Annotated in this window: 52 protein-coding genes (2 of these 52 running past the window's edge); 33 read left to right on the top strand and 19 right to left on the bottom strand. The window is 67.2% G+C overall.

Going from position 1 to position 57,671, the window contains the following annotated elements; translation table 11 throughout:
* Positions 1 to 307, top strand: partial view of an SDR family NAD(P)-dependent oxidoreductase gene (locus tag FB559_RS10950; protein ID WP_141955511.1) — the end only. The gene continues 623 nt to the left of window position 1, outside the view; the window shows 307 of its 930 coding nt (coding positions 624–930); the start codon falls outside the window, past its left edge; it ends in the stop codon at positions 305 to 307.
* Here FB559_RS10950 and FB559_RS43780 read toward each other — a convergent pair.
* Positions 288 to 1,439, bottom strand: coding sequence for a WD40/YVTN/BNR-like repeat-containing protein (locus FB559_RS43780; protein WP_185792144.1), 1,152 nt, complete (start codon positions 1,437 to 1,439; stop codon positions 288 to 290). The genes FB559_RS10950 and FB559_RS43780 overlap by 20 nt on opposite strands.
* 196 nt (positions 1,440 to 1,635) lie before the next feature.
* Between FB559_RS43780 and FB559_RS10940 the strand changes: the two genes are divergently transcribed.
* Together FB559_RS10940 and FB559_RS10935 are read left to right on the top strand one after the other, a co-directional pair.
* Complete coding sequence (locus tag FB559_RS10940; RefSeq protein ID WP_141955509.1) at positions 1,636 to 4,563, top strand: helix-turn-helix transcriptional regulator; 2,928 nt, start codon at positions 1,636 to 1,638, stop codon at positions 4,561 to 4,563.
* Between the two features lie 134 nt (positions 4,564 to 4,697).
* Positions 4,698 to 7,265, top strand: a complete 2,568-nt coding sequence (locus FB559_RS10935) for an IPT/TIG domain-containing protein (RefSeq protein ID WP_185792143.1) — start codon at positions 4,698 to 4,700, stop codon at positions 7,263 to 7,265.
* 93 nt (positions 7,266 to 7,358) lie between these two features.
* Here FB559_RS10935 and FB559_RS45425 read toward each other — a convergent pair whose 3' ends face one another.
* The 4 genes from FB559_RS45425 to FB559_RS43775 all read right to left on the bottom strand — a co-directional run bounded on the left by FB559_RS45425 (position 7,359) and on the right by FB559_RS43775 (position 13,406).
* Positions 7,359 to 8,798 (bottom strand): serine/threonine-protein kinase, encoded by a 1,440-nt coding sequence (locus FB559_RS45425; protein WP_141955507.1) that lies wholly within the window; start codon positions 8,796 to 8,798, stop codon positions 7,359 to 7,361.
* 71 nt (positions 8,799 to 8,869) lie between these two features.
* Positions 8,870 to 10,357 (bottom strand): glycoside hydrolase family 3 N-terminal domain-containing protein, encoded by a 1,488-nt coding sequence (locus tag FB559_RS10925; protein ID WP_185792142.1) that lies wholly within the window; start codon positions 10,355 to 10,357, stop codon positions 8,870 to 8,872.
* A 144-nt stretch (positions 10,358 to 10,501) separates the two neighbouring features.
* Complete coding sequence (locus FB559_RS10920; RefSeq protein WP_221639969.1) at positions 10,502 to 12,589, bottom strand: MGH1-like glycoside hydrolase domain-containing protein; 2,088 nt, start codon at positions 12,587 to 12,589, stop codon at positions 10,502 to 10,504.
* 64 nt (positions 12,590 to 12,653) lie between these two features.
* The gene (locus FB559_RS43775; protein WP_185792141.1) at positions 12,654 to 13,406 is read right to left on the bottom strand and encodes a trypsin-like serine peptidase; all 753 of its coding nucleotides are present in this window, start codon (positions 13,404 to 13,406) and stop codon (positions 12,654 to 12,656) included.
* A 491-nt stretch (positions 13,407 to 13,897) separates the two neighbouring features.
* Between FB559_RS43775 and FB559_RS10910 the strand changes: the two genes are divergently transcribed.
* Entirely contained in the window at positions 13,898 to 14,563 is a 666-nt protein-coding gene (locus FB559_RS10910; protein WP_185792140.1) for a DUF1963 domain-containing protein, read from the top strand.
* A gap of 63 nt (positions 14,564 to 14,626) precedes the next feature.
* Here FB559_RS10910 and FB559_RS10905 read toward each other — a convergent pair whose 3' ends face one another.
* The gene (locus FB559_RS10905) at positions 14,627 to 15,472 is read right to left on the bottom strand and encodes a helix-turn-helix transcriptional regulator (protein WP_141955503.1); all 846 of its coding nucleotides are present in this window, start codon (positions 15,470 to 15,472) and stop codon (positions 14,627 to 14,629) included.
* Positions 15,473 to 15,573: 101 nt separating this feature from the next.
* Here FB559_RS10905 and FB559_RS10900 point away from each other — a divergent pair, with 101 nt between their 5' ends.
* From FB559_RS10900 to FB559_RS10890, 3 genes are read left to right on the top strand one after another with little or no spacing between them, the layout of a single operon-like run.
* Positions 15,574 to 16,281: an SDR family NAD(P)-dependent oxidoreductase gene (locus FB559_RS10900; RefSeq protein ID WP_141955502.1), complete on the top strand. Its 708-nt coding sequence runs from the start codon at positions 15,574 to 15,576 to the stop codon at positions 16,279 to 16,281.
* Positions 16,282 to 16,322: 41 nt separating this feature from the next.
* On the top strand, positions 16,323 to 17,087 hold the full coding sequence (locus tag FB559_RS10895; RefSeq protein WP_141955501.1) for a hypothetical protein: 765 nt from the start codon (positions 16,323 to 16,325) through the stop codon (positions 17,085 to 17,087).
* Entirely contained in the window at positions 17,084 to 17,314 is a 231-nt protein-coding gene (locus FB559_RS10890; RefSeq protein WP_141955500.1) for a hypothetical protein, read from the top strand. Before FB559_RS10895 ends, FB559_RS10890 begins: the two co-directional genes overlap by 4 nt.
* A gap of 145 nt (positions 17,315 to 17,459) precedes the next feature.
* Here FB559_RS10890 and FB559_RS10885 read toward each other — a convergent pair whose 3' ends face one another.
* Positions 17,460 to 18,215 (bottom strand): DUF5984 family protein, encoded by a 756-nt coding sequence (locus tag FB559_RS10885; RefSeq protein ID WP_141955499.1) that lies wholly within the window; start codon positions 18,213 to 18,215, stop codon positions 17,460 to 17,462.
* Positions 18,216 to 18,327: 112 nt separating this feature from the next.
* Between FB559_RS10885 and FB559_RS43770 the strand changes: the two genes are divergently transcribed.
* Positions 18,328 to 18,858, top strand: coding sequence for a hypothetical protein (locus FB559_RS43770; protein ID WP_185792139.1), 531 nt, complete (start codon positions 18,328 to 18,330; stop codon positions 18,856 to 18,858).
* A gap of 163 nt (positions 18,859 to 19,021) precedes the next feature.
* Positions 19,022 to 19,543, top strand: coding sequence for a hypothetical protein (locus FB559_RS10875; RefSeq protein WP_141955498.1), 522 nt, complete (start codon positions 19,022 to 19,024; stop codon positions 19,541 to 19,543).
* A 216-nt stretch (positions 19,544 to 19,759) separates the two neighbouring features.
* On the opposite strand, the gene FB559_RS10870 is transcribed toward FB559_RS10875, so the two are convergent.
* Positions 19,760 to 20,539 carry an SAM-dependent methyltransferase gene (locus tag FB559_RS10870; RefSeq protein WP_185792138.1) on the bottom strand — a complete coding sequence of 260 codons (780 nt, stop codon included), beginning with the start codon at positions 20,537 to 20,539 and terminating at the stop codon, positions 19,760 to 19,762.
* 1,662 nt (positions 20,540 to 22,201) lie between these two features.
* Between FB559_RS10870 and FB559_RS10860 the strand changes: the two genes are divergently transcribed.
* Together FB559_RS10860 and FB559_RS10855 are read left to right on the top strand one after the other, a co-directional pair.
* Complete coding sequence (locus tag FB559_RS10860; protein WP_221639968.1) at positions 22,202 to 23,302, top strand: ImmA/IrrE family metallo-endopeptidase; 1,101 nt, start codon at positions 22,202 to 22,204, stop codon at positions 23,300 to 23,302.
* A gap of 16 nt (positions 23,303 to 23,318) precedes the next feature.
* Positions 23,319 to 24,515 carry a hypothetical protein gene (locus tag FB559_RS10855; RefSeq protein ID WP_141955496.1) on the top strand — a complete coding sequence of 399 codons (1,197 nt, stop codon included), beginning with the start codon at positions 23,319 to 23,321 and terminating at the stop codon, positions 24,513 to 24,515.
* Here the strand turns inward: FB559_RS10855 and FB559_RS10850 are convergent.
* The 3 genes from FB559_RS10850 to FB559_RS44550 all read right to left on the bottom strand — a co-directional run bounded on the left by FB559_RS10850 (position 24,512) and on the right by FB559_RS44550 (position 25,949).
* Positions 24,512 to 25,036, bottom strand: a complete 525-nt coding sequence (locus FB559_RS10850) for a hypothetical protein (protein ID WP_141955495.1) — start codon at positions 25,034 to 25,036, stop codon at positions 24,512 to 24,514. The two genes, FB559_RS10855 and FB559_RS10850, sit on opposite strands and share 4 nt — an antisense overlap.
* 101 nt (positions 25,037 to 25,137) lie before the next feature.
* Entirely contained in the window at positions 25,138 to 25,506 is a 369-nt protein-coding gene (locus FB559_RS10845) for a hypothetical protein (protein ID WP_141955494.1), read from the bottom strand.
* A 122-nt stretch (positions 25,507 to 25,628) separates the two neighbouring features.
* Positions 25,629 to 25,949, bottom strand: a complete 321-nt coding sequence (locus tag FB559_RS44550) for a hypothetical protein (protein ID WP_221639966.1) — start codon at positions 25,947 to 25,949, stop codon at positions 25,629 to 25,631.
* A 321-nt stretch (positions 25,950 to 26,270) separates the two neighbouring features.
* On the opposite strand from FB559_RS44550, the gene FB559_RS10835 reads away from it, so the two are divergent.
* The 4 genes from FB559_RS10835 to FB559_RS10825 all read left to right on the top strand — a co-directional run bounded on the left by FB559_RS10835 (position 26,271) and on the right by FB559_RS10825 (position 29,204).
* Positions 26,271 to 27,326: an AraC family transcriptional regulator gene (locus FB559_RS10835; protein ID WP_246121509.1), complete on the top strand. Its 1,056-nt coding sequence runs from the start codon at positions 26,271 to 26,273 to the stop codon at positions 27,324 to 27,326.
* Positions 27,327 to 27,462: 136 nt separating this feature from the next.
* Entirely contained in the window at positions 27,463 to 27,588 is a 126-nt protein-coding gene (locus FB559_RS46155; protein WP_281286247.1) for a hypothetical protein, read from the top strand.
* A gap of 65 nt (positions 27,589 to 27,653) precedes the next feature.
* A complete protein-coding gene (locus FB559_RS10830; RefSeq protein WP_141955493.1) occupies positions 27,654 to 28,067 on the top strand; it encodes a nitroreductase/quinone reductase family protein in 414 nt (137 codons plus the stop codon).
* A gap of 108 nt (positions 28,068 to 28,175) precedes the next feature.
* A complete protein-coding gene (locus tag FB559_RS10825) occupies positions 28,176 to 29,204 on the top strand; it encodes an aldo/keto reductase (RefSeq protein WP_141955492.1) in 1,029 nt (342 codons plus the stop codon).
* A 1,174-nt stretch (positions 29,205 to 30,378) separates the two neighbouring features.
* Here the strand turns inward: FB559_RS10825 and FB559_RS10820 are convergent.
* The 4 genes from FB559_RS10820 to FB559_RS10805 all read right to left on the bottom strand — a co-directional run bounded on the left by FB559_RS10820 (position 30,379) and on the right by FB559_RS10805 (position 33,182).
* Positions 30,379 to 30,864 carry an SRPBCC family protein gene (locus tag FB559_RS10820; protein WP_141955491.1) on the bottom strand — a complete coding sequence of 162 codons (486 nt, stop codon included), beginning with the start codon at positions 30,862 to 30,864 and terminating at the stop codon, positions 30,379 to 30,381.
* Between the two features lie 274 nt (positions 30,865 to 31,138).
* The gene (locus FB559_RS10815) at positions 31,139 to 31,603 is read right to left on the bottom strand and encodes a hypothetical protein (protein WP_141955490.1); all 465 of its coding nucleotides are present in this window, start codon (positions 31,601 to 31,603) and stop codon (positions 31,139 to 31,141) included.
* 476 nt (positions 31,604 to 32,079) lie between these two features.
* Positions 32,080 to 32,391 carry a UBP-type zinc finger domain-containing protein gene (locus FB559_RS10810; RefSeq protein ID WP_141955489.1) on the bottom strand — a complete coding sequence of 104 codons (312 nt, stop codon included), beginning with the start codon at positions 32,389 to 32,391 and terminating at the stop codon, positions 32,080 to 32,082.
* Between the two features lie 266 nt (positions 32,392 to 32,657).
* The gene (locus FB559_RS10805; RefSeq protein WP_185792137.1) at positions 32,658 to 33,182 is read right to left on the bottom strand and encodes a hypothetical protein; all 525 of its coding nucleotides are present in this window, start codon (positions 33,180 to 33,182) and stop codon (positions 32,658 to 32,660) included.
* A gap of 741 nt (positions 33,183 to 33,923) precedes the next feature.
* Here FB559_RS10805 and FB559_RS10800 point away from each other — a divergent pair.
* Positions 33,924 to 35,183, top strand: coding sequence for a SpoIIE family protein phosphatase (locus FB559_RS10800; RefSeq protein WP_221639964.1), 1,260 nt, complete (start codon positions 33,924 to 33,926; stop codon positions 35,181 to 35,183).
* An 84-nt stretch (positions 35,184 to 35,267) separates the two neighbouring features.
* The gene (locus tag FB559_RS10795) at positions 35,268 to 35,525 is read left to right on the top strand and encodes a hypothetical protein (protein ID WP_141955488.1); all 258 of its coding nucleotides are present in this window, start codon (positions 35,268 to 35,270) and stop codon (positions 35,523 to 35,525) included.
* A gap of 300 nt (positions 35,526 to 35,825) precedes the next feature.
* Here FB559_RS10795 and FB559_RS10790 read toward each other — a convergent pair whose 3' ends face one another.
* Both FB559_RS10790 and FB559_RS46150 read right to left on the bottom strand, forming a co-directional pair.
* Positions 35,826 to 36,905, bottom strand: coding sequence for a fatty acid desaturase family protein (locus FB559_RS10790; RefSeq protein WP_342780925.1), 1,080 nt, complete (start codon positions 36,903 to 36,905; stop codon positions 35,826 to 35,828).
* Between the two features lie 38 nt (positions 36,906 to 36,943).
* Entirely contained in the window at positions 36,944 to 37,258 is a 315-nt protein-coding gene (locus FB559_RS46150; protein WP_141955487.1) for a UBP-type zinc finger domain-containing protein, read from the bottom strand.
* A 260-nt stretch (positions 37,259 to 37,518) separates the two neighbouring features.
* Here FB559_RS46150 and FB559_RS44545 point away from each other — a divergent pair, with 260 nt between their 5' ends.
* Positions 37,519 to 37,707, top strand: coding sequence for a LysR family transcriptional regulator (locus FB559_RS44545; RefSeq protein ID WP_221639963.1), 189 nt, complete (start codon positions 37,519 to 37,521; stop codon positions 37,705 to 37,707).
* A 346-nt stretch (positions 37,708 to 38,053) separates the two neighbouring features.
* Here FB559_RS44545 and FB559_RS10775 read toward each other — a convergent pair whose 3' ends face one another.
* On the bottom strand, positions 38,054 to 38,647 hold the full coding sequence (locus FB559_RS10775; RefSeq protein ID WP_185792135.1) for a sigma-70 family RNA polymerase sigma factor: 594 nt from the start codon (positions 38,645 to 38,647) through the stop codon (positions 38,054 to 38,056).
* Positions 38,648 to 39,344: 697 nt separating this feature from the next.
* Between FB559_RS10775 and FB559_RS10770 the strand changes: the two genes are divergently transcribed.
* A complete protein-coding gene (locus FB559_RS10770) occupies positions 39,345 to 40,118 on the top strand; it encodes a SigB/SigF/SigG family RNA polymerase sigma factor (RefSeq protein ID WP_246121507.1) in 774 nt (257 codons plus the stop codon).
* Positions 40,119 to 40,944: 826 nt separating this feature from the next.
* On the opposite strand, the gene FB559_RS46650 is transcribed toward FB559_RS10770, so the two are convergent.
* Entirely contained in the window at positions 40,945 to 41,100 is a 156-nt protein-coding gene (locus FB559_RS46650; protein WP_221639962.1) for a DUF6131 family protein, read from the bottom strand.
* 1,722 nt (positions 41,101 to 42,822) lie between these two features.
* On the opposite strand from FB559_RS46650, the gene FB559_RS10765 reads away from it, so the two are divergent.
* From FB559_RS10765 to FB559_RS10690, 14 genes are all read left to right on the top strand, one after another.
* On the top strand, positions 42,823 to 43,101 hold the full coding sequence (locus FB559_RS10765; protein ID WP_141955484.1) for a hypothetical protein: 279 nt from the start codon (positions 42,823 to 42,825) through the stop codon (positions 43,099 to 43,101).
* Between the two features lie 153 nt (positions 43,102 to 43,254).
* Positions 43,255 to 44,532: a serine-rich family protein gene (locus tag FB559_RS10760; protein ID WP_141955483.1), complete on the top strand. Its 1,278-nt coding sequence runs from the start codon at positions 43,255 to 43,257 to the stop codon at positions 44,530 to 44,532.
* Positions 44,533 to 44,972: 440 nt separating this feature from the next.
* Positions 44,973 to 45,830 (top strand): molybdopterin-dependent oxidoreductase, encoded by an 858-nt coding sequence (locus FB559_RS10755; protein WP_246122424.1) that lies wholly within the window; start codon positions 44,973 to 44,975, stop codon positions 45,828 to 45,830.
* A gap of 22 nt (positions 45,831 to 45,852) precedes the next feature.
* A complete protein-coding gene (locus FB559_RS10750; protein ID WP_141955481.1) occupies positions 45,853 to 46,047 on the top strand; it encodes a sigma factor-like helix-turn-helix DNA-binding protein in 195 nt (64 codons plus the stop codon).
* On the top strand, positions 46,044 to 46,457 hold the full coding sequence (locus FB559_RS10745) for a zf-HC2 domain-containing protein (protein WP_141955480.1): 414 nt from the start codon (positions 46,044 to 46,046) through the stop codon (positions 46,455 to 46,457). Before FB559_RS10750 ends, FB559_RS10745 begins: the two co-directional genes overlap by 4 nt.
* 1,300 nt (positions 46,458 to 47,757) lie before the next feature.
* A complete protein-coding gene (locus FB559_RS10735) occupies positions 47,758 to 49,194 on the top strand; it encodes a DUF4331 domain-containing protein (protein ID WP_141955479.1) in 1,437 nt (478 codons plus the stop codon).
* A 55-nt stretch (positions 49,195 to 49,249) separates the two neighbouring features.
* On the top strand, positions 49,250 to 50,533 hold the full coding sequence (locus FB559_RS10730) for a tetratricopeptide repeat protein (protein WP_141955478.1): 1,284 nt from the start codon (positions 49,250 to 49,252) through the stop codon (positions 50,531 to 50,533).
* Entirely contained in the window at positions 50,530 to 52,107 is a 1,578-nt protein-coding gene (locus FB559_RS10725) for a HoxN/HupN/NixA family nickel/cobalt transporter (protein ID WP_141955477.1), read from the top strand. Before FB559_RS10730 ends, FB559_RS10725 begins: the two co-directional genes overlap by 4 nt.
* 14 nt (positions 52,108 to 52,121) lie before the next feature.
* On the top strand, positions 52,122 to 52,490 hold the full coding sequence (locus FB559_RS10720; RefSeq protein ID WP_141955476.1) for a hypothetical protein: 369 nt from the start codon (positions 52,122 to 52,124) through the stop codon (positions 52,488 to 52,490).
* A gap of 461 nt (positions 52,491 to 52,951) precedes the next feature.
* Complete coding sequence (gene sigK, locus FB559_RS10715; RefSeq protein ID WP_141955475.1) at positions 52,952 to 53,539, top strand: ECF RNA polymerase sigma factor SigK; 588 nt, start codon at positions 52,952 to 52,954, stop codon at positions 53,537 to 53,539.
* Positions 53,536 to 54,291: an anti-sigma factor gene (locus tag FB559_RS10710; RefSeq protein WP_141955474.1), complete on the top strand. Its 756-nt coding sequence runs from the start codon at positions 53,536 to 53,538 to the stop codon at positions 54,289 to 54,291. The genes sigK and FB559_RS10710 overlap by 4 nt, the downstream gene beginning before the upstream one ends.
* A 256-nt stretch (positions 54,292 to 54,547) precedes the next feature.
* Positions 54,548 to 55,006, top strand: coding sequence for a glycosyltransferase family 2 protein (locus tag FB559_RS10705; protein WP_141955473.1), 459 nt, complete (start codon positions 54,548 to 54,550; stop codon positions 55,004 to 55,006).
* 38 nt (positions 55,007 to 55,044) lie between these two features.
* Positions 55,045 to 55,701, top strand: coding sequence for a TIGR04282 family arsenosugar biosynthesis glycosyltransferase (locus FB559_RS10700; RefSeq protein ID WP_141955472.1), 657 nt, complete (start codon positions 55,045 to 55,047; stop codon positions 55,699 to 55,701).
* A 672-nt stretch (positions 55,702 to 56,373) separates the two neighbouring features.
* Positions 56,374 to 57,671 carry the 5' portion of a molybdopterin-dependent oxidoreductase gene (locus tag FB559_RS10690; RefSeq protein ID WP_141955471.1) on the top strand. 28 nt of this gene lie beyond the right edge of the window, so 1,298 of the gene's 1,326 nt are visible here — the first part of the coding sequence; it begins with the start codon at positions 56,374 to 56,376; its stop codon lies beyond the right edge, outside the window.

Genomic DNA, 57,671 nt, shown 5'->3' with positions numbered 1-57,671 from the left:
GTCGAACGTCATCAACCGATTCACGTTCCTCACCAACGACGCCGAGCGCGGGGCGCTGTCCGTGCTCTACGCCGCCACCCAGGACGTCCCTGGCAACTCCTACGTCGGGCCCGACGGGCTGGGCGGCCTCAGGGGCCACCCGGCCCTTCGCCGGCAGGGCGAGATCGGCCTCGACCAGGACATGGCCGCCCGGCTGTGGGATGCGACCACCGAACTCGTCGGGAAGGTGGCCCCGCTTGCCCCGGTCACCGCCGAACGGGTCGACTGGCAGAACTCGATCACGGTGCTCAAGGACAGGAGACAGTGACCGTGTTGCTCCAGAAACGGTCAGTGTGATCGGTCGAGTCGGGCCGGCCGTCATTGGCCGAGAAGCTGATCTGGATGCCGGGCACACAAGGAATTCCCAGATCGGCGGTGATCGCGCCACCTGATGACTGGGTTGTCCAGTAGTAGTTGAAGACCTGCCCGTCGCCGATTCGTGCGCCGCGGATCGTGACCTGTCCACCCTCTCGTGGGACAAAGCGCGACCCCTTCACGTGGAACACGCTGCTCTGCCCGGAACCGGTCGTCGACACGCTGATCTGGGGCCTGGGCTCCGACGGGGCCGGAGGCGGCGGTGTTTGGGCCGGTGGTGGCGGTGGTGGTGGAGGCGGCGGGGGAGGGACTGCGGGCTTTTGCTGCCAAAGCCACAAAGTGCCGTCCGCCTTGACCGCCCACACCACGTCGTACCGGCCGGCCGCGATTCGGCTGAACCCTTCGCCGGGCCGCTTCAGGAACGCTGTTCCGTCTGTCGTCGTCCACACGGTCCCGTCGCCGGCGACCAGCCAGACGGTTCCTTCATAACTGACCGATACATCGACCCAGAATTGGTCCTTTCCGCCCTCAGCATTCCACCAGACGCCGTTGGTGTCCTGGTGCCAGAGCCAGCCATCGGTCGTTGTGCCCCACATCTCTCCATTGTTGCGGCCGGAAAGGCGTGCGAAGGAGGCGAGGACAGCCTGGTACTCGAACGTCTTGCCATCCCTCGTCCGCCACATCCGTGAACCCTCGGCCACGACCCAGACAGTTCCTCTGTGTACCGTGACCTCCCTCAACGGTTTGTTGTCCGAAGTGGGCGGCACCTGGTGCCACGACCCATCCGCCAGCCGGCACCAGAGCACGCCGTGCGCCGTCACAGCCCACAATGTGTCGTTGAGAGCCACGGCGACCCGGGCGATGCCCCCTGGGCTGGGCTGTTGACCCGCGCTGGAAGGAGGCATGCCGACGCCGTGCTGCCAGAGCGTGCCATTCTTGGCGGCCAGCCAGACCGCCGGATAGCCGCCCGGAACGTTTCCGTCCTCGCGGAGAGCGACATCTTGCAGTTGCGGCAACGAAACCGTGTACGAGCCGCTCGTGCTGGTCACGTCAATGACATACTTCTGCGTCCAGATTCGTTCCATCGGATCTCATCACTCCATTCTTGGCGCCTTTTTCTCTGGCGTAGGTAAGGGATTCACCCACCGCCAAGGCGTCGATGTCCCCAGCTTCACTCCTGCGGACGGCGCCGTGATCAGTGCGAGTACTGAAAGTGGGTACTGAGGCGGATCCCGGTTGCATGACGGCGACGCCGTACGCCTTTTCTGTCAGACTTGGAAGGTGGACATCGTCGGCAGTCCAGACATGTTCGTCGGGCGTGAGCACGAGATGACCGTGTTACGCGGGAAGATCGCGGCAGTGCGCGAGGGCCGGGGCGGGATCATTCTGGTGTCCGGTCCGGCGGGGATCGGCAAGTCGCGGTTGGTAGAAGAGGCCGTCGCCGACGCGCCGGGTGTGGTGCGGGGTCGCTGTGTGGCCGATGACGGTGCTCCCCCCTTGTGGCCGTGGCTGCGTATCCTCCGGCGGATCCGCGCCGACCTGCTCCCTACCGAGTTGACCGGGACGGCCACCGGCGTGACCGCGATGGACGCGAGCGAGTCGGCGGGGGAACGCTTCCGGCTGCTGGCCGGTCTCACCGACGCCCTGCTCGCGGCCGCGGAGGACTTCCAAGGGCTCGTCGTTGTGATCGAGGATCTCCATGACGCCGACGAGGTATCACTGGCCCTGCTCCGCCAGGTCGCGATCGAGGCCGCGCATTCGTGGCTTCTGGTCATCGCGACGCACCGTGACGCCGCCACCCGGCAGGCCACCGACTTCGTCAGGACACTCGTCGACCTGGCCCACAGTGGCGCCGCGAGTGGCGTCGCACTAACGCCGTTCGCGGTGTCGCAGGTCGCGCGGTATCTGACGGCCGTACCGGGCGGTGTCGCCCTCGCCTCGCTGGTGCACCAACGCACCGGCGGACTGCCGCTGCTGGTATCCGCGATGGCGCGGCTGCTACGGAAGACCGACGCGGCACGGGACTCTCGTGGACGGCTTCCCACGCTGCCACCGGCGGACCTTCGCCTGATCGTCGCGGGAATGCTCGCCGGGCTCGATCCCGAGGCGCGGGAGACGGTGGCCGCCGCCGCGGCACTCGGCGAGGGCATCGACCTCGGGCTGCTCGCCGACGTCACCGACCTTTTCCCCGCGGCGGTGGCCGGGCATCTCGCCGCGCTCGCCCAGGCCGGCCTGCTGACCGTCACCGGCGACGCGCCGCCGCGGTACCGCTTCACCCACGCCCTGGTCCGGGAGGGCGTCGTCGCGGAGTCGGCCAGAGTCGCCGCCACGCTGCACCGGCGTGCGGCCTTGGCACTAGAACGGCGTGTCGGCGCGGACCCCGCCCACGCCGCCCGCATCGCGGCTCACTGGCAGCGTGCCACCGAGGACGACAACGACACGAAGGCGTTGCGCGCCACAGTGAGATGGACACGGGCCGCCGCCGCGTACGCGCTGTCGGCTCTGTCGCCCGAGGAGGCGGCCTCGCTGCTCGGCCAGGCCCTGGAGACGCTGGACCGCACCGGAGGAGCAGGGCACGTCGAGCGGGCGGAACTGCTCATCGAACTCGCGACCGCCGAATACGTCGCCAGCAGAATCCCGGAGTGCACCGGCCACTGCTGGGACGCGGCCGATGCCGCCGATGCCGCTGGACGTCCCGATCTGCTGATCGCGGCCGCGCTGGTCCTCCGCGGAGTCGCCGACCCGGCGGCCGCCATCAGGACGGCCGCGTTGTGCGACCGCGCGTTGTCCGCCCTGGAAGCGGCGGGGGACGTAACAGGCGCCGATCGTGACGGCGGCGTCATCTCATCGGTCGTCGCCCGCGCCCGCCTGCTCGCCCGTAAGGCGTGTCTGGAGGCCGAGTCCATCCGGTCGGCCGACGGGGCGTCGGCATCGGCCGAGGCACTGCGACTGGCCGAGGCGTGCGGTGACCGGACCGCGTTGGTCGATGCCGTACGGGCCCGGGTCGGAACTCTCGGCCGGCCGGAGGACGTGAACGAACGTCTGAGGTTGGGCGACCTGGCCATCAGCGCCGGCATGTCTCCCGCAGAATGCATGATCACGGTTCTCGGCCACACGTGGCGCCTCGACGCGGCCTACCAGCTGGCGAACCTGTCCGCCGTCGATGACGAAGTCGCCCGCCTCGGTGAGCTCCGGGCCGCCCTTTACCATCCCCATGCGCACTGGTACCACTTACGCGTACTGGCGGCGCGGGCGGCGTTGGGCGGCCGGTTCGACTCGGCCCGTTCCCATTCGCTGGAGGCGAGGCAGGTCGCCACCCGAATGGGTGACCCCTTCGCGGTTTCCGTCTCGGGGTGCTTCGCGACGGTTCTCGCGCTCATGCGCGGCGACCCGCGTGAGATTCCCGAGGGCTACCCGGCATCGCTGGCGCCGATCGTGCGGATCCCTGTCGTCGGGGCCACCCATGCCCTGTGCCTGTACCTCACCGGCGAGACCGACGAGGCCTTCGCCGAGTACGAACACCTGCGCCTGCTGCTGCGCGAGCCGATATCCGAAGTACGAGGGATGGTGATGCTTCAGCTGTTGACCGAGCTCGTCGAGGCGTTCGACGACAGCGAGGCGGCGGCCTGGGCGCACGCCGACTGGCTCCCTTGGGCCGCCACCGCCGGTCTGCCCGGCGACTCCATCACCTTTTCCTTCGGCTCCTGCGCCCGGGGCGTCGGCCGGATGGCCGCCATCATGGGCCGGCTCGACGAAGCGATCGATGCCCTGCGAACCGCGGTCGACGTCAACCTGCGTCTCGACGCCCGCCCCTGGCTCACCCACACCTGGCTCACCCTCGCCGACGTACTACGACGCCGCGCCGGCCCCGGAGATCACGCCGAGGCGGCCGGGCTCGCGACCCGGGCCGCTGCCGAGGCGCGACGGCTCGATCTGCCCGGACCGCTCGCTCGGGCCCACCGGTCGCTCATCGACATCGAGACCCGGCGCCGCGCCGACGACCCGCTGACGACCCGCGAACGCGAAGTAGCCGCCCTCGTCGCGAAGGCGCTGTCGAACCGGCAGATCGCTGAGCGCCTTGTCCTGAGTGAACGCACCATCGAGAGCCACGTACGCAACACCCTCACCAAACTGGGCCTCAACAACCGCACCGAGCTCGCCGCGCATCTGCTCGGTGAACAGCGGAGAGAGCATCCTCCCGGGAAATAGACACCGGGGTTCGTCGCCACGACCAGTGGCGGGCTTCAATGCTACCACGGATCCCCGAAAGGCCTGCGCGGGCAACTCTCGACGTACCGACCCATACGCGTATTGCGAAAGCAGTAGGCCCGGAGGGATGCGTCATGAGTATTTCGAGCGCAGGGACCATCGCCGCGATGCAAGCCGTTCTTTCGCCGTCCGCCGGCGACGTCGTCGAAGTCGCCGGTCATACGGTGAGCCACGATGGCGGAGGGGGAACGTTCTTCTTCGACACCACGCGGATCACCAACGCGACGGTCAGCTCAGCCCGTGTCACGGGCGCCACTTACAACACCACCGCTCCCTCGCCGATCGTGATCACCGCGGTCGCGCATTCCTTCGTGGACGGCCAGGCCGTCCTCGTACAAGGCGTCGGCGGGAACACCAACGCGAACGGTGTGTGGCTGGTCGAGAGGCTCAGTGCGGACACCTGCGTGCTGCTCGGGTCCCTCGGCAACGCCGCGTACACGTCGGGCGGAACGGCGACGAGTGTCACGGTGACGACCTCCGCGGCGCATCGGCTTTCGCCCGGAGGCCGGGCGATCATAGAGCGGGTCACCGGTGCCGGGGGTTTCTCGTTGGACGGTGGTTACCTGCCCATCGGCACGTTGTCACCGACGACGTTCACCCTCGCTCTCGCGCCCACCGGCTCGTACTCGGACGGGGGCTCGGTCGGAGACGGCGGACTGTCGTTCCCGTCCAATCCCTCACCGGCCCCGGTTCCCGGCGCCCATCCCGAGGGGCGCTGGGTGCGGCGCCGCGATGACACAGAGCTCAACGTCAAGTGGTTCGGCGCGATCGGTGACGGCGTCGAGGACGACACAGAATCCCTCGTCGCGACGATTCGCGTGGCGAGGACGCTCAAGGCCAGGGTCTACCTCCCCGGCGGGAACTTCAGGACGACCCGAGAGATCAGGCTCGAGACCTACAACACCTTCACCGATCACGGACTGTCGATCCGTGGGGAGGGAGCGGAGCAGAACGTCCACGGCGGCACCCAGCTCACGGCAGGTGCCGGAATGCGGTCGATCCTCTCGGTCCATGCCGGGAACGTCACCATCAAGGGCCTCCGCTTCCAATGCGGAGCCAGGGCGGACCACGGGCTCTACCTCCAAGGCGCCGGGAAACTGCATCTCGACGATGTGCACGTCGTGAACGCGCTCAAGGACGGCTATCGCGTCGCGCGCACGAACGACGAGGGAAAGGCCGCGATCAACGACGGTGTCTACGCACGCGAGCTCAGCGCCTCGACCTGCGGGACGATGTACTGCTCGGCTTCAGTCGCCTCGCGATACGGCACCCTGAGAGCCATCACACCGGTCGAGGGCACCGTGTCCTGTACGTCCGGCAGCCTGACGATCAGCGGATCCGGAACCAGGTTCACGTCGATTCCGGCCCGAGGGGGAGACTTCATCGTCATCGGAGCCGCCGATGACTCCACGCTCCAGCGGCTCGAGATCGCCAAGATCGTCGACGACAGGACGATCGAGGTCCACTCATTCATCAAGCCGTCGCTGAACCTCAGTGGTCAGCCCTTCGCCATCGGAGTCGGCGATGGCTGGAGCGAAGAGACCCACAATGACAACAACCGGGCGCGCATGGACACCGGAAACTTCACCTCGTGCGCGGGATCCGGGGTCGTGTGCCGCGGCCTGTACGGTCCTCTGCTCGAGCACCAGGAATTCTTCAGGTGTGGATTCGCCGGCATCGTGATCGGAACCCTCAACGGGGGTTCCACCGTCTCCTTCAGCACGCGGATCTCGAACCCCTACTTCGAGAGCACCTTCTACGGGGGATGCATCTTTCTCGCGCAGGCCAGAGGGATCACGATCGATCAGCCCATGTGGCTGGCGCAGCCCGACCACCGTCGCTTGGTCGTCAGTGACCTCGTCAGCAACAACTCCGGCATCATCGGACTCCTGGCCGACTATCCCAACTCCGACTTTCCGTCACCGGCAGGTGGGGTCGGTCTCCATCCCCTCGGGTCGACCACGAAGATCGACGTACCGGCGACGCAGGGAAGAGACTTCACCAACGTCGGTACTCTCAAGCTGCCGAGCGCGGGGGCGGCCGCTCGCATAGGTGCGAGCCCTTATACGACGCCTATTCCGATCCCCAGGCGGAATCTGAATCTGGAGCAGGATCTCAGTACGCTGGACGGGCCGGCGGACATCAAGGCCATTCCAACGTTCCCGGCGGGCGCGGACGGACAAGAGATCGCCGTATGCAACATCGGTAAGCACCCCTTGACGTTTCACGACGGCCGAGGACCCGGACTCGCGACAACGCTCGTCCTCGACTGCGAGCCTGGTGGCACCGTCTCTCTCGCCCCGGGGCAGATCATGATGCTCTACTACTCGACCGCCAACTTCATGAAGGGCAAGTGGACGCAGCGGGGCGCCATCGCCACCGATGTTCCGGCCCTGTCGTCACTCGATCCCAAGGTGGCAAACCCGGCGGGTGGCGACTCGATCACCATCACCGGGACGAACCTTGCCAGGGCCACGGCCGTCATCGTGGGTAGCAGCCCGTCGACGGGACCCATCACCGTCACGGCGAACACGGCCACCGCCCTCACCTTCACGATGCCACCGAGGAGCGCGGGCACCCACAACGTGCTGGTGACAACGGGCCGCGGGGCGAGCAACGTCCTGCCGATCGAGATGCGGTGACCGAAGGTGTGACAATCGGCACTCGCACGGCCAACGGCCGGCGTCTTCACCGCCATTCCGCTCCCGTTGATTCCGGCGGCCTGAGATCCGGTCTCAGGCCGCCGGCAGGGTCCATTTCTGATTGTCGTTGCCGATGCAGTCCCATATCTGCGTTTGGTTGCCGTCAGTCGTGTTCCCGTCGGTGTCGTCCAAGCATCTGCCGGAATTCAGGTTGACCACCGAACCGTCCGAGCGGCGCTGCCATCGCTGAGCAGGGGTCCCGTTGCAGTCGTACAGCTGAATCTTGGTACCGTTCGCCGTCTCGCCCCCGGTGGCGTCCATGCATTTGCCCAACGCCCGGATGGTGCCATCCGCCCCTACCGTCCATTTCTGCGCGGGCGTGCCATTGCAGTCGTACAGGTCCACCGGCGTGCCGTTCTCGCCGCTCCCGTTGAGCACGTCCACGCACTTCCCGCCGTTCCCGGTGATCTGGCCGGTGGGGAGACCGACGGCGCCGCTGCTTCCGGACGTGGGCGACCCGTGGGGAGATGGGGTCGTGGCGGCGGACGGGGTGTGCGTGCGGCTTCCGTCGCGGTGGTTGATCGTGATGTAGGCGATGGAACCGATCATCGCGGCGCAGGCGAGCACCGCGCCGGCATACACGGCGGTCTTTCCCGTCCGCCGCGGTCGCGTCGGCACCACCTTGGTCGAGGAAGGCGTGAGGACCGATGTCGAGGCCGGTACGTCGACCAAGGTCAGCGCCTGCCGGATCGTCGGACGTTTTCCGGGGTCCTTGTCGAGAAGCCTGGTGATCAGTGCCGCGAGGTGGCCGGCACGCCGCGGCGGCGGGGCCTGCTCGAACAAGACCGCGCTCATCGACCCCGACGGGGTACCGCGGCGAAACGGCGAGAAACCCTCGACCGCCTGATAAAGGGTGGCCCCAAGGGAGAACAGGTCGCTGGTGACATTGCCATTCCGGCCCTGGAGTCGCTCAGGAGCGAGGTATTCCATCGAGCCGATGACCGCACCGGCCGCGGTCATCGCGGAGTCCGTCTGACCAACGGCGATCCCGAAGTCGGTGAGGAGCACCTGGCTGTCACCGGCCAGCATCACGTTGGCCGGTTTGACGTCTCGGTGCACGATCCCCGCGGCGTCCGCTGCCTCCAAAGCCTTCAGCAGGGCCACAGCGATCCGCGCGACCTGGTCGATGGGCAACGGCCCTTGCTTGTCCAATCGATCCTGCAAAGAGCACCCATCGACCAACCTCATGACGATCCAGGGGATCTCACCCTCGATCACCACGTCGTGCACGGCGACGATATTGGGATGGTCGCGCAGCAGCGCGGCGTTGCGGGCCTCACGCTGGGCGCGGATCAGCCGCTCGGACCGTTCGGCCTCAGAACTCGTCGGCGGCAGCCAGACCTGCTTGACCGCCACCTTGACGTGCAGGGACTCGTCACTGGCCTTCCACACCTGCCCGAAACCGCCGGCCCCCAGTTTCTCGATGAGCCGATAGCGGCCGCCGACCAAATGGCCCGACTGCCTCGTTTCCACGCCATTCCCCCTGACCAGGCATTCCAGGCAACTCCGAACGAAAATAGGTTATGCGCTTTCCTGGGTTCAGTTCAGTGCCGTGGCGAACAGGTGCATGTCGGGGAGGTCAGGCAGGGTGACGTAGGCGATCGTCTTGCCCGCGGTGACGGGCATGGACGTCGCGTAGACGCTGACCTTGTGGGGGCCTGACCCGGTGGGCGGCTGGTTCCAGTTGGCCGTGGTGGCGACGAGGGCCGTCGGCCGGTGAGTTGGCCCACCAGTCGGCCAGCGTGATCGTCGAGGTCGACGTGCTGCCGTCGGTGTAGGTGATGGTGAAGTCGCCGCTCTGGGTTCCGGGACCGCCCGCACCGAGGAGGTCGAGCCTGCTGCCGGTGCCGGAAAGGGCGATCACCTGCCCCTGCGTGGCGATGTTGTCGGCCTGCCCAGGCTGCACGTCCGGCCAGGTGAAAGAGGTCGACCCCGGTCTTACCGGGCTGGATGCCCACGGCCGCCAGCTGCGAGGCCGAGTAGCTGTACCCGGAGCCGTCGAAGTTCGCCGAAGTCGGATTCGAGTCGTCGCTGATACCGATGTTGTTGAAGGCGGCGGACCAGTCGCCGTAGGGCGTCGTGACAGTCTGGGCGGATGGCGCCGGAGGTCCGCCGTTCCAGTTGAAGTCGACCTGCTCGGTGTTCTGGGTGGTGATCGGGTCACCGGAGAGGGTCATGCCTCTGTAGTACGTACCGGTCAGACCGGCGCCGGTCCCCGAACTCGGTGTGAGCGCCGAGGACGGGACCGACGGCAGGGCGCCGTACGGGCTGTTGCCCGGCGCGTACTGCACCTTGACGTTGCCGCCGGCGCGCGCTGCGATCCCCTTACTGGGGGTGACGACGGAGTCGGCGGCTACGGCCGCCGAGCCGCCTCCCGTGGTGAGCGCGTCGGGACCGGCATCGCGGCCGTTGACCGCGACGGAGGACTTGCCGCGGGAGGACAGCGGCAGAATTCCGCCGGTGTTCTTCAACAGCACGCTGCCGTCTTCGGCGACCTTCGAGGCGGGCTTGGACCGCTTGATGACCGTCTCGAACTGCGAGAGGTAGATCTCCTGCTCGACGCGCTGATCGATGATCGCGTCGTCGTTGGAGTTGTTGCGGTTGGCCTCCTGGTTGTAGACGGCCCAGTGCTTGAGCTGGGCCATCTCCCCGGTGGCCTGGATGCCCTCGACGTCGGCGGATCCGATCTGACCGGCAAGGTAGGGGTCCTCGCCGTAGCTCTCGAAGGCGCGGCCCCACCGGGGGTCACGGACGATGTTCACGGTCGGCCCGAGGTCGACTTCGTCGCCCTTGCCCCACTGTTCTTTCCCGATGACCGCGCCGTACTGCTCGGCCAGATCGGTGTCCCACGTCGCGGCGCCCGCCACTGGGGCCGGCAGCTGAGTGACGCCGGTCATCCCGTGCCCGACTCCCGCGGGCGAGTCGTCGAGCGTCAGCGCGGGGATGCACAGGTGCGGGATGGCGGGCACGGTCCCGGCATAGGTGCTGCTGTTGTCACCGTGCAACTCGCTGATCTTCTCGTCGAGTGTCATGCGGCTGAGCAGCTGATCGACTCGTTGGCTCACCGGCGCGGAGGAGGTGACCCACGGACAGGCGGACGCCGTGGTGGACGCGGGCCCGGCGGCGAGGTGACGGGCGGGGTCCGCCGGCATGGGTGCCGGCGGACCCGTTCTGGATCAACTCGTGCTGTGGAACTCCAGCCAGTCAAGATTGATCGATCCGTTGTCGCCGGGCTCGTACGAGATGGTGACGACGGGACGCCGGCCGCTGACGGGGATGTCGCCGACCGTCACGGTGCCCCAGCTGTCCCAGCTGTCGGAGATCCTGGAGAAGGTCACCTGTCGCACCTTCTGCCCGTTGACCGACAGCGTCATCGTGCGGGCGTCGTCGTTGGCGTTGGCGTAGCGCAGCGTGAGGGCTCCCACTCCGGGCTTCGCCGTCGCCCGGTGCAGGGTGTACGACGACGCGGCGCCTTGGGACCACAGTCCGTCGAGGAACGCCCGGCCCGCATAGCCGGTGTGGTTCACGTTCGTCTTGACGCCGCCGGTGTTGAGGGCGTCCTCGGACTCGATGTGCCCGGGTCCGGGGCAGCCGTGGAGCGCGGCGGTGCCGGCGGTGTCCGCGCACCGGTCACGCGAGTCGGCGATGTGGTCCCCGTCCCGGTCCTTGTCGACCGCCCCGGCAAGGGTGACGTCGATGGTGTGCCTGCCCGTCAGCGACGCCGGGACGATGTCGCCGGGCACGCGCCTGCCGTCGAGCGCGAACGAACGGATCTTCGTACCCGCTCCGTGCAGTGCGACGGTCAGCGTGGCGTTCCGGTAACGCAGCCCGCGCATGGTGACATCGCCCCAGCCCGCCGGGAGGGTCGGCATGACGGACAGGCCCCGGTCCCCGAAGTTCAGCCCGAAGAGCCCGGAGTCGATCATGTTGAGGAAGGCCGTGGCCGACCACGTCTGGTCGGGTTGTGAACCCCAGTGGAACTTCACCGTGTCGCCGAGGCGCTGCCAGCCACCATCGACCACACCGGTGTGGCCGTTGTAGATCTCCCAGAACCCACTGTTGTTGTCGGCGAGATCGGCCAGCCGCGCGGTCTCGGACGCGAAGTCCTCCTGTGCTCCTTGCCTTGCCAGTGCGCCGGCCCACAGACCCTGGACGACGGGCCAGACGATCGCGTTGTGCCGGCCCGGCTGCTCATCGGAGTAGCGCGCCCAGTTCGGGTAGGTGTCGGGCATGCCCCAGGTCATCTCCCTGGCGTGCGCGACGATCGACCTGGCCTGGGATTTGTTCGCGATTCCGAAGGCCAGCGCGAACGCGAGCCCGGTCCCTTCCTGGTACGGGCCGGCCGTCCCGTCCGCGAGCAACATGTAGTCGTACAGGCCCGTCTTGGCGTTCCAGAAGCGCTTGTTGATCGCCGACCTGAGCGCCGCCGCCTTGGACCGGTAGGACGCGACCTCGGACGCTGGACGGCCGAGCCTCGCCGCCATGTTCGCCGCGTTGACGTAGGCGGCGTAGTACACCTCGTTCGTGCTCAGGAACATTCCTGTCGCCACACCCGGCCAGGGCATGGATCCGGTGCTGACCGACTCGGTGGCGTCGGCGGGCGGAGCGGGGTAGCCGGCAATCCCGTCGTTGAAGAAGGACGCGCCGGTGAACAGGCCGTACGTGGAGTCGTAGCCCGCAGTCGTGGCGTGTCCGCGGATCGTCAGCGTGTCCGCGGCGGTCTGGTATGCCTCCTGCAGGAAGGTCCTGTCGCCGGTGACCTGGTAGTGGTTCCACGCGGCCGTCACCCAGATGACCTGGTCCCACTGCTGGTCATCCTGCTGGACCTGCAGCTTGCCGTCGGAGCCCTTGCCCACCACGGCCCAAAGCGTGTTCCGTGCCAGCGCCGGACTCAGCAGACTTGTCGCGTTCCAGCTGTTCACCGAGGCGTCGCGCGTCCATGGCTGGGGGTAGCCACCACCCGCGCGCACGATGCCTGCATCCGGGTCCATGAGACCGCTCTTGTTGTAGACCGCGGGATCGTAGCTGATCGTGTTGGTCTGCAGCAGGTTCTTCAACGCGGCCTCGTACGCCGTACCGAAGAGTGCCTGACTGTTGGGGTTGGTGAATTCCAGCGACGGAGTCGACGGCTCCGACGCCTCGGGTCTTCCCGCGGTCGCACCGGCGTTGACCGCTCCGTACGACACCGTACTGAGCCCCACAAGGAGTGCTGTCGCCATGCCGGCGACACGTCTGCGCAGGCCGGCCTCTGATCTGCACCTCATTGGCGCACCTTCCTGGATGAGGACCGCCGAGATCGACGCCTCAAGCAGCGTCCCACCGGGACGGTTACTGCGAGGAGCCCTGGTTCGCCCGCTGCCAGAGCGTGTAGACGCTCGAGTCCCAGCGGGAGGCGTAATTGACCGACGCGGTCGATCCGCCCTCCTGATAGCCACCGAGGGCCGCGCCGATCGTCACGGAGTTCCACGGTTCGCCCTGGTAGTGCTCGAAGGCGGTGCCACTGACGCCGTCCGTGTACGAGTCGCAGTCGGCTTCCCAGTAGTTCGCGTTGTTGAACTTGACGGAGCTGACGGGCGTCATGCAGCCGTACGGGACGTCCCGGTCGCCGGGGTATCCGAGGAGGTTGACCTGTTCACCGGATCGGAAGGCGTCGGCCGAGATCCGTACGGTCCCGGTCTTGTCACCCAGCGAGTAGTCATGGCCGATCCTCGACAGGGACACGATCGCGTAGTCGTAGAGCGGGTTGTCGTTGTTGCCCCACCGCGAGTCGATGTAGTAGTTGTCCAGTGGCCAGTTTCCCCAGGGGCTCTGGCCGCTGCCGTACTCCGGTACGAACGCGCCGAGCTTTCCGACCGGCAAGCCGTTGCGCTTGACGCAGTGAGCCGCGGTGAGGATCAGGTTCGCCCCCACGACCGTTCCCGTGCAGTTGAAGCCGGGGTAGACGATCTTGCCGACCGTGGGTACGGGTGTCGCCGGGGCGGACGACTCCGGCGTCACCTGCACGGACTTCCGGTTCGCCCGCAGGCGCTCGGCCGTCCAGTATTGGATCGTCGCTTCTGCCTTGCTCTTTGTGTCGTTCAATGCCCCCTTGTCGACCTTTATCTTCGAAAGTCCCTTTTTTGCGACGTCTGACCGTTGGGTCGTCGCTGTCGTCTGCGTAGCAGCTGGAAATGCGACAACGCCGACAACGCCGACAACGGCGGCGGCCAGCGTGAGGGATATTTTGTGAAACAAAGCGGTCCTTCTGTAAAGGGCGATTCCTCCGGCACGGTATCTGGATGCTCGTGAGGCCTGTGGCGCTCTGGCCGGATCCGGCATTTTTGAGCTGGGATCTGGGCCCCTTTGACCGCACCCGTCAATGGCGGCGGCGCCTCGGGCCGGTCGCGCCTTCGGCCCCGGGCGACTTGGGCGGACCCTGCGAGCCCTGGAGGTGGAGCCGGTGGTCGAGGCCGTACCGGAATCCACTCCCGAAGCGATCAAAGCTCTCCATAATGCTGCGGGTGAACGAACCATCGACATTTCGCGCAGAAGCGTCTGAACGGGGCATCCCCTCCGCCGACCTGGAGCGGTGGGTGAGTTTCGCTCGTCCGTGCGTGGCGCTCCGCCCCACCGGTGACGGGCCGGCCATAGGAGCGGCGGGTGGTCATCCGATGCTGCCGGCCGACGTGCCGGACCCCGGCTTCGCGTTCGCGTTCTCGGTCGACTGCGCGGCGGTGCCCCCGCAGGCGACGGACATCCCTTTGCCAGGCGACGGTCACCTGCTCTTCTTCGCGAACACCTTCGAGCCGGAGTTCGGCAAGTGCGGCGAGGTGTTGTACGTCCCGGCCGGGACACCGGTAGAAGAGCGAGCGCTGGAGGACGCGAACCCGCACCACGACCTGTACCTATCGCTCGACCTGTCCCTGCCCGAGCACGGCGACGTCAAAGTGGAGCTCGCCGGCGGCGAGGAGCTGAAGCAGGTGTGGCGGGACACCGGCGGCCCGATCGTGATCGAGGAGATCCCGAGCGAGGTGGTGGTCCAGCTGGGCGGATATGCCTCGGGGTGGAACTACGACCCCGTCGAGGAGGCCGCCCGGAGCGCGGGCGACATCGACGGAAACTGGATCCTGCTCGCCGAATGGAGCGCCGACTACCTGGAGAACCTGGACCTGGGCGTCGTCCACTGGATGATCCCGCGGGAGGATTTGGTCGCCCTGCGCTTCGACCGGGTCCAGACCTCCGTCGACATGGTCGGCTGACCGCAGCCGCGCCCGCCCGCCCCCAGGGGACCGGCTCGATCCATTCGCGACCGGTGAGACGGGCTATTCGATGAGCGTCTGGGTGCCGAGGACGATGGCGAGTGCGAGGCGTTCGGCGTCGTCGCTGCCGGGTTCGGCGGTGTAGACCATGATGCGCAGGTCGTCGCCGGCGACGATGAGGATGTCGCAGTCGAGCGTGATGTGCCCTACGCCCGGGTGGTCGATGGTCTTGTGCCGTGACCGGTCCTGGGGTGGGCGCGTCTCGGCGGATTCCCACAGTTCGACGAAGCGCGGGCTCTGTGCGCCGAGCTCGCGGACGAGGTCCTTCAGCCTGCGGTCGGCGGGATACTTGGCGGCGGTGAGGCGAAGGTCGGCGACGAGGCCGGCCTCGAACTCCGCCTGTTCCTGCGGGGTGTGGACGGTGCGGTTGCCGGGGCCGGCGAGGTTGCGCCAGACGCCGTTGCGCTCGATGCCACGCCACGAGGTGGTCTCGCCCATCAGGGCGTCATAGGGCGCGTTGGCCACGATCAGGTTCCAGGCCGCGTCGTAGACGGCGACCGGGGTGTTCGCCAGCCGGTCGAGCAGGCGCTGCACGCTCGGCGTGACACGCGCGGAGACCGCATCGGGTCCGGGTGGGGCCTGGCCGGCGAGCCGGAAGAGGTGTTCTCGCTCGACGTCGGACAGGCGTAGCGCGCGGGAAAGGGACTCCATGACCTGCGCTGACGGCGAGGTGGCCCGCCCCTGCTCGAGCCGGGTCAGGTAGTCCATCGAGATACCGGCGAGCGCGGCGAGTTCCTCGCGGCGCAACCCGGTCGCGCGGCGGCGACCGCCCACCGGCACTCCGACGGTCTCAGGAGTGACGCGGTCCCGCCAGCGACGCACCGCCTGCCCGAACTCCCAGGTTTCCACGCTTCCAGTGTGCGTGCCGGCATGGCCGTTGTCCTGGCCCTGGCAGTCCTACGACAACCGGACGACTGCCTAACCGTCCACGCGTGTCCGAGCCTCGAACCATGACAACGACACTGATCACCGGGGCCAACAAGGGTCTCGGCAAGGAAACCGCCCGCCGGCTCGTCGCCGCCGGACACAGTGTGTACGTCGGCGCCCGTGACGAGGCCCGCGGCCGTGCCGCCGCCGAGGATATCGGCGCGCGCTTCGTCCGGCTGGACGTCACCGACGACGCCTCGGTCGCCGCCGCGTTCAAGCAGATCGAGGCCGACGGAGGGCTCGACGTGCTCGTCAACAACGCCGGCATCGAAGGACGCCTGTCCGACAACGGCATCCTGGCTCCTGCGGACACCACGGCCGAGGAGATCCGCACGATCTTCGAGACCAATGTCTTCGGCCTGGTGCGCGTGACGCACGCGTTCCTGCCGCTGCTGCAACGCTCGGCCTCGCCGGTGATCGTTAACCTGAGCAGTGGCCTGGCCTCGTTGACCGGCCTGAGCGACCCGGACAGCTACACGCACTTCTATCCGGGCGTGAGCTACCCGGCCTCGAAGGCGACGGTCAACGCGATCACGATCCAGTTCGCCAAGGCCTTCCCCGGCATCCGTATCAACGCGGTCGACCCCGGCTACACCAACACCGACCTCAACGGCCGCACCGGCACCCAGACCGTCGAAGAAGGCGCCGAGATCATCGTCCGCATGGCACAGATCGACGCCGACGGACCGACGGGGACGTTCGTCTCCGCCCACGGCCGGGTCGCGTGGTAGGCGGCGATCTGCGCACGACGCGATCCAAGAGATGACGTGCCATGGTGCAGCGGGACGACAGCGGCGACTTCGCTGAGTTCATGGCAGACTTTCTACCCGAGCTTGAATTCGTGAAGAACTCGATGCCCGGCCTCCTGGTGAAGGTCGACGAACTGCGCGACTTCTATGCGCGGCATTCATCGAGGCCGCGCCGGGAGAGCGGCCATCAAGTGGTGCCGATCCCCGCCAATCCGCACGGAAGTTGGTCGGGTGAGGTCAAGTCATGTGCTCTGTTCGCCGACCTGGTGATCTGCGACGATCCGCTGTCGTACCGCGCGAACGAGTACCTCACGTTTCGTAAGACGAACGAGGGCGACTTCGGAGAGAATCCGACGACGGAGAGCGCATTGCGTCGTATCGGCACCTGCATCGACCAGATTTGGGAGGTGATGCCGCTCATCCGTGAGGGGGTGCTTGTCCTCCAGGAGTTCCGCACACTGTCTGCGGAGCCGCGCCGAGCCGTCGAAGCCGGTGTTTTGGAGTACTTGCGGGACAGCATCGAGATACATCCGACGTCGAATGGCTATCCCAGGACGATCGATCCCCGAGACCAGGCGATCTCCGGCTGCACCACGAATCCGCCTCCGCGGAGGACCTGCTTCGAGTTCGCGCGAACGACGATGCGATTTATGAATTCCGTAGGGAGCTCACGAGGGCGGGATCCATTATCCACGCCGACCCCGATCGGCCGGAGTTCGAGCAGGAGGCCAGCGAACTTTTTGCCGCCGTCTTCCGGCCGAACCTCAAACGTGTCGAATCGGCGATGAAAAAGAATGCTCTACTCAAAGATCTCCCATACGTCACCGCGTCGGCGGGATTCGCGTACGCGGCGGCGTCCGCTTCCCATTCGAACGCGCAGGCCACGGTGTTCGGTGCACTGTCGGCCTTGGCGGGGTTTGGCGCCTTCTTTTCGCAACTGACTGACCGCGAGGTGAAAGTCCGCCATGAGCTGGCCTATGTGCTGTGGAAGGCGGCCGGAGTCCGAGCAAAGTAGCCATGGTCCAGCGAGGCTTCCCGGTCATGCGGTTGCGCTGCCAGTGGACGGCCGCGGTACCCGTCGGCGGTCCGGTGGACCGTCAGCTTGAAACGTCGCGAGCTCTTGGCGATCACATCCGCTCATCCGACATGAGGGCCGTAGTTCAGTCTCCGAGGATCCGCTGGACGCCGCTCCGAACAGCGGCCCAGTCAGTGGTCGGTTGGAAGCGCAGGTGTTCGGACAGCCATGTCGTTCGGCCGTGGTGCTCGGCACGCAATTGGTCCATGTCGATCCGTACACCCTGTGGTGGCCCGACCAGCTCCAGCTCGGTGATCCTGTCGTGCATGGCGGCCATGAGTTCGGTGTCGAGCCGGCGCACCGCGGTGAGGTACGCCTCGGTGGGCACGGTCACCTGGCCTGCCTGAGGCGCAGTGAACACGATCTCGTCATCGCGGGGGTGTTGCCAGGCCACGGTGACCGTGTCGTCGCCGGCCAGGCTGCGCCAGGCGCAAACCTCGGGGGCCGCCCGGAGGTAGCCCGGATCCAGATAGTGCTCGCTGCACCAGACCATGGCACTCCATGCATCCTCGTCGTCGTCCAGGTCCGGCCGCTCGGGGACGTCGGCGCTGATGAACGGCTCCAGGTCGTTCGGGACGGGTTGCATGACCATCGGGGTCAGGTCGATGAGGTCTTCCCACAAGCGGACGACTTGGTAGTCGGCATAGGGATGCCGCAGCCCGAGATCGTCACGGCCGAACCACTCGAGCGTCTCCGGTGAATACCGCAGCAGTTCCTGATCCCCTAGCTCGATCCAGTACCACCCGTCGGTCAACCCGAACCAGTGCAGGTGAGGATCCTCCTCCCAGCCCCATGGCTGCACGCGGTCCATCGGCGTTAAGGCGAAGCGAAAGCGGATCACCACAGAAGTGTGGTGCTCGGCCCATCAACGCCGCAACCGACCCAAGCCGTCCACCGTCGATCGGCAGACGTCCGCTCATGTCGCGGAGCGTGATCTCTTTGCCCCGCTCTCCGTGCCGCAGCAGGAACTCGCACCCAACCAAGATCGCGACTACAGGGGGTGGTCGGGCGTCCGGGACTCGAACCCGGAACCTGTCGATGCTCGCCTTGACGGCGCGCTGCTGCTGCCCGCACTCTGCGGCGCCGTCCCTGCGGATGACCCTCGCAGCAGCCACAAGCTGGAGGCCTACTCCGCCGAACTCACCGACGACGGATACGCCTACCGCGTTCCGCCACGACGGGCCTCTGGGCCGCGCCGAAGGCGCCTTCCTTCTCTGCGGGTTCCTCGTCGCACTGGTAGCCGTCAACTGGGCGACCGTCTCGCGGCACTGCGCTGGTTCGAACGCAACCGCGTCGCCTGCGGCTCGGCCGGGCTGCTCGCGGAAGAGTACGACGTGGCCGAGCGCCAAATGCGCGACAACCTCCCGCAGGCGTTCGTCCACGCCCTGCTCCTCGAATGCGCCGCACACCTGAACATGGCTCTGGCGATGTCCTGGGAAGAGCCATGTGAGAGCCGTGCTGCTAAACGCCTGCGACGCGCATAAAACTTCTAAGTAATTTGAAGCTTTAATTTTTCTTCTTTTGCAGGTAAACCATTATCGACTTCGCGCGTCAATCCACTTCCGGATGTAGCGAGTAGGCCTCCTTTACCTTTTTGTTATCGTCTTGGTCAAACAATTCGCTCGACCGCCGCATCGCATTAGATACATGTCCCCACCGGGGATCGAAGAGAAAGTGAGAGTGGATATGCGAGCTCGTCAACGGATTTCAGCGTTCATCGCTGTTTCCGCAGTCGCCGCCGGTGTGATGGCCACGGCGACCGCCGCAGAGGCCGCAGCCGCCCCGCGAAGCAGCGCCGCGTGCACCAACGCGGCCGGCAAGTACCACGGCAACGTTGTCGGCTCGCACGCGTTGGTCGGGTACGACTCGCAGGGCCGGCCCATGGAAGAGGGCGGAACCGTGAAGGTCTGGCACTCGGCTGCCTGCGGGACACTGTGGGCGCGTGTGGTCAAGCGTGCCAAGTACAAGGACGTGGCAAGGGATACCGGCATTTCGATCGACTTCTACAACACCGATCTTCAGCGCGACGACTACCTTTCCAGCTATGCCATGACGCAGGGCGCGCTGGAGACCCGAGCTGTCCCGGTCGGCGCTCACGGAAGCGCACAGGTAGGCGCCGCCTTCCTCGGCGACTACGAGTACACCGCTGATCAGACCGTCACGTTCTGATCAGCGATTCCGAATTCATAAAATGATGGGTCCCGGACACGTCGTCGCGCGTCCGGGGCCTCCTCATGCCCAGCTCGGAAACTCGATTTGGTGCTGTGAGCCGGCGCTTGGCTGCGGGACCCCTAACTGCCCGGTCAGTGATCATCACGAGTGGCGAATCGCAGGTCAGTGGCCATATGGCGTGGTAGGGCGTCCGGGACTCGAACCCGAGGGTTGTTATTCGGGTGCTGGTGGTTTGAGGCCGACGCCGCCGGCCACGTACACGAATTCGGCGGCGGCGCTGCTGACCGTGGCGCCGGTGCGCCACTCGCGAATGTCCACCAGTCCGGGTTCGGCGAGTCGTAGACCGTCGAAGAAGGGGAGTAGATCCTCGCGGTTGCGTGATGGATCGTTCGTCCGGTTGAAGATCTTCTGGTAGATCTCCACCATCGGTCCCGCGGCCTCGGGTCTGGAGTCGAACACCGCGTGGGACAGGGCGAGGTAGCTCCCGGGTGCGAGCGCATCGCGGAAGACGGATACAGCGTCGAAAACCTCGGCGCCGAAAAAATGCAGTGTGCCGAAGATGAGGACAGCGATCGGGCGGTCGACGTCGAGTAGCGCCCGCACCTCCGGGTGGGTAATGATCTTCTTCGGCCGGAGGACATGGCCCTTGATCACGACGGTGCCGGGCGCGCCGGCGATGAGAGCTTGGGCGTGTACGAGGACGACGGGATCATGCTCGACGTAGACGAGCTTGGCGTGCGGGGCGACCGCGCGCAGGGCGCCGTGGGTGTTGCATTCGGCGGGCAGGCCATTCCCGATCGAGATGTACTGCTCGATACCCTCACCGGCGAGGAACTCCACGACGCGGGCGGTGTACGCCCTGTTCTCCCGCGCCAGGAGCCTGACCTCCGGCGCGATCTTGAGGATCTGTTCCGCCGCTTCGCGATCGGCCGCGAAGTTGTCTTTGCCCCCGAAGTAGTAGTCGTTCATCCGGGCGAGATTGGGCACCGTCACATCAACACCTGGTGGCGGCCGGGGCGGCATCTCGTTCACCTGGAACGCCCGATCAGCCGGACGAAGTCATGGTCACACCCGTCGTGTCGTTCGCCGGCACGACGCGCCTTATGAGCTTCGTTGGACCACACTCAGCGAATTATAACGATTCGTCGTCGTCTGGTCCGAGGAAGACGAGATCAGGTTGACGTCCGACGATGGCCTTGTCGGCGGCATCCGGTCGGTATTGGTGCGAGGCCGGCCGGGTGTGCGTGCCGAAAACCTTATCCGCGCGGTGTGACTTTGTGCCGCTCCAGAACTCGTTGCAGCAGGCTTGATCTGCGGTTTGGCCGGATGGGTGCGGTGGGGCAGGATCGCGGGCCATGTCTGTTCGTCTCCTGCATCTGATCATGATTCGGCCCTTCGGCCGACTGGTGCTGCCGGCGCGTAGCCAGGCGTCCAAGGACGCGGAGTCGATGGTGCTTCGCCATGAGGTGGCGGTGCTGCGGTGTCAGGTTGCTCGCCCGAGGGTGGACTGAGCCGACTGCGCTGCCGGCGGTGCGGGGCGCCGCAGGGTCGATGAGGGAGCCCGAACCGAGGGGTTGTTTGTGTGACTTCTTCCATGCGGACACGGTCACGCTGAGGCGGTTGTACGTCTTGTTCGGCATGGAGGTGGCAACCCGCCGCGTGCACATCCCGGGAGTGACTGCCTACCCGAGCGCGGCGTGGTCGGTCCAGCAGCCCCGCAACCTCGTGGATCTGGGAGACCGGTTGGATGCCTTTCCGGGCAGTACTTGCGCTCCGATCGGCCCGCTGGAAGGACTGGAAGTCCGCGGTCCGATGCGCTGTCACGGACGATGCATCGACCGTTCCGCTTTCGGAGAACCCCGATCGAGACGAGTGGAGCTTCGACCGCTCGTGCCGCGAAACTTGAACTGTTTCCCCCCTCCACGCCTCCGCCGGACGTGCTGCAAGAACCCACGCCCAAACCAAGATCACAAGCAATGACCGACGAGCCGGTTCGACAAGTCCACGTGTTCCACACCCTCGGGTCAGAAACGTCCGGGTGCCACGCGATGACCCCGCGAGCACACAATGAGCACACGTCACCAGGAACGATCACCGGCAAGATCAGTGCCGAGAAGAAACCGCAGGTCAGCGGCAGGGGGGTGGTAGGGCGTCCGGGACTCGAACCCGGAACCTATGGATTAAAAGTCCACGGCCCTGGTGCCGGATAGGGTTTTTCGGTGTCAGGCTATGCCGATTCATCCGCGACTTCGCCGATTTCCATGCCGGTTAATGCCGACGGATGACGGGCGATACCGCGACGTTCGAGCAAACGGCGAGCAAACATGGCGCCGATGCGTTGAGCGGGTGTCGGTCACACGGTGTGACAAGCGAGAAGGAGATTGGTCGATATTGCAGCGGGCGGCAGCAAGAAGCGCACCACGACGGTCGGTGCGTCGGCAGCGCGGGCCGCCAGACTACCCACAGGCACTTCGGGTCCTGGCATGACGCCGACCAGTGGCCGTCGTTGCCGGACGTGACTCCTCGAAGACGATGGTGGCCGTGTGCTGCACAGGGTCAGGAGACAGAACTACCATCGACGGATGGAACGAGGAATAATTTGATGGTGTAATCTGTGGCTGAAGCTGGGGCTTCGGGTGATGGTCGGAGGTGGGGATGGGCGAGACATTGAAGGCGCACGCGATGATGCTGACACTGGCGCGTGAATCCCGTGGCATGAGCCAGACCTCGCTGGCCGACGCCATGTCGAAGCTGGCCGGGGAGCCGATCAGCCAGGGCTATGTCAGCAAGGCGGAGGCTGGCAAGCTGGCCGTCGACGGTGAGCGGCTGGCTCTGTACGGACGGGTCCTGCGCTATCCGGTCGGGGTGTTGTGCGTGGATGCCGAGATGAACGGGGTTGGCATCGGGCTGGTGCATCACCGCAAGAAGGCGTCCCTCGGAGCGAAGGAGCTGCGCCGTATCCACGCTCAGCTCGCCATGGCTTGGTTGCAGGTACGCGGCCTGGTCGAACCGCGGGTGCGGGGTGCTCATCGGTTCGAGCGGATCGGGGTGAGCGATTTGGACACCCCCGCCGAGGCAGCTCAAGCCCTCCGCAAGTTGTGGGGCCTTCCGGCCGGCCCGGTCGCCGACCTGATCGGCGTCGTCGAAAGCGCCGGGGGCATGGTGCTGGTCCGGGATCTAGACACTCCCGATCTTGACGCGGTCAGCCAGTGGGACGGCGTGGACGCCCCGTTGTTCTTGCTGAGTGCGCACGCTCCGGCCGACCGGTTCAGGTTCACCTTCGCCCACGAGGTCGGTCACGTCGTGATGCACGCGGAGCCGGGTGCGACGGCCCTTCAGGAGCGGCAGGCCGACGAGTTCGCCAGTGAATTCTTGATGCCCGCCGCCGACATCGCCGATGAACTAGGCGGCTCTCTCGACTTGGCCAGGCTGCTGGCGTTGAAGCAGCGCTGGGGTGTGTCGATGGCAGCCCTAGCCCGCACCGCGCTGACTCTGTCGCAGATCAGCGAATGGCAGTACCGCAACCTGGTGATCGAGATGTCCACCCTCGGCTACAAGAAGCAGGAGCCTGGCGAGATCCACCGCGAGGTCCCACGCGCTATCGCCGCCGCCGCGCGGTCGCTCGCGCACCAGCACGGCCTCTCCCGTGCCGCAGACCAAGTGGGTGTGCTTCCGGAGGAGTACTCCCTGCTGTTCGCACCTCACCCTGGCAGCGCCTGCGGCGACGCCGGGTCATCACACCACGACGTCGATTGAGTCTCACGAGGTGAGCATGAACGACAGCAGTACCGCAGACAGCCACGCCACTGCAGGCCCCCTGCTCACCTCTCGCAAGCACCAGGGGACAGCGGCCCGGGCGGTCGCTCAGCGGATCTTGACGCTGGAGCGGCCGCAGTTGCTCGGTTCCCAGCCGCCCGCCCATCTGCATCCCGACCACGGCGGCCTGGTGGTGTGCGGTGCTGGAGCCTCCGCCCAACTCCAAGCACTCAGGCCCGCCTTCCACGGCGTGCTCGCCGAGGACATCGCTCCCTACGAGAAGCAGGTCGCTACGCCCAAGGAGCCGTTCGACCTGCCGACGGAGGGGATGTTCGGCTGTGAGCTGCCCGATGTTCTGCAGCAGCAGATCGACCGGGGCGCGAGTTTCGCGATCACCCCCACCCGCTACGTGAGAGCCCGAGACTCCGCCTCCCTCAAAGCGATCATGGAGGAGGTCAGGAGGCTGGAGCGCGACGACGTGCTGGTCATTCTTCCTATGTCGATCGGCTGGCTCCAGGACGAGACAGCGCGCAAGCAGCTCACCGCGGTCATCAATCTCATCCCGCATCCGGTCGGGCTGATCTTCGGCTGCCAGTTCAACCCGATGGACAACTTCGCCGCCGCGGTCCTCAACCTGCGTACGCTCCTGCGGGAAGCACCTGGCACCGGCCTTTGGCGCACCGACATGGCGGGCTTCGACGCGCTGGCGCACGGCGGCGCGTTCGCCGCCATCGGCGCCGGAGGTCCCGTCCGTCACCTCGTGCCGGCCGGCGAGCTCCCGGAGACCTCAAAGAAGGGCGGCGGGCCGATCTACGCGACCGTCCTGGTTCCGGAGATGCTGCGGTTCAGCGGTGCCAAGTTCCTGGCAGACACCTATGCCAACATCCCCGCCCCACCGTGCCGCTGCCCGCAGTGCCGCGGAACAATGCTGGACTCCTTCTTCGGCGCCGCTAACGCCGTAAAAGCCGCCGCCAACGCGCACAACATCGCCACGTGGAACACCTGGCTCCCGGCCCTGCTGACCGAGCAGGGCACCGAACGGCAGCGGTGGTGGCGCAACCAGTGCAAGCTCGCCCTCGACGCCCAGGCGGCCGAAAACATAAGGATTGGGATGCCCGGACGGTTCGCGCCGGACACGCACCTCAAGAAATGGGCCGGGCTGGCGATCGACGGCGAAACCGCCGATCCTCGCGGAATGCCGGTGAAGAACTAGGAGGACCGCGTGACCTGCCGGTAGGTCTCCTCCAGGAACAGCCACCCTGCGGCGGTGAATCGGTTGCGATGGAACGGAGCTGGCGGAACGACCAACTCCGGCGGCTCAGCGCCTTCTCCGGCAATCACGACGCCGATGCCATAGAAGTCGGCCTCCATGCGCAGCACCTCAAGGTCGCGGGGCGGCCTGCGCAACACCATCGCCCGCGAGCAGAACGGCGCGAAACGGCCAGCGTGCTCCAGTCCCCGGCGCCACGCCCGGACGGGCACCATCGCCAAGCCCACCGCTACAGGAGGCTCGGCGAGCCTGATCACACACTGGTCTTCCACCAGCAGCGCTCCATCGGCAGCCGAGCGCAGCACGGAACGCTCTGGCCGGGTCAGCGCGGCCAGCGGGACCGGTACGCCGACCGGCAGGCCCAGCAGGAATTGAAGGATGTCGGGTGAGGTGATCGCGCCGAGCCCGGCCCGGCGCCGGCGTCCCGCCTCAGCCTCCAGCCGATAGCTGAACACGGCGGGCACGCCCTGCAGGACGACCCGCGACTGGGCGTCTGATCCGATACCCGCTGAGAATACGGACGCGGCCTCGCTGACGGTCTCCGGACAGACCTCTGCTGCGCCCCTCATGCCCTCACCCTCTCGTGCCTGGCCCGGCGGCCGGTGTCGGCCCCCACGATCTGCTCGAAATGCTGCTGGAGACCGCCGATCACGGCGGCGAAGCTCTCCCAGAGGGAATCGTCGCCAGACCGCTCATACCAGCGCCGCCGGTCCCGTGTGACCTGTTCGATGCGGACCGCCAACCGCATCGCGAGCAAGTCGCGTATCGCGGGGTAGTACACCGCGGCCCGTACCCCCTTGCCTTCAGCCAGCACGCCAAGATTCACCCTGCCGTCCGGCGCCGCCGCGAACGCGGCCAGCAGCTCCAGCCGGTAGCGGCTGCCGAAAAGACGCTCAGAGAAGGAACGCTCATCCTCCGGCCCGGCCTCTCGCATAACCCAAGATTATGGGTTAGCAAATCTATAATCAAGCTCTGACCTGCTACTTCTCGCCAAGTTCCCCCACTCGGCGTGTCGAAGGTCCGGCGCGCGACCCGGGCGTTTGTGTATCCGCCGCATCAGGACGTCCGGAGACGCCAGGCGCATCGAACATACTTGCGATGGCGGTACCTTAATCGGCGCAGGCCGACGCGGTGCTGGCTTGCGACTTCCTGGAGACCGTCACCCTGACCGGGGCCTTCATTGCGCAGATCTCGCGGCGGCCGTGTCCGCAGGTCGGCGTCGCTGGTGGCGTCCGGGACGGAGCCGCCAGGGTAGAGCTGCGAACTGTGGTGCAGGCTGGGCTGGTTGCCTTTGACGGTCAGGATCCAGCGTGCGCCGCGTTCGGCGAGGTAGGTGACGTGGTTACGCTGACTGTGCAAAGCGTTGACGATGACCACGAAATCACGTAGGTCACCGAGTTGGTCGAGCGGCGGCCGGAAGCGGGTGATCTCGTGTCGATCGCGAACCCGCAGGCCAGATCGGCGTGGGCTCGCCCTTGCGCAGGTAGGCCACCACCAGCAGGCCCGACGGCCGACATCCAGGTGCCGCCATCGAGTCCGCAACTGTGTCCGTCAGTGGCGCAAGGCGTCGGCGAGCATGGTCAGCGCTCGAGTGGAGACGGTCATCCCCGGGGGGGACATCATGTGAAGCTCCTGGTCAGGGGTGGTGATCTCGTCAATCACCCGTCCACCAGGAGTTTCACCATTCATGGTGGTGTCATGCCGGACACCAGCGAACCCGCTCAACCAGGTTGGCAAAGTCTCACCGTGTCATCGAGGCTCGGCGGACGCTTTGACGAAGCTCGCGAGTTCTTGCACATTCCTTTCGCTGTCGACGGTCGCCCGTGGATCTTGTGCTGCACTTGTGGCATGTCTCTGGACGAGCTTCGCGGACTGCTGGACCGGCATGTGCGTCCCGATTTGACCACGGCCATCGACGGCGTCCGGATCTGCAAGGTCGACCACACCGTTTCGCCGGCGTCCTCGATGTCCGGCACGGTGCTGGCGGTCATCGCTCAGGGCGGCAAGCGTCTGGCACTGGGAGACCGCGTCTACGAGTACGCCGCTGGTCAGTACCTCGTCGCCTCGGTCGACCTCCCCGTGACAGGGCACGTCGTCGACGCCGTCCCGGGCCGCCCCGCACTCGGTTTCGGGATGACTCTGGAACCCGCCGCCGTCGCGGAGCTGCTGCTGCAGGCCGGGCCGGGGGATCTGCCGCGGTCCCCTGGCACCGCACGCCCGGGAATCGCGGTCAGTGACGCCCCGGACGAGTTGCTCGACGCCATCGTGCGGCTGCTGCGCCTGCTTGACCGGCCGCGGGACCGGAAGGCACTCGTCCCGCTGGTCAAACGCGAGATCCTCTGGTGGTTGATCACCGGGGAACAAGGTGACGGGGTGCGTCAGCTCGGCCTGGCCGACAGTAGCCTGACGCACATCAGACGTGCTGTGCGGTGGATACGGGAGAACTACACCCAGCCGTTCCGGGTCGAGGACGTGGCACAACTTTCGGGGATGAGTGTCTCCGCTTTCCACCGGAACTTCCAGGCGGTGACAGCGATGACCCCGATCCAGTTCCAGAAGCACATCCGGCTGCAGGCGGCGAGATTGCTGCTGGCGAACAGTCCTCACGACATCACCGGCGTCGGCCACCGCGTCGGATACGGCAGTCCGGCCCAGTTCAGCCGGGAGTACCGGCGCCAGTTCGGTGCCCCGCCCAGCATCGACGCGGTGCGCATGCGTGGTGGGGCCGGTCCCGCTGCTGCGGCGCTGCCGTGAAAGCTGACTAAGCGAAGAGGATTGTGCAACCACGCGAGAGGATTTTGCTGGCCTGGCGGTCGCGGCGTTGGTTTGGTGGAGCTACCGGAACGTGCCACGGATTCCGGGACGATCACCACGCAGCAGGAGGCGGGTGATGAAGATCGCCGACCACTCACCGAACGCCTCCGAGGGGAGAAGTATGAAGTACCGCACGCTGGGCCGGACCGGAATCGAGGACGGCGACGTGCCCCTCGACGACGAGCGGCGGACCGGACTGTGACCGGGGACGACGCCGTCGCCCGCGCCCTCGCCATCGGACCGGACTCCTAACCGGCCGAGCACACGATCGACATCACGACACTGGGCGCACGCAGCGGCACCCCGCGCCGCATCGAGATCTGGTTCCACCGCGTCGACGGTCGCTGGTACCTGACCGGCGTGCCCGGCCCCCGCGGCTGGTACGCGAACGTGCGCGCTCATCCGCGGTTCATCGTGCATCTCAAACACGGGGTCACGGCCGACCTGCCCGCGACCGCGGCGCCGGTCGACGAGCCGACACGGCGGCGAGTGATCACCGAGGTCCTCGACCTGCAAAACCGGCCCGAAATCGCGGCACGGGTCAGCCGGCGCCAGAACCTCGACGACTGGCTCGCGCGCAGCCCGCTGGTCGAGATCGTGTTCGACGACGAGTTCGCGTTGCGGCGGCCGGCGCTCGTGGACGCCGCGCGGCGGGAAGGACACGACGTCACCGGTCACTGAGGTTCGTCCGGCCGGCGCTGAGGACGCTGTTACACCGCGACGTGGTTTTCGGGCGTCCCCACCGGTGCTCGAACAACCACTCACCGTACGCCTCCAAGGAGAAGAAATATGAAGTACCGCATGCTGGGCCGGACCGGGATCGAGGTCAGTCCCTACTGCCTGGGCGCCATGATGTTCGGGGCCATGGGAAACCCCGACCACGACGACTCGATCCGGATCATCCACAGGGCTCTGGACGCAGGGATCAACTTCATCGACACCGCCGATGTGTACTCTGGCGGCGAATCCGAGGAGATCGTCGGCAAGGCGCTCAAGGGTCGCCGCGACGATGTGGTGCTCGCCAGCAAGGTGCACTACCCGATGGGCGATGGTTCGAACCACCGGGGCAATTCACGGCGCTGGATCATCGCCGCGGTCGAGAACTCCCTGCGCCGCCTGCAGACCGATCACCTCGACCTCTACCAGGTCCACCGCCCCGACCCGATGGTCGACGTGGAGGAGACACTGTCGGCCCTGTCCGACCTGATCCACAGCGGCAAGGTGCGCGCGATCGGTGCGTCGTCCTTTCCGGCCTCGGAGATCGTCGAGGCGCAGTGGGTCGCCGAGCGGCGTGGCCTGGAGCGCTTCCGGACCGAGCAGCCGCCGTACTCGATCGTCAACCGGAGCATCGAACGCGAGGTCCTGCCGATCTGTCAGCGCTACGGGATGGGCACGCTGGTCTGGAGCCCGCTGGGCCAGGGCCTGCTCACCGGCCGGCACCGCAAGGGCCGGCAGATCGACACTCACCGGTCCGGTGGCATGCCGCAGCACTTCAGCGACGAGCGCAAGCTCGACGTGGTCGAACAGCTCGTACCGCTCGCCGAGAAGGCCGGTCTGCCGATGACCCACCTCGCGATGGCGTTCGCGATCGCCCACCCGGGCGTCACCTCGGCGATCATCGGGCCGCGCACCATGGAACAGCTCGAGGACCTGCTGGCCGGCGCCGACGTCACCCTGGACGAGGAGATCCTCGACCGGATCGATGAGATCGCTCCGCCCGGTACCGACGCGGGCCCCAACGACGTGGCCTACACACCGCCGGCCGTCTCGGAGGTAAGCCTGCGTCGCCGGCCGGTCGCCGAGCGCTCCGCCACCTAAGCGACGGCCGCGTGAGGGTCCGTCATGTGGACTACGACTGACCCTCCGCCCTGGAGTAGCGCCGATCACGAGGTGATCGGCATGACAACCGCCGATCGCATGGCGGCGCCATGTCGTGGTTTCCCCGCGCCCCTATCTCGGACCAGGGCCGAAGGTTCCGCACCGTACGCATCTCACTCATGCTGCGACTGGGCCGAAACGGTCCCGGAAGCCCCACGCCCTTCCGGCCAAGAGCGTTACGGCATGGGAGGGTGCGGCCAGTCGGCGGAGTGAACACGCAGTAGATAAGATCTCCACCGACTGGGGGCCACCCGGATTCGCAGGCGACCCCGGCGCACGCTCGCCGCAAAGACTGGGGCAGGCCGGGCCCTGCGGCGTGATGCGGACACAGTGCGTCTCGGGACCGTTCCCGCGCGCGGGGAGCACATCTGCAACAACCAAGCCGGCCATGGCCCCGTGGGGAACCACCCCTGCGTCGCCGGGGAGCACTGGTCGTACACCGAACTGGGAAGCCGCGGTGAGCACCGCGTGGGCGAGGTTGCGGGGGGCGGCTTCCGGCCACATCTTCGTCGCGTCACCGACGAACCAGCGCATCGACATCACTTCGGTGGTGTCTTGGCAGTCGGCGATCACGCTCTCCCAGAGCGGGTGGTCGTGCCCGGGGAGCAGGACCATCAGCCGGACCAGCCGTTCGACCGCGGGAGTCATTTCTGCAGGTCTCGCGTGGGTTCTGCCTTTCGAAGGGGCGCCGGGGGGAGGGAACCAGGCGGCGGCGCCAGGCAATGAGGCGCATCGAATAGTGCTTCGGCCTCGATCGGACTGACCTGCAGTCATCCCTGCGCCATCGTCCCTTTCCGGACCGCCTGGTACAGCCGTTTACGGATCGCTGGCGCGGTCCGGGGCGGCTGCCGCGAGAGCTGCTGGTCCTCAGCCGGGTGTTGCTGTTCCTGTACGTGACCGCACTGGCGGTCCTGCTCGGAGCCGAACTCAACGCCCAGATCCGTCACCTGCAATCCATCCCGTGATACTCGCGTCGGCCGATCCGCGACGGGATCACTCCTGTCCCACGCCCGCACCTTCAAAGACGCGGGAGTGTGTCTGGCTGGGAGAACAAGAGGGTGTTCCTCTCGGCAGGAGGAGGCGTTGTCGTGGTCGCCCGCGGCGGGCGGTCGGGTCAACGTTTCTGATCTGGGTTGGGTGCATTGACCGGAAGCGTGGCGTCGGGGGCGGCCGTACGGATGGTGGCGGAGAGCAGTGTCAGGACCCGGTGGAAGCTGCGGGCCAGCCATCTCCTACCGCCGGCCGCCAGGAGCAACCGGTCCACCATCCCGGTGCGCACGATCGTCGCGGTCAGTGTGACATGGGACCGGTCACCGGCCGCGTGGATGGTCCAGTGCACGTGGGCGACCGTCTGACGGCCTATCGTCGCCGTACCACCCACACCGCGTGCGGGACGCAGGCATGTGATCGTCGTCTGGACGGTTCGGTGGATGCCCAGGGGCCCGCGGATCACGATCGTGGCGCCGAGCCGGTCGGGCGCGACGGTGTTCAGCCGGAATCGGTGGCCGCCCATCCTTTGGTGGTTGGCCAGTTGGGAGAGGAAGTCGTACACGGTCTCTGCGGGGAACTCGATGAGCAGCTCCGAGGTCACCAGTGCCACAGCCCTCACGCTTGGCCACGGCATGGCCCGGGGATCCTGCGTGCGTATTCGGCGTACACAGCCGGCCCTTTCGCGTCACGGAACGATTCCCGGGTGGTCGGGGATCAGCAACCGCATGCCCGGCGCGGTGCATGCCGAGCAGACGCTCGGGCAACGCGGGGGCGATGTCGAGGTTACGGCCCAACCTGACGATGGTGTGGGTTGGTCGGCGGAGGATGGACAGACCCCGGAATACGGCCGGAGCCGGTCTTGGCTGTTGCAGGGGGCGCAATATTCACTGGTCACTGGTTCTTGTGGCGGCCCTGGGCCGGTGCGTCTGGCCGTATGGGCGTGGTGGGAGGACGTGGGCGACAGGCTGGTCCAGCCGGGGTTTGAGGTGCCGGTGCCGTTCCTCGGTTTCTTCGATGGTGAGGCCGAGGATCGCGGCGATCTGTTCCCAGCCCATGGCTGATGCTTGTGCGGCATCGAGCAGACGTGCCTCGGTCTGGTCCATGTCCAGGCGGGCTGCTCCCAGGACCACTAGTGCGGCGGCCATCGCCATCGGCTGGGGTTGGTCGCCGGGGCCTCGCTGGGCTCGATCAGAGGCGGCGATGACCGCGTCGATGGCGTCCAGGTCGGGCAGGGGATGTTCGGTGAGCTCCCACAGGATCTGATCCGCGCCGGTGGCGTGGCGCTGTGTCAGGTAGGCGCGGGCGGCGCGCACCGTCGCCGGCGACGGCGCAGGCAGACACGTCCTCATCTCCTCACTCATAGCGACGTCGGCCGATGACGGTTCAGGGCTGCTGGTCATGAGCGCGCTCGTCTCGCCCAGCGAGGTAGACGGTCCGCACGGGTGCCTGTCGCGGGGTGGCCGGTTATCGGTCTGCGGGCTCGGAGGGTGGCGGCAAGGGCGATCATTCCGGCAATGAGTCCGAGAATGTTCCAGGTGATGACGCCCATGACCGACTCCTTAGGAGCAGTGAGTCGAAGCTTGGAAGGGAACGGCCTTCCGGATCGGTCCACGCACAGGCCCAATCGCCCGCAGGCGGAAGCCGCGCCTCGTGCTCGCTCACCCCTGAGCCAACCTCAGCGGAGCCGTGCGGGAAACAGCCGATTCTGGAAGGGGCCATCACCGCAATCGATCACCATGCGTTCTGCATCAGGGCGAGGGTGGCTCTTGGCAGCAAAGTGTGGGCTGAGCATGAACCCGGTTCCTGCGGGCTGGGAACGGACCGGTCAGACAAGACGCTGGTGCACGTAGCACCATCTCCATCGCGGGCCCGGTTCTACGGCTGCGGCGATCGGGTGGTGGGTCTTTTCGTGGTGGGCTTTGGCGTGCTGGTTGGGTGAGCCGTCCGAACATGCCACCCGGCCACAGGTCAGGCAGATCAGCAGGGTCGCCCGGCGGTCCTCGTCGGCTCGGCAGTCCGGGCAGAAGCTGGTCTGAGGGGTGACCGGTGTTAGCCCGTCGAGGTGCTCACAGCGTGGTGCCTGGCCGTTCGCGCTGACCGCGGGGGCGTCCAGGGCCTCGGTCTGGTTGGGGACCATGGCAGGTTCCTTCGTCATGCTGGGGAGACCGGGCACGGCCCCGGCTGTTCCTCCTCAGTCAAGCCCGCCGCTGTCATGTCGGAAACACCCGGCCCGGCCAAAGCCCATCACCACAGCCGATCACCCGCCAACGCCGGTGAGGAGACTGCCTGCACGGACCTAAGTGGAGGTCCAAGGGGCCTGGTCTCTCCCCAGCCATGGTGCTGGACACAGAATTCAAATCACCTGTCACATCGGCACCGGCCGCGTCCACGGTGCGCTTCCTGCTAGGCAGCAGAGCGCCTGCGGGTGGGTGGCGCGGTGAGTCGAGCGAATCGATGAGAGCGGGATCTTCGATGAAGAGAGGGGGATTGTTCGGGCGCGAGGTGGCCGGCCACCACGATGCCGTACATGATGTGGTCGAGGGCGAGAACGGCGCGGCTGACGGGCCGTTGTGCTTTGGCGTGTTGTAGCCCGAGCAGCGGTGCGAGACCTATCTCGAAGCTGAGCCAGATCGCCAGGCCGTAGGCGGGGCCGGTCAGCGGATGCTTGCGCAGGGGTTGCGGCAAAGCCGAGAACATCGCGCCGCCCGCGGCCCCGAACGCCCAGTGGCAGAGTTCGGTGATCGCAGTTCGGTGCCCCTCGCCGAGGCGCCGGAGCTTCTGCGGAGCGTGTTCGGCGACGATCGCCTCGGGCGGGCTTTCCACCAGGATGCCGGCGCTCTCGGTGAACGTACGCACGCCGGTCATCGCCATGGCGCCGACCAGGCCGCGTGCGGCCGCACGGACCGCCGCCGGTAGTGGTGTGAGCATCGGCATGTCCATCGGCCTTTCCCGGCCCAAGCCCATCCGCTGGTGTCATGTCAGTCCGCCGGGCCATAGACCGCGCTCGGCCCGCGGCGCCCTCCGTGCCGGCCGCATCGACCTTACTGTCGGTGATGCCCTCCATGGCTCGGCGCGAACCTTGATTGTCACGCGTCAGCAAGAGCGCCGGGTTTCTCAAGTTCTTCTGGGTGCCGGAAACTCGGCCACCGGTCCCGACCTGGGGTTCTCTGTTCGGTAAGCGGACGATGTCGGCGACGAGCAGGATCGCTACGGCCTCCTCTATCTCATTTCCGTCCGTCTACTCGGCTGGCTCGTCCTGCTGGCGCGGTCGGGAGCCTCCAAGGATGCTGAGGCGATCCGGACGCTAACCGGTCCTCGTCTCAGGCCCGTCATCGCATCTTCGCGCGCGTATGGGCGGTAGGGCGGCCCCCCGTGGCGGCGCCGCGCCCCGTTACGACGAAGAGATCATCGCCCCGATGGTGCCGGCCAACGATTGAGCGGCTGGCCGTATGCGCTGACCGAGGCCACCGCGGCGGGTTATTGTTGTCTTGCGTCAAATATTTTGACGTGTGGCCTGGTGGCTCCGCGATCGTTCGGTACGGGTGTCTGCGGGAAGCCGTGGCCGGGGGATCGAGGCGGGGAAGAGTGACGCGGGGAGTCGTGTTCGCCGGCGGGTTGCGGCCCGATGGCCTGCCGGCTGCACTTTCGGATCCGGGGCGGTTGGCCGCCGTGACGGCGACGGGGTTGCTCGAGACCGGCCCGGAAGACGCCTTCGAGGACCTGGCGCAGCTGGCGGCCTCGGTGACCGGCTGCACGCGTGCGTTCATCACGCTGGTCGACGATCACCGCTCGTTCTGGAAGTCGTGCGTCGGGGTGAACGCTCCGGAGTTGCCGACGCGGCAGAATCCCGTACGGGAGAGTTTCTGTTACTTCCTGGTCGGTCTGGGCGGGGAGCCGTTCGTGATCGAAGACGCGGCCGCCGACCCCCGTACGAGTGGGCATCCCTCGGTGGTGCCCATGAAGATCGGCGCGTGGGCCGGCTACCCGATCCTCGCCCCTGGCGGGGAGGTGCTGGGCAGCATGTGCGTCATTGATGAGAACCCGCACACGTGGCAACCCGCGGAACTGTCGAGTCTGGCCACGATGGCTCGGGCGGTGAGCAACGAGATCAACCTGCGCACCTCACTGACCGTCGCTCAAGATGCGCTCGTCACCGCGCAAGACGCCCTGCGTACCTCGAGCGCTTTGGCCCGCAGTCTCCAAGACAGCCTGCTGCCCCCGGTCCTGCAGCAGGTGCCGGGTCTGGAGACCGCGGCGTCCTATCTGCCGGCTGCCGGCGGCACCACGGTGGTCGGTGACTTCTATGACCTCTTCCATGCCAAGGGCCCGTGGTGGTGCACCGTAATGGGCGACGTGTGCGGCAAGGGCACCGAAGCCGCCAAGGTCACCGCCCTGGCCCGCTACACCCTGCGCGCCGAGGCCACCCAGCACCTCTCTCCCGCCCTCGTGTGCGAGCGGCTGAACTCCGCACTCCTTGAACAGCGAATAGGAGACCGGTTCCTGACCGCCGTCTATGTCACCTTCCGCACTACGGGCGGTGGGATCGCGGGACGGCTGTGCACCGCCGGACACCTACCGGCGCTGATCCGCCGCGCCGATGGCCGAGTCCAGCAGGTCGGACGGCCCGGCACTTTGCTCGGCGTCTTTCCCGACGTGCTGCTGAACGATGTCCGGTTCCGCCTTGCCCCGGGCGACACCCTGTTGCTCTACACCGACGGCGCCACCGAGGCCCGCGCCCGCCGGACCACCTCCTCCGGGGATCGTCCCCAATTCGGTGAGGACGCCTTGGCCGCCGCGTTCGCGGGATGCCGCGGCCTGGACGCGGCCGGCATCGTCACCCACCTCAGTGAGATCCTTGCCGAGCACAGCGGCGACTGGGCCAGCGACGACACCGCCTTGCTTGTTCTGCGCGTCCCGCCACGGTCGTGACCCGTTCGGGAGGGCTACGGTGGCCTTCACAGCAGCAGATCGGCGGCCTGCCAGGCTCCCGGATGCGTCACGGAAGGCGACACCGTGTCCACCGAGACGACCTGGAGCCACGCGGTCCAGCAGATCACCGGTCAGCTCACCACCCTGCGGGAAAGCCTCCAGGACGCCCCCATCGACCAGCGGCTGAACGCCCTGGCCCTGCTTCACCGCAGTTTCAGCGAAGTCCACGACCTCGCCCAGCATGAGGCCATCGCCGCCGCACGGGCGGGAGGCTGGTCCCTGCGGCGCATCGCCACCGCCCTGAACTGCTCCCACGAACAAGTCAGACTCATGATCAACTGATACGCCTAGTGGCGAAGTTCATGTTCTTTGGCCGAGCGCCACGGAGGGCCCGGTGAAAGGCCGGCTGCGTTACGCCCCGCAGATGCTCGACCAGCGTCTCGCGTACTGCGAACAGGTCCGGATCGCGCCGCGGTCGGACTGCACCGCGCTGGAAACGCGCCGAACCGGTCATGGCCGGGTAGCGCCGGTCGGGATGGTCGATACGGGCGATCCCGGTTTGAAGAAGGGCCTCTGGCGATCGGTGCGGTGCCGCGTATGGCATCCGCGCCGTTTCCAGAGGCCCTGGTATGTCTACCGGGCTCAGTACTCCAGTTCGGGACGTAGCGGGCCGCCGACGTTGTGGAGGTGGCGCAGCACTTGGGCGTAGGAGTTGAGCAGACCGGTCTCGTAGTACGCGATGTGGTGCTGGGCGCAGAACGTACGGATCACGGTCTGGGCGCGGCGCAGGCTGGGGCGTGGCATGGAGGGGAACAGGTGGTGTTCGATCTGGTAGTTCAGGCCGCCGAGGACGAAGTCGGTGAACCGGCCGCCGCGGATGTTGCGGGAGCTGAGCACCTGCCGGCGCAGGTAGTCGGTCTTGTCGTCCTTGGTGAAGATCGGCATCCCCTTGTGGTTGGGCGCGAACGAGCATCCCATGTACAGGCCGAACAGGCCCTGCTGGACGACGATGAAGCACACGGCTTGGGCGGGCGACAGTACCCAGAACACGGCGGTCAGGTAGCCGGCGATATGGGCGACCAGCAGACCCGCCTCGGTCAGCTTGGTCATTCTTGAGGTTCCGGCGCGGGTGAGCAGGGACCGTACGCCGGCGACGTGCAGGTTGAGGCCTTCCAGAAGCAGCATGGGAAAGAACAGCCATGCCTGGTGGCGGGCCAGCCAGATGCCCGGTCCGCGTCGGGTACGGGCGTCGTCATGGGTGAAGGCGATCGCGCCGGATGCGATGTCGGGGTCGCGGTCGACCTGGTTGGGGTGGGCATGGTGCCGATTGTGCTTGGTGAGCCACCAGCCGTAGCTGAGCCCGATCAGCAGGTTGCCGTGCAGACGGCCGAGCAGGTCGTTGACGCGTTTGGATCTGGAGATCTGCTGGTGGCCGGCATCGTGGCCGACGAACGCGGTCTGGGTGAACAGCACCGCGAAGGCGACGGCCAGTATCAGCTGCCACCATGATCGCCCGATCAGGGCGAAGGTCGTCCATCCAGCGGCCATGAGGAGCAGGTTGAGTCCGACCTTGAGGAAGTAGTAGCCGGGCCGCCGGTTCAGCAGCCCGCTTTGTTTCACTTCGCGGGACAACTGGGCGTAGTCGCTGCCGCGGCCGGTGGCAGGCGGCCCGCGGCGAGCGCCCGCCGGCATCGTTTCGGCTTCGAGGGTGTCAAAGGTCAAAGGTGGTTCCTTAGCGTTGAGGGGCTGGCGACAGCCGTTCAGACGGCGCGCCGGTGCACATAGCACCATCTCCAGGTGGGCCCGGAGCACAAGGCGCCGGCCACCGGATGATCGGTTTCTTCGTAGTGCGCGACCGCATGCCGTCCGGAGGAGTCATCGGAGCACGCCACCCAGCCGCAGGTGAGGCACACCATGAGGCCGATCCAGTTCTCACCGGCGCTCAGGCATTCGGCGCAGGTGCTCGATCGGGGAGTCACCGGGATACATGCGTCGAGGTGTTCGCAGCGAGGTGCCGACCCGTTCAAGCTGACAGGTCGCAAATCCAGGGCCGCGCCGGACTCATCGGAAGTCATGACGGCCTTCCCGATCGAGGTGCCGGTGGTGGCCAGCCGAACTCCTTCAGTCAACCTCCGCTCGCACGGGGCGGAAACAGGCAACCCGAGCAATCCTCATCACTTGACGTGATCGTGTGAGCGGTGTCACCCAGGGGCGGATTGAACGGTGACGCTCAGGGAAGTGAGAAACCGGACGCAAGACGCCGGCATCCTGACCCCTGGATGTCGGCGAGGGCGGGTCGTTCCTACCCGCCTGCCGTTCGGTGGAGGTGGCAGGAATGGAGCTCCGCCAGCTTCGCTACTTCCTCACCCAGGCCGAAGAGCTGCACTTCGGCCAGGCGGCCGCGCACGAACACATCGTGCAGTCGGCGCTGAGCCAACAACTACAGCGGCTGGCTGCTGTTTGTGATCCGTCCGGGCTGGTCCTACAGCCTCAATGCCGGTTTCGAAGATCACGCCGAGCATGAGTACATGACGATGTCGCCGAACATCCTGAGTGGGAGACCGTTCCGTTCGAATCCGAGTTCGCGGATGGCTACGGCCAATTCGTCTCGCGCTCGGATCTGTTCCGTCAGATCGGCCATGATGAGCGGGTGCACAAACAGGAGAGTGAGGCTCAGATGCGCCAACACCGCTTCCACTGACCGCTGTAACACTTTTGGGTATCGACCTCTTTGTGGCAGCGCTGTGCCATGCCGATCCGCTTCAGACGATCACCCAGCTCGCAGGATCAAGCCAATGCTGCCGAAAGAGCCAGATTTCGAGCGACGTTGACACTGGCTGATCAAGCGTTCCTGACGTTCGGTTCCTGTCTCAGGCCAGTTGGCTGATGTCTTCGCTGGGGATCTCGGCGGTCCGGTGGGCCGCGAGGTGCATCAGGGCATCGTGCAGCGATGTCTTGATCGCGTCATGAGAGGTATTGAGATGGGCGGCGACCTGCCGGTAGGTATGGCCGGCGTAGTAGGTCAGCGTGACCGCCTCGCGTTGCATCTCGGTGAGAGTGTCCCAGCCGTGCCGCACCTGCTGATGCTCTGTCCGTGTGTCGCCTTCACCGGTGCCCTGGCCCAAACGCCGGGCGGCTGCCGTCCCCCGGTCGGATCCGTCCGCACCGATGTGACCGCCTCGGTCGGCGCGTCTCCGATCCACCGCACGCCGATGCGCAACAGACATCACCCACCCCATCACGTCGTCGTGGGCCGCTTCATAGCGTGGCGCCGTCTGCCACAACTCCACCAGCACTTCTTCGGTCACCTGCTCGCATTGGACTCGATCGCGCAGCACCTGCGCCACCAGCCCATAGACGGGTCCGGACACCACCGCGTACACACGCTTGAAGGCTTCACCGTCACCGCAGGCCACCCGGCCCATCAGTTCCTCCAGCTCCAAGCCATCCTCCAGACCGATCATGCGGCTCCTCCTTCGAAACGCGACCGCTAGTGACCTTCGGGATCTCCGCGACAAAGGACACATCGGAGGACCCGAAGACGTCGGCGAAACCGTCCCGAGGACGGCCGACCGCTCCAGCCAAGACCACCGGCCCGACCGCGGACACCGGCAATCCGAGCAAAGCTCATCACCGCAAGCGATCACGAAGCTGCGGCGCGTGATCCGATATCGGGTCACCAACATGGCATGGAGGGGAACAGGTGAGGTCCGATCTGGAGGCTCAGGCCGAACGACCGAACGGGCACGCATCAGCACATGATGATCACTTGGTCATCAGCTCGTGTGATGGTTTGTGCTCAACTTCGAGGTTTCCGCGTGGGCGCTACCGCGCTTACCTGATCGTATGCACGTCGCGCTCATCTCGCCCTCGCCCTCAACGCCGCAGAGTTGCTGATGAGATGCTGGCCAGCCGATCGTCCGGCAGTACGAGCGCCGTCCTCGCTTCCCAGATCGGACGCGCCATGCACCAGGCCATCCATCGTGTGGCCGGTAGGGCCGGAACATTCCCTCCCCACCAATGAGCGCCTGTGAGATTACAGACCTCGACTTGACGGGAGAGTCAGCCGTGGCGCCGTTACGGTAATTGGCAGAGAACGGTTAATGCGCCTGGACCGATGTTTCTAATGCCGCTTCGTCAAGCCCCATCATGGAGGTCGGCATGCCTGCCAGAATCGACTACGACGACGGCCACGCTGAGGCGTTGCTGAACGAACTCGAATCGTTGACACACGCGGACTCGCGCCGAGAGGAGATCCGCTCGGAGCTGGTACGAATGCATATACCGGTCGCCTACGGCATTGCGCGGCGCTACGCACAATATGACGAACCGTTCGAGGATGTGCGGCAGGCCGCAATGCTAGGTCTCGTCAAGGCGATCAACCGCTTTGACACGGCCCGCGGGGAGCGTTTCCTGGCTTATGCGGCTCCGACGATGACCGGTGAGGTGAAACGACATTTCCGAGACCACACGTGGCTTTTGCGCATGCCCCGCCGCCTCCAAGAGCTCCGGTTGGCGATGCGGGATGCCCGGCAAGACTTCTTCCGCGAGCACAATCGCGCGCCGACCATCCCGGAGATCGCGGAAATCCTTGAGATCGGCGAGGAAGAGGCCATCGAAGTGGTCGGCACGTTCGACGCCTACCGCCCGGTCTCACTTGACACGCCGGTCGGCGCCGATGAGGACGCCGCGACCTACGGCGACCTCATCGGAGGGGACGACACGGCGATCGAGGACATCGTCGACCACGTCACCCTGCGCCCACTACTCGACGGACTCCCCGAGCGGGAACGCATGATCCTGCTGCACCGCTTCTACGGCAACAAGACCCAGACCGAAATCGCCGAGGAGATGCACCTGTCTCAGATGCACATCTCCCGGCTCATTAACCGCGCCCTGACCGGCCTCCGCGCCGAACTTCTCAAAGACACCTGAACCGCCCCTCGACCTGCTGCAGGCGACCGCCCCGTAGCTTTCACGTACATGCGAGACGGCTCGACGGCCTCGCGGCGTGCGCGCTCTGGCGCTTTACCCGCTCCGCACCCGAACCGAATCGATCCTGGGGCCGACCGCTGCCCGGTCGGCGGCTCAAAGGTGAGATCGTCGTGGTTCGTCCTGGCCCGGACGATCGCTGGTCGCGCTCTGGACGGTGGCCCGCATCCAGGCCTCTTGGCTCGATCAAGGAGGCCCTGCGCTCGCCGTGATCGCGTCGAAGTCCTGTCGTTCACCCTGATCGCAACGCCGGCGAGAAGGATCTCGCGCCCAGGCGTACTGCCTCGCAGTACCGGCGTGCGCGCTCCTGCTGCACTTCCGCAGCTTGGGCTCTGTCCAGCCCAAGCTGCCGATGGAGCAACAGACCGGCGTCATCGTGCACGGTCACCCCTGAGGTGATGGTTCCACCTTCAGCGGGGGACCAGCGCTGGTCGTCGACGCCTGTAACGGTAGGTGTTCCATCCTCATGTCCCTGCAGCTCTCGTCCAGTCGCGGTATAGCCCGGGACCGAGCTGAAGGCGAAGGTGGAGCCACTGGACTATTGCCGCGACCCTGAGACGCCGAGCCACGATCACGATCAGCGCGTAGGCAAGGGCACCACTGCAAGCGGGTCGTGCGGCGCCAGGTCGGCGTACCTGATCCAGCAGCTTTCCCGGAGGGGTTGGCGGTCTTGGCTCAGCTGGAGCGAGCGTGGCGAAGAATGTCGTCAACCTTCTACGCCGGTATCGGTGTTGCTGGGCTCCGCCCGGGGTGACCGGGTGATCGAGGGTTAAAAGTAGTGGCGTCGGCCTCCGACGGCGTGCCCGAGCCTACCCATCAGTATGAGCACCAGTCCGATAATGAGAACAATGATCCCGATGGTCCACAAGACGGCGATGTGGGCTATGAATCCGATGATCAGGAGGATGATTCCGAGAACGATCATGGTGTGTTCCTCGCTTTCAAAGGCGAACGGTCAGTGAAGCAGGACTCGGGGGCGTGTGAGCTGTCAGTGTTCGAAGGCGCCCTTGATCTTCGCCTCGGCCTGTTCGATGTTGCGTTTGGGCTGGTCACCGCCGGTGCCCGTGTCCTCAGCCAACCGCAATGTCACGCAGGCCGAAAGTACGAGCCTCAGCGGGGGTTATCACGTGAACTGATGACCGCGATCAACCTCTGGAGAACCTGCCGCCACGGTCTCTGACCAAGCCTTGAGTGATCTGCGCGCTCCGCCAGCTCCATGCTCGGGCCTGTTGGGGCGCCGTGGGTACCGGTCGGGTGGCTCCAAATTTGCCGTATGGGTCCGAGGCCATGGGCCCGTCCGCGGGTGCCCCACACCTGTCGGCGCCGAAAACCCGGCGACGGTGATGCCGGACGATCGTGCCCGGCGAGTGCACCGATCGAAGCAGGGCTTGGTACCGGACCGGAACACCGGCGGGGAACGATGCGGAGCGGACTCGCGAACCGCGCACCGCCATCCACGACGTGATCGCTCAAGGACAACAGCTACGCGCAATCGCCCGTAGCCCAGGCTGAGCCGCTACGGTCTGCCGATTCGCCCGGGTCGACCGTTGCGCCAGGGCACCGGCTGGATCAGGCATCCACCCAGTGTTTTCGGGATAAGGCCGTGAAGCAGCCACGACATCGTGCTGCCTCCGCCCGAATTTCCTGCATGATCTCGCCGAGATCCCAGCAGGTCACCCCCCGGATCGGGACTCCGCAACTCCACCAGGCCCCACAGGCTGCCGCCAGGCCGGACAAATTCTGACCAATCCGGGCGTAGGGCTGGGCCGAATGCCCCGTACGAGTGTGTCCGTGATGTGGAGGCGAATCTCTGGTGGTTTCAGTGGCGGTGATCCAAGCCGGTTCGACGCCGGCCGTGGCGCCGTCTCGTCTCCTGCGCCGGGTTACTCGTCTGGTCGTGGCCGACGCGGCTCGTCTGAGCCGCCGCCTGATTTTGCTGATCGTGCTCGCTGGGGGATTCCTTCTGCTGGGCGGGCTGGCGGCGCAGGCCGCCTCGGCATCTCCTGATCCGAAACACACTGCAGGCGCCGGCATGGACTCGGCGGTCGTATCTTCGCTCATCACGTCTCCGGCCGCGGTGGTGAGCCGGGTCGGGTCGATAGCGCATGGCGTGACGCGCCCAGTGACGCACCATTCGACCACGCGACGTTCGAGGCAGGCGGGAACGCCCCGGCTCCCGCATCAGACGGCACCGCACCGTGCTCGGCTGCACAATGCGCAGGCCCGTACGGTGCGCCAAAGGACGTCGCGGGCCGCAGCGCCAACCGCAGCGAACCGTCTCCCCCTCACGGAGGTGATGGGCCCGGCTGTCAGCCCGGCCGCACACAGCCTCGAGCCTGTTTCTCGCCTGCTGGCTCGCGCCGCAGTGCCTCTGGTGCCGCTGACTCACGCCCTGAGCCCACTTACCGTGCCGCTCACCCGGCCCCTGGCCCCCCTGACACGGCAGCTCGCTCCGGTGACCGGGCCGGTCCTCGGGAGTGTCGTTGGTGACAGCGGGTTGGGATTGTCCGGCATCGTGCCTGCGCCGCGTACCGGGCCTCTGGACCCTCCTCGTGCGGAGCGTTCTGTACGGCCAATGCAGCCTCCAACGGCGCCTCCGGCTTTTCGTTCGGCACGATCCTGGGGGAGTCCGACCGCGTCACGCGGCGTGACCAAGGGCGGACCGGCCGGCGCCGGGAGCGCACAGTTCATCGACAAGACGATGTTCCAGTACGGCGTGAACCCGCCGGCGGGCCCATGGCTGCCGCCTATGGGCCCGGGCCTGCCGATACCGGTCACCGCCCAGGTGGTGAGCCCGGGGATCGCCGCGACGATGCCCGTAGACCTGTATTCCTTCGACCCGTGCCTGATCACACGGTCCGGACTGAACCCCGAGGGCCTCGTCTCGCTCAAGCGCGACCAGCGTGGCCCACACCGCCCCGGATAACCGACCTTCCCTCGCGGGGTCCTCTTCGCACGGTCGAGTGCCGGATCACCCGGCACTGGAGGTGACCTGTGCCCGAGGCCGGACGCGAATCTCCTCACTCCCAGGACGGAGTGAGCCCAGCGGAAGTCATTCGGGAAGGATGAAACGATTTCCATGAACGGAATCGGAAAAGGCTTGATCCTGGCCGCGAGCACAGGCAGTGTCCTGCTGTTCGGCCAGGCGGCGAACGCCACCACCCACACCACCACCAAAGCGGATGCAGGTGCCCACACTGGCAACGGCGGGGACTCCGGCGACGCAGGGAACGCCACCTCGACCAACAACGCCCAGACCGGGAATTCCGGCAACTCTGGTGATTCTGGCTCTACCGGCGGTAACAAGGCCACGAACGTATGCCTGCTCGCCCGCTGCTCCGCCGAGGCCGGCTCCGGGAACTCCGGATCCACTGGTGACACCGGCGCCACCGGGAATGCCGTCAACTGGTCGGACACCCGAGGGGGGAACTCCGGCCGCGGCGGTGACTCCGGGCCCGCCGGCGCACACAGCAGCACGCAGTGGACCCACAGCAGGGGCGATGGCCGAGACGGCTCATGGCGTTCGTCCTGGGGTCAGCGCACGATGATCAGTGACCTCACCGACACCCTGACCGGCCGCGCAGGCGCCCGCACAGGCAACGGCGGTGACTCCGGCGACGCAGGGAACGCCACCTCGGCCAACAACGCCCAGACCGGGAACTCCGGCAACTCGGGTACCTCCGGGTCCACGGGCGGTAACAAGGCCACCAACCTGTGCGTGCTGGCCGACTGCTCCGCCAAGACCGGCTCCGGTGACTCCGGATCCACCGGCGACACCGGAGCCACCGGAAATGCCGCCAACTGGTCCGACACCCAAGGCGGGAACTCCGGCCGCGCCGGTGACTCCGGCCCGGCCAGCGCCCACAACACCATCGGTGCCAGCACCGGCAGCCAGCACGAGGGCACCTACCACGCCAACCAGCACAGCACCGGCCGCGAGGCGCCCCGCTCGAACGCTTCTGGCCACGCAGGCGCCCGTACGGGCAACGGCGGTGACTCCGGCGACGCCGGGAACGCCACCTCGGCCAACAACGCCCAGACCGGGAACTCCGGCAGCTCCGGGAACTCCGGTGCCACCGGAGGGAACAAGGCCACCGGCATCTCCATCGGCGGTGGCCACACCTACCGCGACTCTCATCACCGCTCGGGCTGGAACCAGCACTACGGGCAGCGCAGCCACCACACCCCCGGCCACGCGAGCACGACCTCCGGCCGATCCGGAAACACCGGTACGACCGGGTCCACCGGCAACGCCACCAACCACTCCATCACCCGCGGCGGAGACTCCGGCAACGGCGGGCACTCCGGCGCGGCCACCGCACACAGCCACGCTCACAACATGACCCACCGCAACTGACCGACCGCAACTGACCGACCGCGATGCCGGATAGACCGGCACCCTGAACAGGGCCCCGAGTGAAACCTCCCGCTCGGGGCCCTCCCACATCACCACGCCATCGCAGCGGATGAATCGCCGGCAGGGACGGTGCTGCTTGGAACTCACTCCTATCGGGGCATCGGGTAGGCGAGGCCCTGATCAGGCGGCGTGTGGGCCTGGTCAGAGGCGGAGGATGGTCATCCCGGTTGCATACTCGCTCGCCGCGAGGCCGGCCGGTGGAAGCCATGACGAAGTCACCAAGCTCATGTTGTTGGCTGATGTCCCGCCAGTGTCCGGGCGGCGAGACTTTTCGGGATGGGTGGGCAGCTTCGGAATCGGAAAAGAATTCCGGCTGGACCAAGCCGCTCGGCCTATGGCGCCGAATGATGGTTGTGAGTGCAAAATGGAGCGGCCGTTTGGTGTCAGCGATCTTTGGGTCGTTGGCCGGAGGCGTCGCGCTCCGTGTAGCCGATCTTTTCGCGGCTTTCGCGGGAGGTGCCGCTGCTTCGCCGGTCATTCCCCTCGGCTCGGCTGGTGTAACGCTGACATCGGAGTGGCTTAAGGAATTCGCGATCAGATATATCGGGACGAATGACAAACTCGTCCTCCTGATCGGTCTTGGCGCCGGTGCCGCCGTCTTCGTCTTGATCATTGGAATTGTCGCGCGGATCCGGTTGATGCTCGGCCTGGCCGGTCTCGCCGGTCTCGCCGTTTTCGGCATCATCGGTGCCATCGCAGCTGTGACCCTGCCGAACGCCGGAGTGGCCGCCGCCGTCCCCTCTGTGGTGGGTGTCCTAGTAGGAATGGCCGTGTTCGTTCTGCTTGTACGCGCTGCGGCGCCTGCGAAGGTGCAGCGATCACCAGCCGAAAGCGCGGATCCGAAGGAGGCGCAGGCGGGCGCCGATCGGCGCGAGCTTCTGTTGACCGGGCCGTTCGTCACATCGAACAAGGACTTCCATCGGGTCGACACGGCGCTGACGTTGCCGCAGGTCTCATCGCAGGATTGGATCCTGCGGATCCACGGCATGGTCGATCATCCGGTTGAACTGTCCGTGGGCGACCGGCCCTTGCGGCCGATGCGGGAGCGGGACATCACGCTCTGCCGCGTGTCGAACCAGTTCAGCGGCAGGTATGTCGGCAACACCGGTTGGGTGGGCGCCTCGCTGGTGACGTTGTTGCGCCAGGCGGGCCTGCGATCCGGAGCCGACCAGATCCTGAGCCGGTCCGCTGACGGGTCCGCCATCAGCACGCGGGTCGAGATGCTCCCCGATACCTGACCGGGAGCAGGTCGAGTCCCGCATGGATCGTGAGCAGGCACGCCGCTGCCTGACGTCGCTCACCGAGATTCAGTGCGAGGCGATGACCACTGCCTACTACCAGGGCCACACCTACCGGGAGACCACCGACCTGCTCGGTGTCGCTCTGGGAACCATCAAGACCCGGATACGGAACGGTTTGATCCGCCTGCATGACTGCCTGGGGGTGACCGCATGACCGACGCCGAACTGCACACCCTGACCGGCGCCTACGCGCTCAACGCACTCGACGAGCAGGAAGCTGAGGACTTCGCCCACCACCTGCTCGATTGTGAGGCCTGCATCCGTGAGGTCCGCGAGCTGCAGGCGATCGCGGCCTTGCTCGCCCGAGCGGTGGCCGAGACCCCGCCCCCCGAGCTGCAGCAGCGCGTGATGACCGCCATCGGCCAGGTGCGACAGCTACCGCCGCAGACCACGGTTGTGGCCATGCGCCGATGGCGTCTACGCGGACTGCCGTATCTGGCCGCGGCGGCAATGTCTGGTGCCGGCGGCCGCCACGGGTGGCCTGGCCGTGGCCTTCGTCGCTGGTGGCCTGGGCGTCGAGGGCGACCTGCCGGACGCTCTTCGTACGGTCCGGTGCGACGTTGACGAACGCGACCTGACGGCGCCCTGGGCTCAGTGCGGCGGATCGAGCCCGGCCGCTGGCCACCGCGACGCGGCTCGGCGCGATCGGCCCACGGCCGTCGGCGCCGGGCGCACCGGCTCGGCTGCACGGCGCACTCCACCGCCGATCCCGGAACCCGGCCGCGATCAGCCACCACCGCGACCTGTTTAACGACCTCTACGCCAAGCCCCGGTACCCTCATGGCCTGCTCCTGTGGCTACGGGAGCCGCCCGGACGACCACTCCTTTGGGCTCGCCGAGGCCCAGCACGACAAGCCGAATTTGATCTGCGGCAAGCTCGGCCTCGTCCCGGGCGTCCCGCCTACTCGACATCGGCTGCGGCTCACTCAGCCTGCATGCGGCAGAGCATTAAAGGCCCAGTGACCGCAGTACCCTTTCGCCGGCGCAGCCCGACTTCGTTCGCGATCGTATCCGCACGCGCGGCCGGACAACCTCGTCTAGGTCCATCTGCGCGACTGCCGGTGACCTTCAGGCTGGAGAAGGCTTCGACGCGGTTGCCACCATCGAGATGGGCGAGTACGTCGGTGATGCCTACTACCCCGACTTCACCGTCGCCCTGCTCGAAAACGCGGAGCTAAAGTCGTAGAGGTCCAGGATCTGCGCGAGCTACGTGCGCACCATCGAGGCATGGCGCGCCGCCCTGGGCAACACTGGACAAAAGCCCGTGGCCATGGTCGGCGAGCCCACCGCCCGAGTCTGGCGCCTCTACCTGGCAGGCGGCGGCTCGCCTTCGAACAAGGCTGTAGGGGCGTCGACCAGATCCTGGCGCAGCGTCGCGCGGGTGGTGGCTCATGTTGAGCGGTTCCCGTGGATTGCGTTCGGAGGAACCTCGTCGCGGCGACGGTCACCGCACCGGCCGCGCTTGCTGGCCACCTATGCCGTCGCTGTCCACCGCGGCCTGCACCGGATCGTGGACGTCGCCTGGGGTTGGCCATCACCGCGATGGCCGCCGTGTCGTACGGGCCGGCCGCCACCAGCGGATACGGCGACGACGGCCGGCGCCTGAAATTCCTGGTGCCCACGATCGCTTGATGCGCCATCTCTTCCACACTAGGACATTTTATTGCAAATAGATTGCAACAACTAGTTCTAAGCGTTTGGGTTCCAGTCCAATCCGTGCGGCCATGGCCTCCGAAAGCTCGTTGGAGATGTCTCCGAGCCACTGACCCCAAAACACGAAGGGGGTGGTTCGTCCGCTTTCAGGCATGAAAGCGAGTCTTGGATGCTCGATTTCATCGTGGGCGATTGGAAGGAATTCCACGCAATGCAGAAAGATCAGGGGCGTCTCAGAGGGAGACGCCCCATCATTCTCGCCGCAGCCACGGCCGTGGCGGCCACCGCCGGTCTGCTGGGCTCTTTCGGTCCAGGCACCGGCAGCGCTTCCAGCCACCGTGAGGCGCCGCTCATCGCCGGCGACCCGCAGGCGGACAACACCGACGTCTACGCGTTCACCAGTCCGGACGACGCGAGCACGGTGTCCCTGGTCGCGAACTGGATCCCGTTCGAGGAGCCCAACGGAGGGCCGAACTTCTATCCGTTCGCGACGAACACGCACTACAACATCAAGATCGACAACGATGGTGACGGCCGGGCAGACATCATCTACCGCTGGACGTTCCGCAACGAGGACCGGCGGGGCACCAGCACGTTCCTGTACAACAACGGACCGGTCACGTCGCTGAAGGACGCGACCTTGCTGTTCCGCCAGCACTACACACTCCAGGAGGTCACCAAGCACGGAACGAAGACCCTGGTCAAAGACGCCATCGCGGCCCCGTCGGACGTCGGCAAGGCGTCGATGCCCGACTACGGGGCCCTGCGCCGCCAGGCCGTGAGCGCGGTCGGCGGAGGCGGCAGGACCTACGCCGGGCAGGCCGATGACTCGTTCTTCCTCGACCTTCGGGCCTTCGACCTGCTGTACGGGGCGAACCTGAAGGAGACCGGGAACGACACCCTCAAGGGCTACAACGTGAACACCATCGCGTTGCAGGTGCCCAAGAAGGCGCTCGCGCTCAAGGGTGACGCCACCCGCAACCCGGTGGTCGGCATCTGGTCCACCACGGACCGCAAGGGCGCCGACGTGAAGCTGGGCGGCGTCCAGGCCGGCGGCTACCACCAGGTGTCCCGCCTGGGGAACCCGCTGGTCAACGAGCTCGTCTCGCCGGCGGGCCTGAAGGACACCTTCAACCGGCTGGACCCGTCGCAGGACCACACGGTCAAGCCCCTGGTGAACCGGGTGCTGAACCCCGAGGTCCCGCAACTGATCCAGAAGATCTACGGGGTGCCCGCTCCGGCGACACCGCGTAAGGACCTGTCGGAGATCTTCCTGTCCGGCATCTCCAAGAACTCCGGCGGCCCGATCCAGGCCGACCTCAACTCCCAGCTGCTCAACAAGGACGTACGGGCCTCACGGTTCGTACCCGCCGAGGAGCTGCGGTTGAACATGGCCGTCCCAGTGACCGCTCAGCCGAACCGGCTCGGCGTACTCGCCGGGGACCTGCAGGGCTACCCGAACGGCCGGCGTCTCAGTGACGACGTCGTCGACATCGGACTGCAGGCGCTCGAGGGCGCGGCACAGACCGGCAAGCTCGTGCCCGCGCTGGCCAAGGGAGACGGGGTGGACGCCAACGAGTCGGCGTTCGGCTCCGCGTTCCCCTACCTCGCGCTGCCGCACGACACCTCGGTCAACCAGGCCGGATGAGTTCAGGTGCGGGGAGGGCTCCGGCTCTCCCCGCACCACCGGGACGGAGATGACTGTGACCCATTGGAAGCACCTCAAGAGACGTCACGCGGCGTACGCGGCGTCGGTCCTGACCGTCGCGCTGGTCGCGCTGCTGGTGGGCGGCATCGCCGGCCGACGTCGTGCCCCGGCGCCCGGTACGCCGGCGGTCACCGCGACCGGGGCCATCGCGCGTTACCAGCAGACCCTGCACGACACTCCGGGTGACTACCGGACCTGGGCGGACCTGGGTGCCGCCTATGTTCAGCAGGCCCGGATCACCGTCGACCCGACGTACTACCCGAAGGCCGACGGCGCGCTGCGGCGCTCGCTCGCCCTGGACGACACGGAGAACTATCCGGCGATGGTCGGCATGGCCGCTCTGGCCAACGCCCGGCACGACTTCGCCGGTGCCGTCCGCTGGGGTGAGCGGGCCAAGAAGATCAGCCCCTCGAATCCGGACGTGTTCGGCACCCTGGGCGACGCCTACACCCAGCTCGGCGACTACCCGGCGGCCACCGCGGCGATCGGCCGGATGACCGCGCTGCAGCCCGGCGTCTCCTCCTTCACCCGCGCCTCCTACGAGCTGGAGCAGCACGGCGATGTGGCGGGCGCACGCCGGGTCCTGGAGCAGGCGCTGCAGGCCGCCTACACACCTGCGGACGTCGCGTTCTGCCGCTACTACCTCGGCGAGCTCGCCTTGCATGCCGGGGATCTGGGCCAGGCCGCCGAGCAGTACGGCCTCGCGCGTACGGCCGACCCGACGTACGTGCCGGCGCTGGAGGGCATCGCCAAGACCGAGGCGCTCCGCGGCGACTCCGGCTCCGCGGTACGGGACTTCCAGACCGTCGTCGGGCGGATTCCCCAACCGCAGTACGTTGTCGAATACGCCGAACTGCTCACCTCGCTCAAACGCGGCAACGAGGCGGCCCGGCAACGGCAGGTCATCGACGGCGAGCAGAGGCTGTTCGCCGCCAACGGTGTAACCGACGACCTGACCGCGTCGGAGTACGCGGCCGACACCGGCGACGCCGCCGGCGCACTCGCCCACGCGCGCGCCGAATGGGCGCGCCGCCGCAGTGTGGTCGTCGCCGACGCTCTCGCCTGGGCCCTGCATCTGAACGGCAAGGACACCGAGGCCCTCACCTACGCCCGGCAGGCCACCCGGCTCGGCTGGCGCAACGCGGTGTTCTACCAGCACAAGGCCGCCATCGAGGACGCTGTGGGCGACACCGGAGCGGCACGCGCGGACCGTGCCACCGCCCAGCGCGCCAACCCGCACCTCGATCCGGCCATCCCGGCGATCGGCAGGGCGACATGAGGCGGCTCATCACCGTGGCCCTGCTCCTGGCGGGCGCCCTGGCCGCCGTCGCCACAGGTGCCCCGGCACCGGCCGGGGCCATGCCCGCCCACCCGCTCGGCAACTTCACCGTCAACCACTACGACGGGCTCACCCTCTTCCCCGATCACATCGCCGACACCGCCGTGGTGGACGCGGCCGAGATCCCCACACTCCAGGACCAGAGCGCGGTGGACACCGGCCACGACGGCTCGGTCGACGCCGCGGAGATGACCGCGTACGCGCGTGGCCAGTGCGCCGGGCTCGTCCGCGCGGTCCGTACAACGCTCGCGGGCCGGCCGCTCGGCTGGAGCGTCACCTCGGCGTCCTACGCCTACGTGCCGGGCGCCGCCGGGCTGCGTACGAGCCGGTTGACCTGTGAGCTCACCGCCCGCGCCGACCTCGGACGGCCGGGCGAGGTCGGATTCGCGAACGGGTTCCGGGCCGACCGCATCGGCTGGCACGAGATCACCGCGACCGGCAGGGGCGTACGCCTGGACCACTCGCCGGTGCCGCAGCGCAGTGTCAGCGACGAGCTCCGGCGCTATCCCGGTGACCTGCTCACCTCACCGCTGAACGTCCGCTCGGCCACGCTTCACGCGGCACCGGGGGAGGGCTCGTCGGTACGGAGCCTGCCCGGCCTGCCATCGGCCGGGATCATCTCCCGCGCCCTGAACCGGCTGACGGCCTACTTCAACTCCCTGGTCGGCGCCCGGCATCTGACCGTGCCGGTCGGCCTGCTGGCGCTGCTGCTCGCGGTCGTCCTCGGCGCCTCTCACGCCGCGATGCCCGGGCACGGCAAGACCGTGATGGCCGCCTACATCGCGGGCCGCAGCGGCCGGATCCGCGACGCCGTCACCGTCGGGATGACCGTCACCGTGACGCACACCGGCGGTGTCCTGCTTCTCGGCTTCCTGCTCAGCGTCTCGGCGTCACTGGCCGGCGAGTCACTCCTGTCCTGGCTCGGCGTGGTCAGCGGGCTGCTGGTCATGGCCATCGGTCTGGGCCTGCTGCGGTCCGCCTGGCGTGCCCGGCGCGTCCCCACTGCCTTCGAGGACCACACCACGGATCCCGAACGGGTCGAGCACCTGGTCGCCGCAGGTCACCTACCAGCGCCGAGCGCCGCCCCCCAACCCCACGATCATGCACATGGGCACGGCCACGGCCACGGTCATGGGCACGGCCACGGCCACGGTCATGGGCATGGCCATGGGCACGGGCACACGGCGAGCCGGTCCGACCGGGGCCGCCTGATCGGCCTGGGCGTGTCCGGCGGCCTGGTACCCAGCCCGTCCGCACTTGTGGTCCTGCTCGGCGCCATCGCCCTCGGCCGCACCGTCTTCGGCGTCGCACTGATCATCGGCTACGGAATCGGCATGGCCGCCACACTCACCGCCGCAGGCCTGCTCCTCCTCCGCCTGCGCGGACTCCTCGACCGCCTGCCCGCCGGTCACCGGGCGAGCCGGCTGACCCGATACACCCCGATGCTCACCGCGGTACTCGTCACCGTCGTCGGCGCCGGCCTGGCCCTGCGCGCCATCACCGGCTCCGTCTGAAAAGGAATCCTCGAATGCGAAACGCAGCCGTCTTCGCCCTGGCCCTCGCCGCGCTTCTCACCATGACCGGCTGCGGCGACACCAGTGGCCCGTTCGACGCCGGCCACGGCACAGCCGCACTGACCTGCATGGAACACCAAAGACACACGCCACCGGAGAACTACACCGACGACACGGCGCGAAGCCTCCTGCTCCTGCGCTACTACACCACCAACGGAACCCGGCCCTACTGCGACCACAAACGCGCCACACCCGCCGACCGAGCCTGGGCGCGCCTGTACCTGAAACTCGACGCGAACCCCAAGTCGGTCTCATCGATCCTCAGACCCCCTCGAGGACACACGCCTGCCGAAGGCCCCCGCGAGGGGGCAAAGCAGCGTTAGCGCGGGACACGAAAGACTCCGGTTGGCGAAGCGGTTCCTAGACAGCTCCACTCGACAACCGGAAGCCTTCGTCATGTCGAGCATTTCAAGCACCGCGTCGTCGGACAGGAGATCGCGCCCGCGGGCGGAATGGTCAACCACGAGTGGATCGGGAATCCACGAGGTCAACGACGCCAACGTGGTCTGCGGCAACGGTACGTACCGCCCATCGCCACCGTTTACCTCATCGGCTCGATACTGATGCCCAAGAAGTATCGGCCGCCCGGTGATGGACCGACGGGGCCCGCCAGCGGCCCCTGGCACATCAGCGACCTGACACCCATCGATGCCGATAATGTGATCGCGCCGCTGGACCTTGACTTCATTTAGATTTACTGGCCGGGGGAGTGGCCTGAGTGGGCTCGCCTATCAATACCGCGTGGCGGCGAACCAGTGGTGGCAATCCCTGACCGGAGGTGGGCATGCGTGTGGTGACCAGCGGCGAACAGTCCTCGGCGCCCGGCCCCGAAGCCTTGGAGTCTTTGCTGGAGCGGGTCGCCCACGGTGACCAGGCTGCGTTCGAGTCCGTTTACCACGCGGTCGCCGGTTCCGTCTTGGGCCTGGTCCGCCGGGTGCTGCGGGATCCCGCCCAATCTGAGGAGGTGGCTCAGGAAGTGTTGATCGAGGTCTGGCGGAGCGCCTCGCGCTTCGACCCGGCCAAGGCCAGTGCCATGGCCTGGATCCTCACCCTCGCGCACCGCCGCGCGGTGGACCGGGTGCGCTCCGCGCAGGCGTCCGCCAACCGCGATTACCGCGCCGCGCTGCGTGAACACACCCCGGCCTTCGACGAGGTCAGCGAAGAGGTCGAGCACCGCCAAGAGCGTGAGCAGGTACGCCGCTGCCTGGAGTCGCTGACGGAGATTCAGCGGGACGCGGTGACCGTTGCCTACTATCGGGGGCACACCTACCGGGAGACCGCTGATCTGCTCGGTGTCGCCCTGGGGACCATTAAGACTCGGATTCGTGACGGTTTGATCCGCTTGCGTGACTGCCTGGGGGTGACCGCGTGACCGATGACGAGCTGCACACTTTGACCGGCGCGTACGCGCTGAACGCACTCGATGAGCGGGAGGCCGAGGAGTTCGCCCGGCACCTGGTCGATTGTGAGGCCTGCATCCGTGAGGTCCGCGAGCTGCAGGCGATCGCGGCCTTGCTCGCCCGAGCGGTGGCCGAGACCCCGCCCCCCGAGCTGCGCCAGCGCGTGATGGCCGCCATCGGCGAGGTACGCCAGCTGCCGCCGCAGATCCCACCGCAGGCCACGGTGGTGTCACTGCGGCGATGGCGGTCGCGCGGGCTGCCGTACCTGGCAGCGGCCGCATGCCTGGTACTCGCGGTCGTCGCGGGCGGCTTCGCTGTCCAGGCTCGGCACCAGGCCGACCAGCAGCGCTCGGCCGCCGCGCAGGCACAACAGCAGGCGGCTCGGCTGACCACGTTGATGTCTGCCTCCGACGCCACGCTGCGCGGCGGTGCGGTCCACGGCGGCGGCAGCGCCACCCTCGTCGCGTCGCGGCAGCTGAACCAGGCGGCTTTGGTCTATCAAGGGCTTCCCGCGCTGGCCGGCGGCAAGGTGTACGAACTGTGGTACAGCGTGAGCGGATCAATGGTCCCGGCCGGCCTGCTCGCCTCGGGGCGGCCCGACGGCACCACCCTGTTCAAGGGCGGTCCGCAAGGTGCTGCCGCCGTCGGCGTCACCATCGAGCCGGCCGGCGGCTCCCCGAAACCCACCACCGATCCGATCCTCCTGCTCCCCGTGAGCACCTGACGGGCGGGAACCCTCGCCCAATCCGCGGAGCCGCTCGCTCGCCTGATCACACGGGCCAACAGCTTCGCACCAAGAGCCACACCATCCCGTTAGTAGGTGATCAACGCTGTGAGATAGTCGCCCGGATCTGCGGTGAGCTTGCCGGTCCGGGCGTACGTCATCGTCCCCTCGACGGCGCCCCCGCCGGATGCTCCCCAAGATGCGCCGTTTCGTGTGATCGGGCAATCCGTGAGCGGTATCGCTCCGAATCATGAACATGAGCATGCGCATCGATGTCGTACCACCGTGTCTGAGCAAGGCCGATGCGCTGCTCGCGGTGGTCTCAGCGCTGCCCTCCGGTTTCGACGCTCTGGTCGTCGACAACGGTTCCACCGACGGCACTGACCGGATCCTGGCCGACCGGTCCGGCCAGCTCTTATACGCTCGTGCCGGTAACGCCGTACTCGCGGCGCTTCTGCGTTACCGCGGCGCCCCCGTACATGATGTCGCGCCCATCCGGGTGGCCGACCGCGGGCGGCTCCTCGACCTGAACATCACCGATCGGGCGTTCGGCTACCCGCTGGAGTTGCTGCTGCGCGCCGTCCAGGCGGGCTGGCGAATTCATGAGATCGACGTGCCGTATCGGGCCAGGGCCGGCGGAAAGTCGAAGGTCTCCGCCTCGGTCCGCGGAACCCTTCGAGCCGCTCGCGACATGACGAAGGTCGCGTGCCGGTGACGAGGCCGAGGCCGACCGGCGGGGTGAGTGGACCGGAGATGATCCTGCTGGTCATGGCCAAGGCGCCCGTACCGGGCCGGGTCAAGACCCGGTTGTGCCCGCCGGCGACGCCCGAACAGGCCGCCGCCATCGCGGCGGCCGCGTTGCTCGACACCCTGGACGCGGTGGGTGCGTTTCCCGGGGGCCGGACGGTGCTCGCGCTGGCCGGCGATCCGGCCGATGTCCGGTGTGGCAGTGAGCTCACCTCGGTCCTGCGGAAGGTGCGGATTATCCGCCAGCGTGGCTCCTGCCTGGGCGAGCGCATCGCAGCGGCGCATCTGGACGCGTCGGCGATGCTGCCGGGCCTGCCCATCCTGCAGGTCGGCATGGACACTCCGCAGATCGATCGCGGGCTGCTGGAGACCTGCCGGCGCAGGCTGCACGCGCCGGGCGTGGACGCGGTGTTAGGGCCGGCCGATGACGGCGGCTGGTGGGCGCTCGGGCTCCGTGATCCGAAAGCCGCTTCCGCGATCGCAGGCGTCGAGACGTCACTGCCTGACACCGGTGCTCGTACCGAGCAGGCGCTGCGCCGGCGTGGCCTTCGTCTGGCCCTACTGCCGGCCCTGTCCGACGTGGACACCGTCGAGGATGCAGTGCGCGTGGCGGCTGCCGCACCCATGACCCGGTTCGCCGCCGAAGTGGGAAAACTACTGTGACGATGCAACGGACGACCGACACCGAAAGCGACCCCCAGCCGTTCGAGGCGGCGCTGAGCGGCCACGCCCGTCGCCTCGAGCTGGCCGACGGACGCCTGATGTCGCTGGCCGTGGGCCGGTGGCATGAGCTCGCCGATCAAGATGACCACTGGATGCTCAAACACTGCCATGGCCCCACCATCGATCTGGGATGCGGACCTGGCCGCCTCGTCCAGGCACTGACCGCACGAGGTGTGCGCGCCCTGGGCATCGACACCTCCCCATGGGCGGTGAGGCAATGCCGGGGGCACCGTGCTTTTGGAGATCGAGCGGCACGGTGCCGGCCTGTGGCGTGGAGCCGCACGCCTGCGGGGCCCCACGGGCAGCATCGGCTCATGGTTTCCCTGGGCCGTCGTCGGCGCAGACGCCCTGCCCGAACTGGCCGCGGCCTCAGGACTGCGCGTGAGCAGGACCTATGACCGAAACCGGCGGTGCTTCGCCGAACTCGTCCGGTGTCCCGGATGACACTCAGGCACCGGCCTCGCGCGGCCGAGTCCCGCAGTCATGACGGACCGCTTACCGATATCCCCCTGGAGCCCACGGTAACGATAAGGAGACCTGCGGTGAGCCCAATGAGCAGATATCACCAGGCGGGCGTGCTGATCCGCGCGGGCGTACTGATCGGCGGTGATGATGTCCACTGATGAGACCGATACGCGTGAGGAGTACGGCTTTCCCGCGAAGCTGTGGCGGACCGTGGAGCGACGCCGTCCGCCCGGACTGGGCCGGACGAAGGCGTGGCGGAGCCCGCTGCGCGGACCGTGGCTGACCTCGGTCTTCGGTCTCGTTCTGCTGGTCCTGTTGCCCGTGATGATCATTACCGGGTTGTTGTCGTACGCCGCGTACGCGCCGAGGTTCGGCCAGGCCTTCCCGGCCCACGTCGGCTGGCTGCGGCTGCCGTTCTTCGACTGGCCGACCCGGCCGGTCTGGCTGTACCGCCTCAACCAGGGGCTGCACGTCACCCTGGGACTGATCCTGGTGCCGGTCGTCTTGGCCAAGCTGTGGTCGGTGGTGCCGAAGCTGTTCGCCTGGCCGCCGGCGCGTTCACTCGCCCAGGTCGTCGAGCGGCTGTCGTTGCTGCTGCTGGTCGGCGGCGTCCTGTTCGAGATCGCGACCGGTGTGCTCAACATCCAGTACGACTACGTGTTCGGGTTCAGCTTCTACACCGCGCACTTCTACGGAGCGTGGGTGTTCCTCGCCGCGTTCGCCGTGCACGCGGGGATCAAACTGCCGCATCTGGTCCGGGCGTTGCGGTCCCGTCCGTTCCGCGAGGAGCTCCGTACGTCCCGCGCCGGCACCCGTCCCGAACCCCTCGACGAGCAGGGCCTGGTCGCCGCCGACCCCGCCCCGCCGACGCTCAGCCGGCGCGGTCTCCTCACTCTTGTGGGCGGTGGCAGCGCACTGATCGCGGTCCTGAGCGTGGGCGAGACGCTCGGCGGAGCCGCCCGCCGGGTGGCGCTGCTGGCCCCGCGCGGCGGCTACCGCGAGACGGCCGCCGACTTTCCGGTCAACCGCACCGCCGCCTCGGCGGCGATCAGGCCCGCCGACACCGGCGCGGGCTGGCGGCTGGTACTGATGGCCGGCGCCCGGACGATCCAGCTCGACCGCGACCGGCTGCTGGCCATGCCACAGCACACCGCCCGGCTGCCCATCGCCTGCGTCGAGGGCTGGTCGACCGTACAGACCTGGAGCGGGGTACGGCTGCGCGACCTCGCCGCCCTCGCCGGAGTGCCGCGCCCGGCATCGGCGCATGTGCGCTCGCTGGAGCGCGGCGGAGCCTTCAGCCAGGCGACCCTGCAGTCCAACCAGGTGACCGACCCGGACGCGCTGCTCGCGTTGCGGGTCAACGGCGCCGACCTGCCGCCCGACCACGGCTTTCCCGCGCGCGTCATCGTGCCCGCGCTGCCGGGCGTGCACAACACCAAGTGGGT

The sequence above is a fragment of the Actinoallomurus bryophytorum genome (assembly GCF_006716425.1).
Lineage (GTDB): Bacteria > Actinomycetota > Actinomycetes > Streptosporangiales > Streptosporangiaceae > Actinoallomurus > Actinoallomurus bryophytorum.
This window is presented reverse-complemented; position numbering and strand designations above follow the sequence as displayed.

Coding starts and splice junctions, on each gene's coding strand:
- sigK (WP_141955475.1), top strand. CDS start 52,952: ATGCGTGTGGTGACCAGCGGCGAACAGTCCTCGGCGCCCGGCCCCGAA.
- FB559_RS10875 (WP_141955498.1), top strand. CDS start 19,022: ATGTCCCCACCGGGGATCGAAGAGAAAGTGAGAGTGGATATGCGAGCT.
- FB559_RS10735 (WP_141955479.1), top strand. CDS start 47,758: ATGCAGAAAGATCAGGGGCGTCTCAGAGGGAGACGCCCCATCATTCTC.
- FB559_RS46650 (WP_221639962.1), bottom strand. CDS start 41,100: ATGATCGTTCTCGGAATCATCCTCCTGATCATCGGATTCATAGCCCAC.
- FB559_RS10760 (WP_141955483.1), top strand. CDS start 43,255: ATGAACGGAATCGGAAAAGGCTTGATCCTGGCCGCGAGCACAGGCAGT.
- FB559_RS10805 (WP_185792137.1), bottom strand. CDS start 33,182: ATGCTCACACCACTACCGGCGGCGGTCCGTGCGGCCGCACGCGGCCTG.
- FB559_RS10815 (WP_141955490.1), bottom strand. CDS start 31,603: ATGAGGACGTGTCTGCCTGCGCCGTCGCCGGCGACGGTGCGCGCCGCC.
- FB559_RS10895 (WP_141955501.1), top strand. CDS start 16,323: ATGGTGCAGCGGGACGACAGCGGCGACTTCGCTGAGTTCATGGCAGAC.
- FB559_RS10890 (WP_141955500.1), top strand. CDS start 17,084: ATGAAAAAGAATGCTCTACTCAAAGATCTCCCATACGTCACCGCGTCG.
- FB559_RS10770 (WP_246121507.1), top strand. CDS start 39,345: ATGCCTGCCAGAATCGACTACGACGACGGCCACGCTGAGGCGTTGCTG.
- FB559_RS10750 (WP_141955481.1), top strand. CDS start 45,853: ATGGATCGTGAGCAGGCACGCCGCTGCCTGACGTCGCTCACCGAGATT.
- FB559_RS10705 (WP_141955473.1), top strand. CDS start 54,548: ATGAGCATGCGCATCGATGTCGTACCACCGTGTCTGAGCAAGGCCGAT.
- FB559_RS10860 (WP_221639968.1), top strand. CDS start 22,202: ATGGGCGAGACATTGAAGGCGCACGCGATGATGCTGACACTGGCGCGT.
- FB559_RS10745 (WP_141955480.1), top strand. CDS start 46,044: ATGACCGACGCCGAACTGCACACCCTGACCGGCGCCTACGCGCTCAAC.
- FB559_RS10725 (WP_141955477.1), top strand. CDS start 50,530: ATGAGGCGGCTCATCACCGTGGCCCTGCTCCTGGCGGGCGCCCTGGCC.
- FB559_RS10720 (WP_141955476.1), top strand. CDS start 52,122: ATGCGAAACGCAGCCGTCTTCGCCCTGGCCCTCGCCGCGCTTCTCACC.
- FB559_RS10845 (WP_141955494.1), bottom strand. CDS start 25,506: ATGCGAGAGGCCGGGCCGGAGGATGAGCGTTCCTTCTCTGAGCGTCTT.
- FB559_RS10855 (WP_141955496.1), top strand. CDS start 23,319: ATGAACGACAGCAGTACCGCAGACAGCCACGCCACTGCAGGCCCCCTG.
- FB559_RS10700 (WP_141955472.1), top strand. CDS start 55,045: ATGATCCTGCTGGTCATGGCCAAGGCGCCCGTACCGGGCCGGGTCAAG.
- FB559_RS46150 (WP_141955487.1), bottom strand. CDS start 37,258: ATGACTTCCGATGAGTCCGGCGCGGCCCTGGATTTGCGACCTGTCAGC.
- FB559_RS10900 (WP_141955502.1), top strand. CDS start 15,574: ATGACAACGACACTGATCACCGGGGCCAACAAGGGTCTCGGCAAGGAA.
- FB559_RS43780 (WP_185792144.1), bottom strand. CDS start 1,439: ATGGAACGAATCTGGACGCAGAAGTATGTCATTGACGTGACCAGCACG.
- FB559_RS10835 (WP_246121509.1), top strand. CDS start 26,271: ATGCCGGACACCAGCGAACCCGCTCAACCAGGTTGGCAAAGTCTCACC.
- FB559_RS44545 (WP_221639963.1), top strand. CDS start 37,519: ATGGAGCTCCGCCAGCTTCGCTACTTCCTCACCCAGGCCGAAGAGCTG.
- FB559_RS10935 (WP_185792143.1), top strand. CDS start 4,698: ATGAGTATTTCGAGCGCAGGGACCATCGCCGCGATGCAAGCCGTTCTT.
- FB559_RS10920 (WP_221639969.1), bottom strand. CDS start 12,589: ATGAGGTGCAGATCAGAGGCCGGCCTGCGCAGACGTGTCGCCGGCATG.
- FB559_RS46155 (WP_281286247.1), top strand. CDS start 27,463: ATGAAGATCGCCGACCACTCACCGAACGCCTCCGAGGGGAGAAGTATG.
- FB559_RS10775 (WP_185792135.1), bottom strand. CDS start 38,647: ATGATCGGTCTGGAGGATGGCTTGGAGCTGGAGGAACTGATGGGCCGG.
- FB559_RS10925 (WP_185792142.1), bottom strand. CDS start 10,357: ATGACACTCGACGAGAAGATCAGCGAGTTGCACGGTGACAACAGCAGC.
- FB559_RS10810 (WP_141955489.1), bottom strand. CDS start 32,391: ATGGTCCCCAACCAGACCGAGGCCCTGGACGCCCCCGCGGTCAGCGCG.
- FB559_RS10825 (WP_141955492.1), top strand. CDS start 28,176: ATGAAGTACCGCATGCTGGGCCGGACCGGGATCGAGGTCAGTCCCTAC.